The organism is Kosakonia sp. S42 (assembly GCF_016624785.1).
GTDB lineage: Bacteria > Pseudomonadota > Gammaproteobacteria > Enterobacterales > Enterobacteriaceae > Kosakonia > Kosakonia cowanii.
In genome coordinates, this window is sequence record NZ_JACVTW010000019.1 from 1 (window position 1) to 57,671 (window position 57,671).

Genomic DNA, 57,671 nt, shown 5'->3' on the forward strand with positions numbered 1-57,671 from the left:
GGGATTGATAAGGGGAGCGCGGCCGCTTCCCTTATCCCGTTCACCGCATAAGAGGTAAATGAAACTCCCCAACGCATGGTGAACGGAACCCTTCCATCAGTGCCGCATGAAACTCCCATTGCCGGATGATGCGTACCGCTTATCCGGCCCACACCGTTTCAGCCGCCCTCCTACACACAGAGAAACACCTGCGGCGTCTGCCCGTCCGGATGCGTCGCCACATGCACCTGCGCGCCATACCACCTGGCGATAACCTCCGGTTGCAGCACCTGCTGCGGCGTCCCCTCCACCACCAATTTCCCCTTATGCAACAGCACAATGCGATCGGCCCACAGCGCCGCGAGGTTCAAATCGTGCAGCACCACGCAGACATGCAGCCGGGCACGCTGCGTCAGGGATTTAAGCAAGCGCAGCAACTGCTGCTGATGGTAGAGATCGAGCGCCGAAGTCGGCTCATCCAGAAACAGCCACCCCTCCGGCGCGCCGTTGCGCCAGAGCTGCGCCAGGCTACGCGCCAGCTGTACCCGCTGCTGCTCGCCACCGGACAAGGTCGAGAAGCGGCGTCCAATCAGCGTTTCGCAGCCGGTTAAACGCATCACTTTACGCACGATATCGCACGCATGCCTCTCTCCCCACGGCGCGCGCCCCATCGCCACCACCGACTCCGCGGTCCACTCCACGCCGAGGGCGTGATGTTGCAGCATCACCGCCCGGTAGCGTGACAGCGCCTGCGAAGGCCAGGCGGCAAGGGATTTCCCCGCCAGGGAACAGACGCCGCGCGACGGCGTAAGAAACCCGGTTAGCAGGCGTAGCAGGGTCGATTTACCCGCGCCATTCGGGCCAATCAGCGCCACCATTTCGCCAGGCGGCAGCGTAAGGGAGATATCATCCACCAGCCGCCGCTGGCCGACCGTGAATTGCACCTGGTGGGCAATAAAACCGTTATCCATAGAGCGCACTCCGCTGGCGAAAAATAAGCCATAAAAACCACGGCGCGCCGAGCAGGCTGGTCAGTAAGCCGACCGGCATCTCGGCAGGCGCGACCAGCGTGCGGGCGGCGGTATCTGCCAGCAGTAGCAGGCTCGCCCCCGCCAGCAGCGAGCCGGGGATCTGGTGTTGATGATCGGGGCCTAACACCATGCGTATCAGGTGCGGAACCACCAGCCCGACAAAACCGATGATGCCGCTGATGGCAACAGAAGCCGCCACCAACAGCGCGCTACAGAGCAGCAGCCGACGCTGTAAACGCCGCACATCTACGCCCAGATAGTGCGCCTCCTCCTCGCCCAGTTGCAGGAAGTTGAGCTGTTTCGCCACCCGCCAGATCCCGAGCATGGCGGGCAGGATCAGAGTCGCCGTAACGATCAGCGTCGGCCACTGTGCCTGCCCGAGGCTGCCCATTCCCCACTGCGAAAGCTGGCGCAGCTGCGCATCGTTACTGATCCACGCCAGCACGCCAACGCCCGCACCGCACAGGGCGTTGATGGCGATCCCCACCAGCAGCAGCCGCGACAGCGCGCTCTCACCCGATTTACTGAGTAAAAAGATCACCACCATTACCGCCAGGCTACCGATAAAAGCGGCCACCAGCGGGGCATAGAGGGCAATCAGCACCGGTACCGACAGCGGCAGCACCAGCCAGCAGCTCACCACCAGCGCCGCGCCGCTGCTGATGCCAAGTAACCCCGGATCGGCAAGCGGGTTGCGAAACAGCCCCTGCATAACGCAGCCGGAGAGCGCCAGCGCCGCGCCGATAAGCAGCGCCAGCAGCACGCGCGGCAGGCGAATGGTGAACCAAATCTGGCGCAGCACCTCATCGTCGCCGTACCACAAGCTGGCAAGAGAGACCTCCATCGCCCCCTGCGTGGAGGCGAAGAGGGTAAGTGCCGCCGTCAGCAGCAAGAGTCCCCACAGGAGACGGGAAGCGGCTCGGGTTATCACGGTAGCTGCTCCGCTTTTTTGCGCAGCTCAAGCAGCGCCTGCGGGGTGCGCAGACCAAAGCCCAGCAGCGCGGCCTCATCGACAATTAACAGCTGTTTGTTGCGCCCGGCGGGCGTTTGCGCAAGGCCCGGCAAGTACCAGATGTTCTCCTCGCCGCCCAGATGCTTCACACCGGCGGCTGAGATGAGCACCAGATCCGGCTGGCTGGCGATCACCCCCTCCTGCGACATCGCGCGGTAGTGGGAAAAACCCTGCATCGCATTATTAAGCCCCGCCGCCTGGATGGCGCCATCCGCCGCCGTCTCTCTTCCCGCCACCAGCGTGCCCATGCCGCCGTGGCTTAGGATATAGAGCACCTTTTTATCCAGCGGCGAGGTGGGCAGCGCGGCAATCTCCGTCGCCAGTTTTTTGCGCAGCGCCAGGCTCTCTTCGTTTTTGCCAAGGGCACGGGCGATCACCACCACTTTCTTATCGATCTCGGAGAGCGTATAGCCGCCCGGCACCGGCACCATGTAGACATCGTTGTCCTGCACGCTTTTCAACACCAGCGAGGGCTGCGCCTGGCTGCCCGCCAGCACGATGGTAGGCCGCAGCGACAGAATGCCCTCCGCATTTAGCTGGCGAACATAGCCGACATTCGGCAGCTGCTTTACCTCGGCAGGCCAGGTGCTGGTGCTGTCGCGCCCCACCAGCTGATTCTGTGCGCCCAGGCCATAGACAATCTCCGTGACATCGCCGCCAAGGGCGACAACTTTTGGCTCGGCGGCCACCGCCAGCAGCGGTAGCGCCAGCAAGAGCATCACCACGCGTTTCATACCTCGTTCCTCCACGGCGTCAGCGCTTTGATCTGCCCGCGCCAGCAGGCCTGTTCGCGATCCCCTTCGCTGCGTTGACCATAAAGCTGAGCGATTTGCGTCCCATCCTCGGCAAACAGCTCCAGGCTGGTGACATGCCCCTCCGCGGTCGGCTTGCGCGTCACCCAGCTTTCGTGGATCCCCGCCTCGCGCAGGTGCAGGGTAAAGATCTTATTCATCACCCGCAGCCAGTCGCCTACCGGCGCACACTTCTCCAGCGCACCGGTAAAAATCTGTATGCAGCCACGGTTGCCGACAAAGATCATGATCTCATTCCCCTCTTGCTGCACCTGCTGCAAAAGATCGGGCAGTGCGTCGTTGCTGACCTGGCAGGCAAGATCGTCGCCCACCAGCCGAAACGCCTGCTGACGTGAGACGTTATGCTTACGCAGCAGGTTGAAGAACTGGTGGACATCGGTCATCTCCCGCCAGTCGTGGTCGATAGCCTCTCCATCGGGCGCTTCGTCGTAAAATTTGCTTTCGGCCGCGTAGAGGGAGAGCGGCACCTGGCGCCGACTCCCGAAGCGCTCCACCAGCTCATCCCACTGACCGCCGTCGGTGTAGGGCGTGGCGTAGATTTTCAGCAGTCCATCGCCCTGGTGATCGAAAAACTGAATACTGCGGCGCTCGCCTCTTGGCCCCTGCTCCCGCAGGTAGTAGGCGCAGGCCCACTGGCTCATAAAGAGGCGCAGATCGAGGCCGCGCGGGTTGAGCACCACCCCGGCGCGATCGCTGATATGTTGATTGGTGAAGCGCCCGGTCATCTCATGAACCGCGTATTCATTGCGACAGATGCTTTTGGCTTCGCCGACGCTCTCCAGCGCTTTGAAGATATGGCGTACCGTGCCCTCCAGCCGCACCGCATCGTAGCCAACACGCGCTTCGGCCAGCTCCGCTTCGCTTATCGCCAGCTGGAATGCGATATCTCTGGCGCTTTTTGCCGGTTCAAGCGCTCTGATTAACTGATACTCCTGCCAGATGGCGGCATAATCCTTTGAAGATACAGGCATATTTCTCACGTCCTTTATGTGTCTTAATATCCCCGGCGCGCGCCGGGGGTAAAGAGGCTGCCGGATTAAAAATCAATATTGACGCCCAGCTGCCAGCTGCGCCCTGGCATCACGCTCAGCGCATTGTCGTAGCTATCCTGGAGAGTGCGCGTTTCCTGCGTCCGGCTGCTGAGGTAATCCCAGTATTTGCGGTTGGTGAGGTTGTAGATGCCGCCGTTAACCTTCACCTGTTTCGCCACCTGCCACCAGGCGCTCAGGTCGACAACACCATAACCGGGCACGCGCATATAGCTGCTGCTGGCGGTGGCGATCGGCTCGCCGCTGTTTTGATAGGTTTCACGGCTGGTTGCGGTGGCGCGCTTACCTTTGACAAAGGTGGCGGTCAGCGCGGTGCCGTAGCGTTTTGCCGGATCGTCCCAGCCGAGGCCGACAATCGCTTTCATCGGCGCGACGCTGTCGAGATCGCGGTAGGCATCGCCCATGTAGCGCGATTTGGCTTGCCCCTCGGCGTAGCCATAAGCGAGGGTTGCATGCAGCCCTTCAGCCTGCTCAAACCAGCTGCCGACATCGAGTGTGGCGCTGATTTCCCCCCCGTAGATAAAAGCTTTATCGCGGTTTTCCGCCTGATAGCTGGTGTAGATATTCGACGGCACGTTGGCAAAGTTGCCGGGGTTGTCGGCGCGGCGATAGCGGGTGTAGGCGATAAAGTTTTTGTAGCTGTTGTAGAACACTGCACTGCGCAGCGTAACGCCCTGCGCCACCTCGCCTTTCAGCCCCCATTCGAGATTATCGCTGGTTTCGGTTTTTAGCGCCGCGTTGCCGATCAGCGCATACTGCGCGCGCCCGGCATAGTTAGAGCCGAGATTCCAGGAGCCGTAGCGCTGGCTGGCGCTGGGGAACTGCGCCCCGCGGCGGTATTGCAGATAGCTCATCAGACGCGGCGTGATGTCGTACTGGAAAGTGAGCGATGGCAGCCACTCGGTATCGCTGTTTTTGTGGTACAGCGCGTTAACATCTGCGGTGTTGAGTACATTGCTGGTGGTAGTCAGGCTGCCGAGATTTTCCGGCTTCATTGACTGGTGCACCACGCGTAGGCCGGGAATGAGGGCAAAATCGTGCTCTCCGGCGGAGAAATTGATCTGATCCTGCACAAATGCACCGATGATCTCGTTTTTACTGTCCGCTTCAGGCTGCATGATCGCGCTGCGCGCGTTCGGCATTGGCTGCTGGTGGAACGGGCGCTGCGTTTTGCTGGCGCTGGCATTAAAGCCAGCACGCAGATCGTGGCGGCCGAAGCTCTTCGCCAGCGCATGCTGAACACCTATCGTATCGGTGTCGTAACTGGAGTAGACGGTGCCCTGAATGCCGGTGGCACTGTCCGGCATCCACGTGGCATCGTGCGCCTGGGTGCGCTGTAAATAGATCTTTGTCGAAGCGCTATCGACCCACGCATCGACCGGTGTCCAGTCATCTTTCAGGCTGATGGCCCAGCGCCGGCTATAGCTGCCCTGCTGAGCGTTGCCAATGATGGCGCTGCCGTCACGGTTCCAGGCGTCAAAGTGGGTATGCGTCGTTTTGTTGTAGTACTCCGCCGTATAGGTCCGTTTGTGCGCCTCGGAGGCTTGCAGGATCCCGGAGAGCAGCAGCGCATCGGAGTGCCAGTTAGCGGGGTAAGCGCCGACTCTGTCGCTGTTATTGCGCGTTTGCTGGCCGTCGCGGCGGCTGTAAACTACAATACCGCGCACTCTCTCATCCCCTGCCGCGGCCGTTACGCCGTTGTGCCAGCTGCGATCGCTGGAGTCATAATCGCTCTGGTAGCCCGCGTAGTACTGCTTCGCCCCTTGCAGGTAGTCATTGGCGGATTTTGGCCGGAACGAGACATTGCCGCCAATGGTGGTGTTGGCTTGTTCCACAGAGGTGGCGCCTGGCTGGATCGCCACGTTGCCGTAAAGGTAGGGGTCAATATAGTCGCGGCCAATGCCGAAGGTGTTAAGCCCGGCGCGTCCGGCGTAGCTGCGCCCGGTGGCCTCCGGCTGGGGAATGCCATCAACATCAATGCCCACGCGGTTACTCTCAAGGCCACGAATGTTATAGCCGGTGTAACCGCCGCGGTCGAAGCCGCTCTTACCGTTGCCGGAACCGCCCCTTGCCCCGGTGGCACCAATCAGCGGTTCATACCGCATGATGGAGCCAAAATCATTCGCCCCGTTGCGTTGCAGAGTGTCAGCATTGATGGCGCGATCGCTCCCGGCATTAAGCCGTGGGGCGGGCGCGGTAATGACCATCTCTTCGGCGCGTTCTTGTTCATCGCGTGGTGCGGTTTCTGCCGCAAAGCTTGCGCTGGGTGTAAGCGTTGTCAGTAATGAGGTGACCAGCACGCGGTTTCTGAAGCGTAGCCGGCAAAAAGGTGTAGTCGTCATAAGTGTGTGTGCCTTTGAATTATTATCATCGGGCTCACATCAACTCCCAGAAATCAGCGGAACCGTACACCAGCCGCACGGGCCAGGCATCAGCTCTCTGTTATGGGCAGGATAATAATGATAACCATTATCACTTGCAACGATTTCATAATCCCACCATTTTGCTTACACTTTGTGGACCCATTTCCCTTCTGGTAACAAGATGATGTCCACTAAACCTGCCATCACTCTGCACTACTGCGTACAGTGCAACTGGATGCTGCGCGCCAGCTGGATGGCGCAGGAGCTGCTCCATACGTTCAATACCGACTTAGGATCCGTGACGCTGATCCCCGGCACCGGTGGCATATTTGTCATCGAAGCCGATGGCAGCGTTATCTGGGATCGCAAGCAAGAGGGCGGCTTTCCCGATGCCGCAGAGTTAAAACGCCGCGTGCGCGACTGCTGCTTCCCGGAAAAACCGCTGGGTCATGTGGAAAAGCGCAGCGAGTAACCTACTGCGCGAAGGCCTGCTTCAGCGCGCGGAACGCTGCCAGCTGCTGTGGAATAAGCTGGTGGCGTTCGTCACGGGCAACGAAAATTTTTAGCATCGCGCTGCCTGCGGCGTTGAAAAAGAGGATGGTGGCGGCGTCCATCGCCATAAATTTGCGTTCAATAAACGCGATATGGTAGCAGTGGTCGGCTTTGATATGGCCCGATACCTGCTCTTTGCCCTGAAGGTTGAAGTACCCGTGGCTGTAAAATCCCGGCGGTAGCGCGATGCTGCACTCCAGGATCACATCTTCGGTGTGGATCAGCAGCAACACCGTGCCCCAGGTGGTCACCTCTTGCCACACCTCGTCAAAGTGGGTGCCAGCAATCATCTTGCTGCCAGGCAGTTGGCGTACCACTTCAAGCAGCGTGGTTTGATAATGCCGGGCGACATGTTCAAGTATGCAATCCGGCTCGGTGTGCAGAAACTCCTGTAAGCTCTTCTCTGTCATCTCTCTCTCCTTTGACTTTTCCCTTCGCCACCTCTCCACTGCAGCGATGAATGAGAATTACTATCATTTGCTTCGGGAAAAAACTGCGAGCTACCGCGCAATAAAAAAGGCCGCCGAAGCGACCTTATAACTATTTTTTAACCGGTTGCGGTTTTTTGTCGCCGGATTCCGGCGCTTCGCGTGGATCGTCTTTTTCAATATTGAACACAAAACCTCCTTTTGCGAATGGATGTTTAGTAAATATAGCTAAGCCTTGCACTCTAAACCAGGCGGCAGAGGGTTAAAAAAGCGCCATTAGCGGAGAAGAATTAAGCTGAATCGGTTCAAAAAAGCGTCCACATAGCTAAAAACGGCGTATTTTCAAATATTTATTCATGAAATAATTTATTCGTTAGCAGCGTAAAATTTCATTACAAATGCGCGTTTTAGCAGCCTATGCTGTTGCCCAAATTGTGCATAGATCGCCAACTCATTGTTAGTAACGAAGATGCATTTGCATACCCTCAGGCGCAGATCGGATTTCCTGTACCTGAGGGATTTTTTTTGCCTGCAGTCGCTCAGAAAATAATGAACTAAGGGAATTAATTTCATTTATTCTGGGATTTTAAAAAGCATACAAATAATTAAGCGAGCCGTTTCCGACTCGCTGGCGTTTAAAAATTAAATTTTAAACTTCAGGTTAAAACAGCAACGGCACCACTATTTTTTATTGCTGCTGTTGCTATTCTGTCCGCCTTTCTTACCGGCTTCGGACGCGCGCTCTGGGTCGTTTTTAAAGTTCCCACCGCTCTGCTGTCCGCCTTTACGCCCTGCTTCTGAGGCTTTTTCACGATCTTCAGCGAAATTACCGGAACCGCCTCTATGCTCGGCCATGTTATTTCTCCATCTGTCGTTTCAAATATAATCAATATGACATCAGCGTCATATCAATCGCCTTTCATGATTAAGTCTGGCCATAAACATAATTTATGTCAAAGCGCAGCCGTTAATTAATACCGCGTTTATGAAATGCGTATTTTTTATTTCTTCTATCCCACTGGTTAGCCGAGAAAAAATAGCGCAGCGGGAGGCTAAATTTATTTTACGGCTGCGTTTAGTGTACTAATCACACCGGTTGCCGTCAGCCTGTCGTGGCAGGCTCTGCCAGGGCTGGCATTTAGTTTTGTTATAATATAACATTTCAATTTATGACAAACGTAACCAGGGAGTGATACCGATGATGAAGAAAACGGCTTTTGCTTTGGCGATGGGCGCGCTGCTGATGAGCACGCAGGGCTTTGCCCATGGGCATCACCACGGCAAACCGCTGACGGAAGTGGAGCGTAAAGCGAGCGAAGGGATTATTGATGATAAAGATGTGAAAGATCGCCCGCTCTCGGACTGGGATGGCGTGTGGCAATCCATTAACCCTTACCTGCTGAACGGCGATCTCGATCCGGTGCTGAAGAAAAAGGCGCAGCACGGCGATAAAACGGTGGAGGCGTACCGCGACTATTACAAAAAGGGTTACGCCACGGATATCGATATGATCGGCATTGAAAACAACGTGATGGAGTTTCACTCTGGCAAAACCGTCAACAGCTGCCGCTATGATTATGCCGGTTACAAGATCCTGACCTACGCTTCCGGCAAAAAGGGCGTGCGCTATCTGTTTGAGTGTAAAGACGCCAGCTCCAAAGCGCCGAAGTATGTGCAGTTCAGCGATCACACCATCGCCCCGCGCCAGTCCCAGCATTTCCACATTTTCATGGGCAGTGAATCCCAGGAAGCCTTGCTGAAAGAGATGGATAACTGGCCAACTTACTACCCCTACAACATGACTAAAGCGCAGATCGTCGACGAGATGCTGCATCACTGATTTCTCTGCGGGCGGCCATCGCTGCCGCCCGCCTCTCCCCTTATCTTCCCCGTTTTTCCCGCGCCAGTGATTTAGGAGTAATCCTCTCCAGAGTGCCGTCTATGCTTAAGGCTTAAAAAAACGATAACGCCGTTACAAGCACACCCCTTTTAATTCACCCGCATTGATGACTGGAGGCCTGGTATGAGCAACCAAGGCAACAACCCGGACGCGCACCGCGCCCCGGAAATGATCCCGCTGTCCTTAACTGTTAACGGCGAGCGCCGACAGCTTGAGGTTGATACCCGTACCACGCTGCTGGATGCGCTGCGTGAAAGTTTACATCTCACCGGCACCAAGAAAGGGTGCGACCACGGCCAGTGCGGCGCCTGCACAGTGATCGTTAACGGGCGGCGCATCAACTCCTGCCTTACCCTGGCGGTAATGCAGCAGGATGCCGACGTCACCACCATTGAGGGCCTCGGCTCGCCGGAGGATCTCCATCCGATGCAGGCGGCCTTTGTCAAACATGATGGCTACCAGTGCGGTTACTGCACCCCGGGGCAGATCTGCTCCTCCGTCGCCATGCTGAAAGAGATTGAGCAGGGCATTCCCAGCCACGTCACCCTCGATCTCGTCTCTGCGCCGGAGATGACGGCAGATGAGATCCGTGAACGCATGAGCGGCAATATCTGCCGCTGCGGCGCCTACGCCAACATGCTGGCGGCGATTAAAGAGACCGCCGGGGAGAAATCATGAAGACCTTTACCTATGAGCGGGTCACTACCCCTGCCGAAGCGGCTGCCAGCGCACAGCGCACAGAGGGGGCGAAATTTATCGCGGGCGGCACTAACCTGCTTGATTTGATGAAGCTGGAGATTGAGACGCCGACCCATCTGATTGATGTCAATGGCCTGGCGCTGGATAGCATTGAAGTAACCGATGAAGGCGGCCTGCGCATTGGCGCGCTGGTGCGCAACACCGATCTCGCCGCCGATGGGCGCGTGCGCCGCGATTATGCCGTCCTCTCCCGCGCCCTGCTTGCCGGTGCTTCTGGTCAGTTGCGTAACCAGGCAACGACCGCTGGCAACCTGCTACAACGCACGCGCTGCCCCTATTTTTACGACACCAATCAACCCTGCAACAAACGTCAGCCGGGCAGCGGCTGCGCGGCGCTGGGCGGCTACAGCCGTCAGCTTGCGGTAGTCGGTGCCAGCGAATCCTGCATTGCCACTCATCCCAGCGATATGGCGGTTGCCATGCAGCTGCTTGATGCAACTGTTGAGACCGTCAACCCGGGCGGGAGTGAACGCCAGATCCCGCTGGCAGCGTTTTATCGCGCGCCCGGCGACACGCCACATCTGGAGACGGTATTGCAGCCCGGCGAACTGATTGTCGCCGTCACCCTGCCGCCGCCTGCGGGCGGCACGCATATCTATCGTAAAGTGCGCGACCGCGCCTCCTACGCGTTTGCGCTGGTCTCCGTGGCGGCGATTGTCCACCCGGACGGCAGCGGGCGCGTGGCTATCGGCGGCGTTGCCCACAAACCGTGGCGGCTTGCCGAAGCGGATGCGGCGCTGCCGCAGGGGGCACAGGCGGTGTATGACAAGCTCTTCGCCACCGCGCAGCCCACGGCTGAGAATGCATTTAAATTGACGCTGGCGAAGCGCACGCTCGCCTCGGTGTTGTCGGAAGCGAGGGCGTAAACGATGAAATTTGAGAAACCGGCAGGCGAAAACCCCATCGATCAACTGAAAGTGGTCGGTCAGCCCCATGACCGCATCGACGGCCCGCTAAAAGTGAGCGGCCGCGCCCACTACGCCTACGAATGGCATGATGTACTGCCCAATGTAGCCTATGGCTATATCGTCAGCGCGGGGATTGCGAAAGGCAAAATCAGCGAGATTAACTGCGATGCGGCTGGCAACGCGCCGGGCGTGCTGTCGATTATCACCGCCGATAACGCCGGTCCGCTGGGCAAAGGCGAGCGCAACGCCGCCACGCTGCTCGGCGGCCCGCAGATTGAGCACTATCACCAGGCCGTTGCGCTGGTGGTGGCTGAAACCTTTGAGCAGGCGCGCACCGCCGCCGGGCTGGTGGACATCACTTACCAGCGCGAAAGCGGTGCCTACGATCTGGCAGCGGAGCAACCGGCGGTCAACAGCGCGCCGGAGAGCGCACCGGACAACAATAGCGGCGATTTTGACGCTGCCTGGGCAAGCGCCGAGGTGAAACTCGACGCCACCTACACCACGCCGGATCAGAGCCATATGGCGATGGAGCCCCACGCCTCGATGGCCGTCTGGGAAGGGGATAAGGTGACGGTCTGGACTTCCAACCAGATGGTCGCCTGGTGCCGCACCGATCTGGCCACCACCCTCAAGTTGCCGGAAGAGAACGTGCGCATCATCTCGCCCTACATCGGCGGCGGTTTTGGCGGCAAGCTCTTCCTGCGCAGCGATGCGCTACTGGCTGCCCTCGCCGCTCGCGCCTTGCAGCGCCCGGTGAAAGTGATGCTGCCGCGCCCGATGATCCCCAATAACACCACCCATCGCCCGGCGACCATTCAGCACATCCGCATCGGCACCGATCGGCAGGGAAAAATCACCGCCATCGCCCACGACAGCTGGTCCGGCAACCTGCCGGGCGGGACGCCGGAGACAGCGGTAAATCAGACCGAGTTGCTCTACGCGGGGGCTAATCGCCATACCGGTTTACGGCTGGCGACCCTCGATTTACCGGAGGGCAACGCCATGCGCGCGCCGGGTGAAGCGCCCGGCCTGATGGCGCTGGAGATTGCCATTGATGAGATGGCAGAGCGAGCCGGGATCGATCCGGTTGAGTTCCGCATTCTCAACGACACGCAGGTTGATCCGAAAGATCCACAGCGCCCCTTCTCACGCCGCCAGCTGGTGGAGTGCCTGCGTAGCGGCGCGGATCGCTTTGGCTGGTCGCAGCGCAACGCCACGCCCGGCCAGACGCGGGATGGAGAGTGGCTGGTGGGCTACGGCGTCGCGGCGGGCTTTCGTAACAACCTGCTCGCCCCGTCTGGCGCGCGCGTGCACCTCGACGACGCAGGCCGGGTGACGGTGGAGACGGATATGACCGATATCGGCACCGGCAGTTACACCATCATTGCCCAGACCGCCGCCGAGATGCTCGGCGTGCCGCTCTCACACGTTGAGGTGCGCCTTGGCGACTCCAGCTTCCCGGTCTCTGCCGGTTCCGGCGGGCAATGGGGAGCCAACACCTCTACCGCTGGCGTCTATGCCGCCTGCGTCAAGCTGCGTGAAGCTATCGCCAAAAAACTGGGCTTTGATGCCGCTTCAGCGGTGTTTGCTGATGAGACGATAAGCGTGGGCGATCGCAGCGCACCGCTAAAAGCTGCGGGTGCACTCAGCGCGGAAGATACCATTGAGTTTGGCGATCTGGATGAGCAGTATCAGCAATCGACCTTTGCTGGCCACTTTGTTGAGGTCGCCGTCGATGCGGCAACCGGTGAAGTACGCGTGCGCCGTATGCTGGCGGTGTGTGCCGCCGGGCGCATCCTCAACCCGAAAACCGCGCGCAGCCAGGTGATTGGCGCGATGACGATGGGGCTGGGCGGCGCATTGATGGAGGAGCTGGCGGTCGATACGCGCCAGGGCTACTTCGTCAATCATGATATGGCGACCTACGAGGTGCCGGTACATGCCGACGTGCCTGAGCAGGAGGTGATCTTCCTCGACGACACCGATCCCATCTCCTCGCCGATGAAGGCCAAAGGCGTGGGTGAACTGGGGCTGTGCGGCGTCAGCGCGGCGATTGCTAATGCGATCTACAACGCGACCGGCGTGCGGGTGCGGGATTACCCGGTCACGCTCGATAAGCTGCTCGACGCCTTGCCGGATATGACCTGAGGAGACGTTATGCAGCAGACCATTCTGGCACCCGACACGGCGGATGAAGCGCTGCTGACGCCGCAGCAGGCGCTGCTCACCGATGACAGCGAAGCGATTCTGCGCTTCGCCGTTGACGCGCTAGGCGCAGGCATGGGGGCAGCGCTGGTAACGCTGACCGGCATTCGCGGCGGCGCAGCACGCGCAGTGGGCGCGCAGATGGTGGTACGCGAAGATGGCGGCTATTGCGGCTTTGTCTCTGGCGGCTGCGTGGAGTCTGCCGCTGCCTTTGAAGCGATGGCGGCACTCGCCTGCGTTGAAGATCGCGTGGTGCGCTACGGCGAGGGATCGCCGTGGTTCGACATCGTGCTTCCCTGCGGTGGCGGTATTACGCTGCATATTCATCGCCTGCGTAGCGCGCAACCGCTGCTGGCGGTGCTGAACCTGCTTGCGCAGCGCCAGCCCGCCGCGCTGCGCTACCATCCGGCTCGTGAACAGCTTGAGTGCGTTACCGATGTGATCGAAAGCGGCTGGCATGAGGAGATCTTTACCGTCGCCTACCGCCCGCGCGTGCGGGTGATGGTGTTTGGTCGCTCGATTGAGGCGCAGGCCACTGCCAGCCTCGCCCGCGCCTCTGGCTACGATGTGCAGCTTGTCGAAACGCTAAACGATGGCGCGCAGATCGACGCGCAGACGGCGGTGATCCTGCTGTCGCACGATCTGCACCGGGAACTGCCGGTGTTGCAGGTAGCGCTCCGCGCGCAACCTTTCTACATCGGCGCGCTCGGCAGCTATCGCACCCATCAAAAACGCATGCAGAAGCTCGGTGAGATTGGCTTTGCGCCCTCTGATATTGCGCGCATCAAAGCGCCGATTGGTATTTTCCCGAAAGCGCGCGATGCGCGTTCGCTGGCGCTCTCAGTGCTGGCGGATGTCGCCGCCGCGCAGCTTGCAACGGACGAAAGCTGATGGTTGATCCAGTGGTAATTATTCTTGCCGCAGGCCGCGGCGAGCGGTTTCTTGCCTCCGGCGCGCAACGCCATAAGCTTGATACGCCGCTCGGTGAGCGCACGCTGCTGGAACATGTGATTCATGCGGTGGAGCGCGCCGGACTCAGCTGGCGCCTGGTTCGCCCTGCGGGCGGCACGGGCGGAATGGGTGACTCTATCGCGCTGGGCGTTAACGCTACTTCGAACGCCTCCGGCTGGCTGATTCTGCCCGCCGACCTGCCGCTGATTGCCCCGGAATCGTTACTGCGCGTCGCCGAAGGGTTAGGTGAAAAACCGCTGGTGGTGCCATGGCATCAGCAGTGCCAGGGTCATCCGGTGGCCTTTTCCCGCTGCTACTTCCCTGCCCTGCGGGCATTAACTGGCGATAGCGGCGCGAAAAGCATTGTTCAGCAGGCAAGAGCGCGCGGCGAGGTGCTGGAGCTGCCGCTGACGGATGCGGGGATTATTCAGGATATTGATACGCTGGAGGATTTGCGGCGGGCGGAGCGTATCTACGATAACCCTTTACGCGTCCAGCGTGCGTAAGTGAGTCGCCACGCCCCAGCGCAGCACCTCGCATTTTTCTTCTGCCATTTCTAACACCGCGTAGCTGGCATTGGGCTGCGCATAGCGGGCGAAGTTCTCAAGGTTTCCCTCTTTCAGCAGCGCCAGCAGCCCCTGAGTGACGTGCCCATGGCAGACAACGCAGAGGGTTTTATGCGCCGCGCGAGTGTGCTGAAGCTGTAAAAACGCCAGCATGCGCTGCACCGCCTGCGCCAGTGATTCACCGCCTGGCGGGCAGAATGCGGCATCGTGCGCGAATAACGCATCTGCTTCAGCCTGCAACTTTTGCGTGGAGAGCCCTTCGTAGCGCCCGAATGACTGCTCCATCAGCGCGGCATCAATCACCAGCGGCGCCTGAAAAAGCGCGGCGAGTTGTTCGCCCATGCTGCGCGCCCGCGCGAGCGGCGAGCTAAAGACGCACTCGGCGGCGTAACCTTCATCTTTTAACGCAGCGAGTAATGCCACCGTTTCCCGCTCGCCGCGTTCGGTGACTGGGCTGTCCTGCTGACCCTGAACCATGCCCGCGCGGTTCCACTGCGTTTGTGCGTGCCGTACGAGAATAACCTTCATCTGCCCTGCTCCAGTTTGCTACTGCGCCCGGTATATTCACGGGGGATTTTAAAGAGTGGCTGGTAAGCTAGAGTACGCGCTGATGCTGGTTCGCCCGGTGGCCCACCGCGATGCATTTCGCCTCAACCATGCTGATGTAGTAATAGCGGGGGTTTGGCAGATGGGTCATCAACCATGGAAGCTCCGTGGAGTATTCGACATCAGTGGTGGCGATCATCCACACCGGCTCGCCGTATAAGGTGATGACCGTAGCGTGATGGGCGTACTCATCCCACCCGCGTTGGCTCTGCGCGGCATAGGTTCTGGCGATCTCGATGGCTTCAGCTTGAGTAATCAATACAACGTCCTGAGCGGAAGAAGTTTTAAGTAAGCTACACGGCTTTGTTGCGAGTGGCTATGACGGTTTTTAGCTGAGGGAGTGGGGATAAATTATCTCGTGCGTGGCAATCCATCAACTGCGGCGAGAGGGAGATCATTTCGCATGTGGTGCTTTTGTTTGGGCTTCGTTTTTACATTCTCTTTTCGCCTCAGCTACACTACTCCCTCAATTTTTATTACTGAATTCAATAATGTTAAAAAAATTACGCTTTATCATTCCTCTGCTCGCGCTGGTTGGCGCTGTCGCCTACTGGCTTACGCCGCACTACTCCGAGGAGGAGGAGAGCTATTACCGCGCGGTGTTCTGCACCATCGATCATGACGATCCACAGAATTTTGCCCGTGATATGGAAAACATTATCGAGGGCGGCAACTCAGATTACGCGTTACGTAAAAATCACTACATCTCCGCGCTGGGCGAACGGATGATCGATACCTGGACGTCGCTCAGCGCGCAGCAGCAGGCAGAGCTCAAAGAAAACCAGCAGAAGTGCCGCGACATAATGAGTGAGAAACAGCGGTCTTAATAAAATTATGAGCTTTGCAGCAGTGGCCTTCTGGTTTAACGGCAGGGATTATTTGAGAGTAAGTTATGAGCAAAAAGAGTACCGACACCAGTAAATTCTTAAGTTATGTCTTGCGCCATGAACCAGAAGCAATTGGCCTATCTCTGGATAAAGAGGGCTGGGCCGTTATAGACGACCTTATTCTGCGTGCTGGTAATAAAGGCCATGCACTCGATAGAGATCTTATTTTCGACATTGTTGAAAACAGTGAAAAGAAACGCTTTACGATTTCAGAGGATGGCTTACGCATTCGAGCGGCTCAGGGGCACTCCACTCAACAGGTCAATATCACTTACGCAGAGAAAACGCCTCCAGATGTTTTGTATCATGGCACTGCAACTCGCTTTACCCCTCAAATCAGAGAGCAAGGCCTACTCCCTTTGTCACGTCAGTATGTTCACCTTTCCTCTGATGAAGATACGGCAATTCAGGTCGGGCGACGTTATGGAAAGCCTGTATTACTAAAAATTAAAGCCACGGATATGTATGAGAAGGGCTATAAATTTTATCAGGCGGATAATGGGGTTTGGTTAACGGAGCATGTGCCGTATGAGTATATTCAGGAGTGACGGCTACTCATCATCATCCTGATCATCTTGATGACGGGTTGCGTCAAGGCGAGCTGATTTTAACCATTCATCAAAGTTAGCCACATAACCCCTGTCTTCCCATCCTGCGGAGGCAAAGGCATGGACATAATAGACTTTGGGCTCTCCTGAAATATCCGAACCATCAAAGCAGGCGATATCATCAGAATAAAGCCAGTTAGCGAAAGGAATTAACTTCCTTTCAGGATAGAGTTCTTTGACTTTTTGACACCAAAAATCAACAGAGCTTTGTGTGTGGCAAAGCAGCCACCACGGATCGATATCCTCAAGATTTTCTTTTGACACGTAATTGATAAAACTTTCAGGAAAAGCGAATCCTGAGTATAAATAATTATGGTACGTAATAGCTCTACTAGTCATTTTTCACTATTATCTCCGAATGGAATGAAGCGTTGGGACTTTTTATCAACCCATCTCCAAGATTATTAAAAACTCCAACGATGGCTTCATCTCATATTATCAATTAAGAGCCACAAAAACCAAAAGCTCTTATTCTTCTAACAAATAGCTCAAACCATTAATACTTAAAGTTAGCTTTTTAATAAAAAATTAATTTTTCCAGTTACTCCTGTATATCGGAATCTTCACGATCAATACTTTCATTCCTATATAATGAAACTGAATACACTTGTTCCAGAACAAACCAATGTTCATGGAATTCGTTTTTCCATTCAACGTCAACAGATTGCAAGCAATATAATAACCCTTCTTATGAGTTTCACTTCATTGAGGAAGGATCTCTATCCATATTACAAATCGATAAGGATCACTAAAAATCATATTTATCTCCTTTCCAGGTAGGCATCATTAGTATATTTGCATCAACAGGTCATTAACCGTTATTTGATCATCCGGGTGTATATTTATATATCTTTCACATGCAAGTCTGACGTAATTAAAGCCTACAGATTCAGGTACGATAATCTCTCCGTCATAGACACTGAACATAATTCCTTCAAAATGACACATAGGATCTGGATCATCTAAATCTGGGAAAGTACAAGCAGTTTCATTAACACAGCATCCATACCTTTTCAGGATAAATGGCAATGCCCATAAAAACTTGTGTTGAGAATATATAGAATTAAAAAATTCTTTTATAACCCACTCAGGATTATTCTCATAATCTATGCCTTCGAAAAGTTTTTTATTATTCATTCAGTCACCGGAAAAATTCGTAACGCGCGTTTATAAGACAAAAAAACTCCGTCAACTTAGGATGGAATTAATGAAAACTACAAGGGGTTCCTTTGCAATAAATTAACAACATTACTCACTGTATTTTCTGGCAAAATTTTTTCACTTACATTCATGCCTCCATCTAAACTCCAAATTAATAAATCACCTTCACTTTTTTTCATAAAGTAAAGATAAAATTCATTATCTTCCATGGCAGTGCACGTCATATCAAATAACCCATCAATAAGCTTTGTGCCATCACCTGTAAAATAGCTCGCTGCATTTTGATACAAACCATGCGCATCTATACTCGAATCATTAACACAAAGCTTATCCAATGGAGCACTCGAATAAAATCCAAGCGTGGTTTTTAACTCAACCGGATTAATATTACCGAACAGTCTTTGACCATCAATATATAATGAAAAAAGGCCATTCTTCCAAGAATCCCCCGGAGCATTCCATGCTTCAACCACATCAAATTGAAGTGCGAAAATGAACGGATCGCCATAAATCATTTTATTTTCACCCTAAGCTGTTTTGGTACATCATCAGGTCTCTGCTTCCCAAAATATATTTATTTGCTAAATCGACAAATAGACACAACCAATCTCCCTCATTGAATTTACTTAACATCTCAGTAGATTCCACGATGGCGTAATCATACCAATAATCCCCGGGCTCATTATCACTACTAAAATCTGTAATGCATAAATCAAAGTTTCTATACATGTATGTACCTCAACCGTTTCAGGCGCTCCCCCCATCTGAAATCGCTCATTAAACATTGCTAACGTACAGCGGCAAATATGGAGGTGTTGGCTGCCGCTCGTCCCCTGCTACGCTTTTTCAAAATCACTGTTATAGAAGGTCTGGTGCATAATCATTACTGATGGCAGCATTGATCTGAACCCGGTAACTGTTACGGAGTTAATCATGGCTCACCACGGCGTGCGCCAGCACGCGTGCTTGCCAATCTTTTTCAGGGATTAACTTGGCGATCTCATTCGCCAGGTAAGGTGCGGCGCCACCGGAAATCGCTGATTGGTGGAAGTTGCACAACATTATTGACAGTATGAAAATTAATAAAAGATCCTAGTTTAAAAATTTAGGATCCTCTTTGTTAATTAATAAGACCCATTAGTTTTTATTCAACTGGTTTTAATGAAACAGCCATTTCTAGCACTATATTTAGGTAGGCTGCTTCTCCACTAGTCATTCTTCTTTTCAATTCATCACGAGCATAAATAATTTCAACTTTAGACCCTATTCGAAAAAGTTTTTTATCTTCTTCTTTGATATAACTATAAATACTTTCTTCACATGTCGAGCCATCATCCAATGATAAACTGAAACTATTATCTAGTAATGATGGGTCTTGTCCTGCAACGTAGGTTCTGGTTATAACACCTGAAACGGACAGTAAAAGCATTTTTTTTTGCGCAATACTATCCCACCACTCATCGGAACCAAAAAGACCGTTAGTACCTTTTAGACCCATATTTGGTCTTGAACTATCCAAAGTAAGGGCTTGAGTTAAAGCAATTTGTTCTGGTTTTTCCTTTAGCTCATCAGAAAGAGAGTATACTAGTTTCATGGGTATTTTTGTATTATCCAACTTCAATAGCATAACTTTTCCTTTCATTTAACTTGTTCAAAATTGACAATGTTTTTATTAAAAATGTCCATCCCTTTACCTTGTCCAAGCTGCGTCGTCATTTGTCCACCTTCAACCTTAAATCGGATGTTTGTATCCATCCATTTTCCTGCCTGAGTCGACATGTTAGGTAATTCTTTTGCTGCTGCAGAATTTGCAGCAATACCTATCTTTTCAAGCTCTGAGAATGTGCCGGGCTTAACCACTATTTTTACTGTCACTCCATCATATTTTGATGAATATCCTAATACCGGAGAAACAGAGGTTTCAGTTGTGGCTGGCATAATTCCTGTTCTTTCAAATTGTTTGAATTGTTCAGGAGACATAGTGCGATAAACAATTTCATTTCCGTGAGCATCATATTGTTGTACTGGATTTAGCGGATTTTTAGACTGAGTTGCAGGTACACCTATTGTTTGTTTCCCTGCCTGAGCCGTTCCCTTTCCGGCAACATTATCATCAATAGCATTCTTATTATTTGATAAATAAGCCAAATCATCCTTATTTGGCGCATCCGGAATCGGTGTAACCGTAGTACTTCCACCTGTACCAGGCGCATCGCTATTATTACCTGTATTATTCGGTCCAGTGTTTACTTGACTACCGTTTCCGGTGTTGTTCGGCCCGGTATCTGGCTGGCCATCATGATTGCCTGTATCGGTAGGCCCTGGATTAGCTGGATCAGTATTCCCTGTATGACCCGGCCCGCGAGTCCCGTCACGGCTCGGATCGCGTACTGCACACTGCTCACGCGTACCCTCACAGCTCCCACCGGCATTCCAGTCATCGCCGTTTGCCCAACCTTTGCTTCCGTTTCCGGTCGCTCCGGCTACTACGGCTGCTGTATTTGCGGCTGCTTCCGCAGCAGCTCCCATCATGCCCAACGCATTATTCTCAACCGTCGTTTTCCCGGCCTGCGCCGCTGCCACCACACTTGCACTGCTGTCGCCCACCAGGCCGCCGGCAAGGCCGGATGCCAGAGTTGCCAGTGCAGAAACGGTCTGTTTCTCTTCCTCGCTCAGTTCACCAACGGTTTTATGGTACGCGTCAACGGCAATTATCCCTGCCAGTTCGCCGGTGGCGGCTCCTGCCGCTGCGGTCGCTGCATCTTTTTTGCTGGCTGCCGCCAGCGCGGCATTTACCACGGCGTGGGCCAGCACGCGTGCTTGCCAATCTGTTTCGGGAATTAACCTGGCAATCTCATTCGCCAGGTAAGGTGCGGCGCCACCAGCAATCGCTGATTTGAGATCGCCCCCCGCCAGAGCCTGCACTGCGGCGGTTGTGGCAGTGATGGCACGCTGAACGCTGCCGCCCGTGCCCTGCTGTGTTTTCGCAAACTCACGGTTATAGAAGGTCTGGTACATCTGGTCACTGATAGCCTCATCAGTAACCGGCTTCCCTGCCTTCTGCAGCAGGGTGATGGCTGCCGCGCGGTCTTTCTCATCCGCGTGTTGCATACTGGCTTTGGCGTTTTCCGTCGCGGTGATCTTCGCGTCGGTGCGCACAACATCCGAGACCTGGCTGCCAATCTCGCCAATCAGCTGTGCGGTTTGCAGCCGCCGTTGCTCTTTTTCCTTGTTGAATATCGGGTCGATGCTGCCGTTGGCATGTTCCGTGTCGCGGCTCAGCGTGCCGACATCCTGCTGCTGATTCGCGGTATCGCGCACAATCACCGTACCGTCAGCCACCGCTGATTGCGTGGTGCCTTCGGCATGCCCGCTACCGCCGAGCCCGGTCAGCATGTTGCTCGCCATATTGCCGATCACGTTGCCGGCAATGCTTCCCCCGGTGCTGAACCCGCCGCCAACGTGTTCGACTTTGTAATCCGCTTTGTTGGCGATATCCGTGAAGCCAAGCGTACCGGTATCGAGCCGGTTTTTGTCAGCCTCTGCGCGGCTGGCAAGCACCGCGCCATCCAGTTGCGTATGGCTGCCGACCGTAACATCGAAACCACCTTTGCCAGCGAAGATCCCCGTCTGCTCCTGCACCGAGTCGTAGTTGCTCTTCATCTTGTCGCGGCTGTAGCTGAAGCTGCCACCCGCTCCGCTGCCGAAGGTGTAATTCAGCCCGCCGCTGACGCTCTGCTGCTTGCTGTTATAGGTGTCGCTGTCCTGTAGGCTGCTCAGCGTCAGGTCTCGGCCAACATCCGCCGTCACCTTGTCGCCATTAACCTGCGCACCCTGCAACAGGGTGTCGCGCCCGCTGCTCAGGCTGACATTTTGCCCGGCATCCAGCGTGCTCTCCTTCCAGGCGGTGCCGTTACCTTTCTCGCCGCCCTTGGCGGCGTTGCCGCTGGCGGAAACGGTAAACCCTGCGCCATCTTTTCCGGCAGTGATGCCGACGCCAAGGGAGCCGCCCTTGCTGGAGTTGCTGCCGCTGGTTTTCTGCGTATCTGCCGCGCCCGTGAGGGTGATATCCCGCGCGGCATCGAGGGTGAGATCTTTCCCGGCTTTCAGCTCGCTGCCCGCAATGGCAATATCGCCGCTGTTCGTCGTCTGACCTTTGCCGCTGGCGGTGATGCTGAGATCGTTCCCGGCGTTAAGCGTGCTGCCGGTAGTGGTCTCCTGCTCTGAGTGGGAGGTGGATTTCGATGACTGCCCACCAATGGAGGCCATCACGCCGAACGCACCGTTCTTCGTCATGTCGCCACCGCTGACAGCGTCTGCCAGGCGGCTCGCCTGCCCGGCCTGAATGCCGGAAAGCGCCGCTTTGGTGGCCTGCAGTGCGGCCAGTCGTCCATCGCTCTGATCTTTGGCTTCCATGGCGGTGGTCGCCGCCGTGTTCACCGCATCGCCGACCGCGCCGGAGAGCGCCACCGTCAGGCCACTGCTCTTCTGCGTGAACGTCTGGTCACTGACGCGTTTGTCACGGCCAGGTTCGACAACCACACTGTCGCCGGAAAGGGAGAGATCCTTTTTAGCCACCAGATCTGCGCCGCCCACGTGCAGTTGCTCGCCCGCGTTAATCGCGACATTGCCACCATTGCTGCCAATGGCGCTCATGCTCTGGCTCTGGGTGGTGCCCTTCTCTTTCAGATCCTGCGTGGTTTTGCTGGTGCCGATGGTGAAACCAATCCCGCCGGAGCCCATCAGGCCGCTCTTTTTCTTCTCTTTGAACTGCCAGTTCGAATCCGTGTTGGTCGCAGCTTCAATATTGACATCGTGACCGGCACTCAGCACCACATTGCCATCACCCACCACATTCGAGCCTTTAACCAGCAGGTCATTGCCGGATTTGAGGGTGATGTTATCGCCGCTCAGCAACGTGCCGGACTCGCGCGTTGCGCTCTGCTCAGAGATGGTGTGCGTGGTGGTTTTCTTCAGGAACCCTTTCTTGGTTTTGGTTTGATCCTGGTAGTGGTAATCGCTCTCGGTGGCAGTCGTCAGGTTGATGTCACGCCCGGCCTGCACGCCGATATCGCCCTGCGCTGTCACCTGCGCCGCTTCGGCGTTCATATCGCGCCCGGCGATAATCGTCGTGCCCGCGCCGCTGGCAATCTCTGTACCCTGCTGGCGTACCTGCTCGTTGATAACGGTTTTTTTGCGGGCTTTATAACTGTCGCCCTGCGTCGTCTCTGCGGCTTGTAGATCGACATCGCGACCGGCCTGCATCCCGACCTGCTGCTCTGCTGCCAGCCCGGCGGCCTGGGAATGAATATCTTGCCCGGCGGTGAGGATCAGGTTACCGCCCGCACTGACGGTGGTGCGATCAAGCCCGGTGCTGTGATTTTCGCTGTTGCCGTTACGGCTGCTCTGGCGGGTCTGCTGCGCATTCAGGTTGAGGTCATTGCCCGCGGCAAGCGAAGCATCTTTTCCTGCGCGAACATCGCTGGCGGTCAGCGTTAAATCTTCGCCTGCCTGCATGGAGAGCGATCCGCCCGCCGTGATGCCGCTGCCCTGATAGCTCACCGTCGACCGGCTGGTCGGCGATTGACGCCGGAAGCCGGACTGACTGTAAGCATCGTTAATTTCAATGGCGTTGACGGCGATATTGCCGCCCGCGTCCATCAGCAGATCGCCGCCTGCCGCCAGGGTAGAGCCGGTGAGCGTGATATCTTTTCCAGCCGTGAGCGATAAGCCATCCAGCGCCGTAATGCTGGCGATGCTGCCAAGCGTGGTGTCCTTCAGGCTTATCGTGCCGCCCTTGCCCTGCGCATTGAGCGCAAACTGGTCGGCCAGAGTGATGTTGTTGATGCTGCCGTCGAGGCTCTCAAGCGCTACCGTTTTGCCACTGATGGCAGAGCTGATGTTGTTGATATCGCCAACGGCGCTGAGATCGACATTGCCGCCAGCTTTCAGCAGCGCATCGTTGGTGTTGATAATCTGCGAGGCGCTGTTAACGCTGAGATCGTTGCGCGCCAGCAGCGTGCTGCCGCTGTTGGTGACCTTGCCGCCATTAATGGTGACGTTGTTCCCGGCAATAACGCTGCCGTTATTAACGGTGACATCTTTCGGCGAGAGGTAAAGTTTCGGGATCATCACCGTTTCGCCGCCGATGGTCGCGCGCTCCCACCACAGGATGCTGTGGTCCAGCGCCGCAATCTGATCGGCAGTGAGCGCGATACCAAACTGCAGCCCCAGGGATTGCTTCGCGCTGGCGGCGTTATCCATCAGGTAGCGCATCTGCTCCAGATCGGAGCCGATACCGTTCAGGTAGCGGTTACCGGTCTGGTTCAGCATGGCATTGCTGACATAACGGGTATCAAATGCGGCATCACCGAGGAAACGGTAATCGTAATCCGGTTTCAGGTTGATGCGATCCAGCATGTAGGCTGAACCGAGGAACAGCTTCTCGTCGGTATACTTTGGATTGGTCTCGCGCGGCGCAACCAGTGTGGTCATGCCAGCCTTTACGAAGAGCGGGTTACCCGCCAGACCAGGCGTTGATACGCCAGCCCCGGCGATACCGCCAGGCGAACTGACAAGCTTCACGCCCTCTGACGGCGTCATTCCCTGCGGTAGCGACGGGCCATTTACCTGGCTCACTGGCGTAATGCCGCCAGGTAAGCCGGAAGAGTTCTGCCCGGTGGGCTTCGCCGCAGGGTTAACCCCGGCCGGCAGGTTCGCGGCGTTATAACCGGGCGCGGAGGCCGAGGGTGACAGCCCCAGCAATGCATTCAGGTCGCCGAACAGCGCCGGATCTAAATCACCCAGCCCGTCCAGTTTTGGGTTGAGGGTAATGAGATAGGGGCTTTTCGGGTTAGCCGACACCACGAAATAGCCGTTATTACCCGTTGGCAGCGGATAGGCACTGGTATCAACGGTTTTCCCCTGGTGCTGACCGGGGCCGCTGTTAGCGATATTTTTCAGCGCGGCCTGGGTAACATTGGCACTGGCCAGGCTTCCTGCATTACCGAGGCTGGCACTGCCTTTCTGCTGAACGCTGACGGTGCTGAGCGCCGTTCCGGCGGTTGTGCCATTGTCCAGCGAGCCGCCGCCGTTAATCTGCTGCAGCGCGTTTTGTAGCTGATCCTGCCACTGCGGCGAGTTAACGGACGCAGAGCCTGCGGCAAGCGCCTGTTTTGCCACGCTACCGCCAATACCCTGGTTGCTTAGGGTATTCAGTGCAGGAGCGGTAATCGTACCACTCACGCCACCCGCGTTGGAGGTGGTAGTTTCGTTACTGATATTGCTACTGAAGTTAGCGGTTACATTACCACCGCCCTGGATAACGGCGCGATAGAGGTCACCATTTTCCTGAGAAGTTTCTTGCTTGCTGTCTAAATGAAATATAACGCCTGCGTCGCGAATACCACTTTCCCGCATGTACTGCCTGAGTTCTTTTTCCGCTGGAATATCAGATTTAGTCGGGCAAAACGTATATTTCGGGCAATCATAAACGTATTTCTGCGTGACCGTTGTTTTCCCGGCCTGCGCAGAATTATTGTTTAAGGTGCCTCCCTTTAGCGTTATTGCTTTGCTGGCGAGAAGAGAACTGGCAACGTTATCCAACTTATCTGCATTAATGGAAAGATTGCCATTCGCCGAAATCCTGCCCGCGCCACCTGAAGCTGATACCGTTGTTACGGTTTCACGAACTACGACTGGCGGTGAACTCGCATTAGCGATCGGCACCAATGAATAGACAGTCGTACATGATTCGTTGCTGTGAGCACTGTGGCTACCGCCGCATTTTTCGCTTTCATGAAGCGCCAGCAAGCTTTTATCAAGGGAAGAGAGCTTGAACGTCATCGTTGCCGCAGGCGTACCAATATCCTTAATCAATTGGGTCGTGACGGTAAATCCATCCCGCTGATTCAGCAGATGCCCGGTTCTGATGGTGATATCACCGTTCTGCGTCTCAATATTCCCTGACGTGTTAACCACTTCACTATTTGCATTCCCCGCCGCATCACGCTGCATCGACAGGTTATTCCCTGCCAGCATATCGCCGCGCTGGTTGGTAATCGTGTTCGCATAGAGCGCCAGGTTGTTCGCCGCGTAGAGCAGCGCGGTGTTAACAATGCTTCCCGGTGCGCTGAGCGTCAGGCTGCCGCGGGTGCCGGTAAAGCCGTTTACCGCGATCCCGCCGCGGCTTAGCAATGTCACATCACCGCCGCCCTGCAGAGAGCCATTACCATTCAGCACAATCGTGCTGCCGCTTAGGGTGCTGCTGCCGTTGCCGGTGGTGATTTGCCCGTTGTTCGTCAGCTGCCCGCCTGCGCTCAGGTTGACCGCCTGGCCCTGCATCACAGACTGGTTATCAATTGCGCCATTGCTGCTGATGTTCAGATTCCTGCCCGCCGCCAGCGCCGTTTTAGCGGTAAAGGCATCGGCGAGTTGCAGCGTCAGGTTACCCAGCGCAACCACCTGCCCCAGCGCATTCATCCCGGTTGCGCCAACAAACAGATCGCCGCCGCTGAAGAGCTTGCCGCTGGCAGACTGATTCACTTGTGAGGCATTGACCGTCAACTGGCTGTTGCCCAGCAGCGTGCCGTTGTTAGTGAGCTGGGCGTAATTCAGTGCCAGGTTGTTGGCCTGGGTGGTGCCCTGGTTAGTGAAGGTGTTGCCGGTTAGCGTCATCTGATCGGCAAGCAGCGTCCCGGTGCCGGCGTTATTGGCCGCATTGAGGATCAGATTGGTGGCCTGTAACCAGCCCGCGCCGCTGTATTGCGGGGTGGTTAAGGTCAGACGCGCGCCGGAGAGGAGTTTGCCCGCATTTATTGCCTGTGCGGTGCTATCAATGCGGGTTTCGCCCGCGCCCTGAATGAACCCGTAGTTGAACAGCGATGGTGCGGTAAGCGTCAATCCACGGCTGCTCACCAGTTCGGCACCCGCATTGTTGGTCAGCGAGCTCGCCGTAAGCGTAAGATCACCGCCCTGGATTTTGCCCTGGTTGCCCACGGTTGCAGCGGTAAGTCCCAGCGTACCGTTGCTGGCAAACGTGCCTCGCGCCTGCTGGGTGAATGCGCCGTTGAGCGTCGCGGTCGCGCCGTCGCGCCCGCTGATGGCGCCGCTGTTATCGAGTGTGTTGCCCTTCAGCGTAAGGGTGGATGCCGCCCACTGCCCCTGGTTGGTGAGCGAGAGCGCCTGCAACGCCGCCGCGCCCATGGCGGTAATTTTACTGCCCGCCGTGGAGTTGAGATTGCCCGTAAGCGTCAGGTTCAGCGCCCCGGCGCTCTGCACCGCGCCGCCATTCTCCAGCGACTGGGCCGCCAAAAGCACCCGGTTCCCTTGCCAGCTCCCGGCGTTACGCACCGTCCCGGCGGTAATATCGAGCGTGCCCTGAGTGAGTAACGAGCCCGTCGCGCCGTTGCTCAGCTCAAGCGCCGGTGCCACCAGCGCCATGCGCGCCAGTGTGGTGACAGCGGGTTGACGGTTATCCAGTTGCAGGCCTTTCAGCCCGATCAGTTTGCCGGTGTTGGTGATGCGGCTCTCATGCGCCGCCAGGCTGTTGCCCTGCAGCATGCCGGTGTTGGTCAGCGACTGGCCGCTCAGCGTGATATCACCAGCGCTCAGCATCTGCCCGTCGTTATTCAGCGTCTGGGCACGTACATTCATTCCACCCTGGCTGGTTAACGAGCCGGACAAGGCCAGCGTATTGCCGACATTCGCCGTCAGCTCCCCCTGGCTCAGCAGCGAGCCGCCGAGTGTCCAGTTATCGGCGGCCACATTGACCTGGCTGCCCTGCAACGTCCCCAGCGTAGTGAGCGATCCGCTATCCAGCGTCAACGCACCGCCGCTCAGGGTGCGCGATCCTGCGCCGGTGGTCAGCGTGTCGCCGCTCACCGCCAGGCCATTATTGCCCTGCCACAAGCCGTTGTTGTGCAGTTCCGGGCCCGTTAACGTCAGGGTATTGCCGGTGAGGCGTCCGCTGTTCGTCAGGGTTTGCGCGCGTAAATCGGTCGCGCCGCCGCTGACCAGTTGCCCGTCATTGATGAGATCGGCGCCATAAACCCCGGTCAGCCCTTGCAAGCCGTTAACCAGCCCGCGGTTGTTCAGGCTTGTGCCGCTTAACGAGACGGTGCCGCCCTGCACTGTTCCGCCATTTTCCAGCTTGCCGGCATTGAGCGTCATGGCATCGCCGGAGAGCAAACGGCCGCCCGCAGTATTGATTAGCGTGTCCGCCGTGGCTTGCAGCCCGTGCGTTCCCTGCATCAGCCCGCTATTGCTGAGCGCTCTGCCCTCAAGGGTCAGTGACTGAGCGGCGATGTCACCGCTGTTGGTCTGTGTATCGCCACGCAGAACCGCATCCTGATGGGCAAGCAAGGTTCCGCTGTTGGTCAGCGTGCCGCGCAGTGTGGCGTCGAGAGCGTCAGACTCCACGCTGCCCCCGTTAACCAGCGTGAGCGCGTTCAGGGTCAGCCCGCCGTTCACATAGAGCTGCCCCTGGTTCTCCAGCCGATCGAGATTCAGCGCCAGCGCTTTGCCGCTGACCAGTTGACCCTTGCTGCCATTCAGCAGGTTAAGGGTGCTGAGCGTCAGGGCATCGTTGCCCTGCAACAGGCCGGTGTTGGTCAGTTCAGGTGCGGTAAGCCGCAGTACTTTTGCCGCCAGCTTGCCGCCGTTCTGGGTTTGTGCGGTGCGGATATCCGCCGCGCCCTGGCTCAGCATCTGCCCCTGGTTATCCAGCTTGCCGCTCAGAGTGGCGTTAAGATCGTCCTGCGCCTGCAGGGTGCCGCCGTTGTGCATATTGTCGGCGGTTGCAGTAACGGTGCGGCCCTGCATCTGTCCCTGGTTATCCAGCGTGCTGCCATTAAGCGTTAGACCGTTGCCGCTCAGCATCTGCCCACTGGCCGCATTCACCAGCGAGGCTCCATCCCAGGCGAGCGTGTCACTGCCCTGAATCAACCCGCTGTTGCGCACATCGCCGTGCAGGGCGAGCACTTTAGCCATCAGCGTGCCGTTATTCTCGCTGCCTGCCGCCTTAAGCGTCAGTGCCTGCTGGCTGATGATGCGCCCCTGGTTTTCCAGTTTGCCGCTAACTTCGGCATTCAGGCCATTTTTGCCCAGTGCGGTGCCGCTGTTGAGCCACTCGCCGGTGGCTAAATCCAGCGTATCGCCCTGCAACTGCCCGGCATTGACCAGGCGACCATTTTTAACGCTGACGGCGCCATTGCTCAGCACGACGCCGCCCTGCTCATTGGTCAGGCTGGTGCCGGTTGCCGTCAGGCCGTTCGTGCCCTGCAACGTTCCACTGTTGGTGATATCGCCCTGCATCAGCGTCAGGGTGTTACCCGCCATCAGGCCGCGGTTAAGCAGTGTCGGTGCGCTGAGCGTCAGGCCGCTCTCGCCGATGATGCGCCCGTTATCGTGGTTTATCGCCTGCCGCGTGAGCGTCAGCAGCAGCGAGGTGGCGGTCATTTCACCGCGGTTCTCCAGACTCTGTGCCGTCACGCTGCCGGTCTCTGCCGAGACCAGCCCGTCATTCACAATACTGGCTGAATTAAAGGTGAGATTTTTGTCGGCCAGCAGACGCCCGCTGGCGGCATTGGTCAGGTTACGGTAATCACTGGAGAGGCTGACGCCGTTGATCTCGCCGTCGTTGACCAGCGTGTTGCCACCAATATGCAGATCGCCATCGGTGGTGATGAGACCGCTGTTGGCTAATTCAGGGATGGCGAGAGTGAAGCCCTGCGTGGAGTAGATCGTCCCGCCGGAGAGGTTATCCAGTTTGCCGGTCTGAAGATCGAGTACGCGGGTGCCCTGCAACAGGCCGCTGTTGCGGATCTGCCCGCCGTTCATCGCGAGGGTGTCGGCAACCAGCGTGCCGCTATTCGCCAGCGTATTTTGTACGTTTAAATTGATGCCAGCAGCGCTGGACTTGCCGCTGTGGCTCAGCGAATTAGCCTTAACAGCCAGCGCGCCTTTGACCGCCTGCGTCCCGTTTAGGCTGACGCTGTCCGCATCGAGGGTCATATCGCCCCCGCTCTGCAACTGCGCCTGTTGCTGGCTGCTCAGCGTCCCGGCGTGAACAGTAAGCGCACCGCCAGCGTTTACCTGCCCGTCGAGATCGGCCTGCGTTTGTGCATGTAGCGCCACATTGCCGATACCGGTAATGGTGGAACCCGCACCGCTGGCGAGCGTTCCGGCCTGCACGCGCAGTGCGCCATCGGATGCCAGCGTGCCGCTGTTTTGCACCCGATCGCCCGTGATATCAAGAGCCTGCCCCTGTACCGTACCGGCGTTGTTAAGCGCCGTGACAGTAGCGGTGAGCTGGCCTTTTGCCGCCACCGCACCGCTGTTCGTTACTTCTCCGCCGCGGATCTGCGCCGCGCCCGCTGCGTTCAGCGTGCCGCTGTTTTTTAGGGTATCTCCGCCGATATCCAGCGTCTGGCCCTGCAACGTGCCGCTGTTGATAAGCGTCTGGCTATCGGCCGTTAGCTGGCCTTTTGCCGCCATCGTTGCCCGGTTATCCATCAGCCCGGCGCGCAGTTGCGTATCACCCGCAGACAAGGTTGAGCCGCTGTTGCGCAGCGTATCAGCGGCGATCTCCAGCGTCTGGCCTTCAAGCGAGCCGCTGTTATCAAGCGTTGCGCCTTCGGTGGTTAAGCGCCCTTTGGCGGTGATCGCGCCGCGGTTTTCCAGCGTGCTGGCACGCAGCAGCGCGTCGGAAGTAAAGGTCAGCTCCCCCTCGTTGCGTAACGTATCGCCGGTGAAGCCGAGGGAGAGCGCCTGAATGGTGCCGAGGTTATTGAGATGGGGAATGTTTAACAGCAGGCCCCGCACCGAATAGATCGAGCCGCCGGTCTCGTTATCCAGTTGCCCGGTGTTCAGGTTCAGCGCCTGGGTGCCCTGGAGCAGGCCACGGTTGGCAATCTGCCGTGCGTTCAGCGCCAGGCTATCTGAAATCAGCGTGCCGCTGTTGGTCAATCCATCCTGCGCGGTGAGTGCAATGCTTCCCGCACTCGTTCGGCCGCCGTGGTTCAGGGTGTTGGCCTTCACCTCCAGCGTTCCTTTCGCCCACTGCGCGCCGTTAAGCGTGGCGCTGTCGGCGGCGATCGCCATCTTGCCGCCGCTTTGCAACTGGGCGGTGCTGGTCAGCGTGCCTGCCTCAACCTCCAGCGATTTGTCGGCGTTGAGCTGCCCTTGCAAAGAGGCGTCACGTTTAGCTGAAAGCTGGAGGTCACCTTTGCTGTTGAGCGTGGAGTCAGCCGTTGTCGCCAGGGAACCGGCATCGATGCGCAGTGCGTCATCCGCGACCAGCATGCCGCTGTTGCGTACCTGATCGCCGCGCATATCGAGGGTTTTGCCTTGCAGCGTCCCGCTGTTTTCCAGCACATCACCTGCAATGCCGAGCGTCAGCCCCTGCATCACTCCCTGGTTGTTCAAGCGGCCAGCACTGGCGTTCAGGGCACCTTTTGCCGCCACGTTACCGCGGTTCTCCAGTTGCTGCGCGTTTAGCACCAGCCCGGTATCGGCAAGCAGCTTGCCCTCGTTTTGCAGCACATCGCTGGTGGCATTAAGCGACAGCCCCTGAATGGTGCCGCTGTTGTGCAGTTGTGGAATGTTGAGGATCAGATCCTGAGCGGTGTAGATTGTGCCGGTCGCCTGGTTCTCCAGCCGATCCGCCTGCAAATTGAGAGCCTGGGTGCCCTGTACTTGCCCACTATTGCTAACCTGCGCGGCATGCAGCGCGAGGTTATCCGCGATCAGCTTCCCGCTGTTGTTGATGCTATCTGTTGCCGTCAGGGCGACAGCGGCTCCACTCATCTCTCCGCTGTTGTTAATATTCTGTGTCGCCTTCAGGGCAACGACAGCCGCGCTTGTCTGCCCGCTGTGGTTAAGGGTTTTCGCCGTTACATTAAGCGCGTCCTGCGCGATTTGCGACCCGCTCAGCGTTGTCTCATCCGCGCTAAGATCCATGCGGCTCTTGCTTTCCAGACGTCCGGCGTTGCTGAGCCGGGTGGCGTTAGCCGTTAACTGGCCTTTTGCAGCAATGTTACCCCGGTTATCGAGCTGCCCGGCTCGCAGCCACAGGCCGGTATCGGCAAGCAGCGTGCCCTCGTTTTGCAGCACATCGCCCGTCGTGCTGAGCGACAGCCCCTGGATGGTGCCGCTGTTGTGCAGTTGTGGAATGTTGAGGATCAGATCCCGGGCGGTGTAGATCGTCCCGGTCGCCTGGTTGTCCAGCCGATCTGCCTGCAAATTGAGCGCCTGGGTGCCCTGAATCTGCGCGGTGTTGTTAATCTGCGCGGCATGCAGCGCGAGGTTATTCGCTACCAGCGACCCGCTGTTGTTGATGCTATCTGACGCCGTCAGGGCAACATCAGCCGCGCTGGTCTGCCCGCTGTGGTTAAGGGTTTTCGCCGTCACGCTCAGCGCATCCTGCGCGATTTGCGCTCCGCTAAGCGTCGCGTTATCCGCACTGAGATCGACACGCCCCTTGCTTTCCAGACGCCCGCGGTTATTAAGCTCAGTCGCGCTGGCGGTGAGCTGGCCTTTCGCCGCGATGCTCCCCTGGTTTTCCAGTTGCCTTGCCTTTAACCACAGGCCGGTATCGGCAAGCAGCGTGCCCTCATTTTTCAGCACGTCGCCGGTGATACGCAGCGACAGCCCCTGCACCGTACCTTGGTTGTTCAGCTGTGGCAGGGTGAAGTTGAGATCTTTTGTTGAATAGATCGTGCCGCTGGCCTGGTTATCCAGCAGGCTGGTGTTCAGGTTCAGCGCGTCGGTGCCCTGAACCTGCCCGCTGTTGCTGATGTGTGCCGCGCCGAGAGTCAGGTTATTCGCCACCAGCGAACCACTGTTGGTCAGGGTGTCACGGGCATTGAGATTGAGCGCGCTGGCGCTGGATTTGCCGGTGTGCTGGAGCGTGTTCGCCGTAACGTCCAGCGCCCCGTTCGCCTGCTGAGTGCCGTTCAGCACTGCATTATCAGCGCCGAGCCGGATATTACCGTTGCTTTGCAACTGCCCACTCTTGCCATTGTTCAGCCAGCTGGTTTCGGCGGTGAGTTGCTGTTTTGCTGTGATGGTTCCCTGGTTATCCAGTTGCCCGATCTTCAGTTGCGTATTGCTTTCCGACAGCAACGTGCCGCTGTTATGCAGCAGATCGCCGGTCAGGTTAAGTGAGCGCCCCTGAACCGTGCCCTGGTTGTTGAGTTGCGGCAGCGTGAGCGTGAGATCCTGCGCGGAGTAAAGCGTACCGCTCGCCAGGTTATCGAGTTGAGTGGTGTTGAGATTCAGAGCCTGGGTGCCCTGAAGTTTCCCGCTGTTGGTAATGTGCGACGCGCCCAGCGCCAACTCTTCCGCCACCAGCGAGCCGCTGTTGGTAATCGTATCCTGGCCGGTCAATGCAATGCGACTCGCCGTTGAAGTTCCGCTGTGGGTGAGGCTTTTTGCCTTAACCTCCAGCGTCTCTTTTGCCACCTGAGTGCCGTTCAGCGCTACTGCCTGCGTTCCGGCGATGACCATATTGCCGCCGGTCTGATGGTTTCCATTTAGCGTCACACTCTCGCCGCTCGCGGTTAACGATCCGCTGGCGACACTCTCCCGGATGACCATTTTCCCGTTGGCATCAAGCTGGATATCGCCCTGCCGCGCGGCCAGGTTGCCGAGGTTCACCCCGACGCCTTTTTCGGTTGAGACCAGATGAATACGGTTGGCATACATGCCGCCGAGCGCGCCGGTATCTACCGCCACGACCGGCGCCGCGCCTTCGCCAGCAATCGGTGTCGCGTTTCCGCTGGCATCGACGCGGTTAGCGCCTGCGGTTACCGTTAGTGCTTTCGCATGGATCGCGGCGTTCACTTCGGTGGCGCGGGAGATCAGCGACAGGGCATCGCTCGCGCTGGCGTCCAGCCCCTTCCCTTCCACCGTAATGGTGCCTTTTCTCACCTCCAGCGCAGAGAGGTTGCCCGCCGCGTCAAACTGCGGTTTACCGGTCGTCAGCGTAGCATTCGGCGTGTTGATAAAGCCGCAGCCATTACAGGTGATGCCATACGGGTTGGCGACCATCACATTCGCCGCTTTCCCCGCCACTTCGGTATAACCCTGCAACTGGGAACGGCTGCCGCCGGTGACTTCGTTGATAATGCCGCGCGCTTCCTGGCCTGCGCGCAGGTTCGGGTTGTTCTGGACAAGCCCGCCCAGCTGCGTCTGCGTAAGCTGACCAGTGGCGTTATTGAGGATTAACCCCTCGGCACCGACGTTGTAATCTTTGAACTGGTTATGGGAAATACCCGCGCCGTTAGGCGTGGCGATATTAACCACCGGCACGCCATTGGCGGCCTTGTCCATGGTGGCCGGGCCATTCGGCGTGATGGCCGCGGCAAAGGAAGGCGCAACGGGCTGCCAGACCAGCAGGCTGATGATCAGCCAGCTCAGCGCGCGTTGTGAGAAACGAACAGGTTTGACAGTATCCATTGCCTTCTTCCTTAAAATGTCACCGCAACACGCCAGTTAAGCGTCAGATGATCCGGCCCCAGCCAGTCGGGATAGGCGAGCGGCGTCCCTACTGTGATTTGACTGGCGAACCAGCGCCCGGCGCTGCTAAGCGATGCCGCCGTTCCCCACAGCGTGCCTGAAGCGAATTTGTCGAAGCGATCCTTTTCCAGCCAGCCGCCGTCCAGCGCGACGGTGGCGCTGATCTGCCCGAGCACCGGCAGGGTAAACAGCGGGTAGTTGAGTTCATTGCGCCAGTAACCTCCGTTATCGCCGGAGAGATACTGCTCTTTGAAACCGCGAACGGAGCTTTCGCCACCGAGGGTCAGCCGTTCGCTGCCATAAAGCCTGTCCGGCGACCACTGCCCGTACAGGCTGGTAAGCCACAGAAGTTGATTGGTTATCGGGCGCTGAAAACTGGCGCTCAGGTTCCACTTACGGAACTCTGCCCGCGGCACATCACCGATCTTCTCTTCATCGGTTTCAGCGTTAAACCACGGCATACCGTGGCTGTAACTGGGGTTGAACGTTGCCACACCGCCGAACATTTTCTGTGTGTGGTTAATACCAAGCTGAAGGCTGGAGAGGTTGCGGGTACTGCTTTTCAGCGGCGCGTCGTTAAGCCAGTTACGGCTGGAGCGCTGGGTTACGCCCGCCGAGAGCGCGGTTTTGATATCGCCATTACGAAACACCACCCATGAACCATTCAGCCGATGGGTTTTCGTATCCCCCGTCGATATCCATGGAAAACCCTGATTCATAATGGTGGTGCGGTAGTTACTCCAGGCGTAGCTGTAATCCAGCAGGCCGTAGCCATAAGGCACGCTGACGCCGGTCTGGAAACTTTGCGCATCATATCCAGTGGCGAAGTCACTGCTGCGCCCGCCGCTGACAAACCATTTATCGGCCAGCCCCAGCAGGTTATTTCCACTCAGTGAACCGTTTAATTGCTTCTCGCCAGTGCTCTTCTGCCCGCTATTATCAAGCGAGAAAGTGGCACTTAACGGGAATTCCGGCGTGGCGGTGAGGTTAACGATGGAATATCCCGGCTCGCTATCCGGCACTATTTCTATCTGCACCGGGTTGCTGCGCAAACGGTTTATTTGCTCCATTCCCTGCTCAATATCACGCAGATTTAACACCTTGCCTTCCAGACCGGGGAAAACCATTTTCAGCATGCGCGGCGATTCACCGTCGAGGCGGATATGGCTTAATTTCCCTTCCATTACCACCAGGCGTAATTCACCCTGCGACAGATCTTGCTCAGTAAGAAATGCGCGGCTGGTGATATAGCCACGGCTGATATACCAGTCTGAGATGGCGGTGGTTAATTCGGTGATTTTTGCCATATCCAGGCATTGATTCAGCCATGGAGAGATCAGTTTCTGCTGCGCTTTCGCGCTGATAAGCGTGACGCCTGAAAGGGTGATGGTGTGGATGGTAAAACAGGGGCCCTGAGTTTTGCCATCGGGCGTACGCACCTCCTGACGCGGCAGCGGCGTGCTTCGCTCCAGCTCATCGCGCTGTTGCTGGCCTTGGCGCAACAGCTGTTCCTGCTGTTGACGCACCGCATCCCGATCAGCTGGCGATAATGGCGCGGCCTGTGCGGCAGAGATAAATAATATAAACAGCAATAAATAACGCACTTTTCTCATCCCTGAAGAAAACATAGGTCACCCGACCAATATAATTTTGGTTAAGTTGCTTTTAATAATGATTTCTAAGTATTTTCTTATGGATTAATTAAAAAGGCAATACTCATCAAGGCAAATAGATAATGAGATTTTAAATTTAACTTTAGTTCAGGATATATTCTGGAGAAGATTGAAGTATATCGCAGTGGCTTTGAAGATTAAGTGATACGCAGGGTGGTTAATAAGATGCTATTAGCATTTTTGGTAATTGTTAGCATCGATTATTTGGCTACTTTAATTAGTAGGTTAATCGAGAGATATAGATATATCAAAGCAGGGATGGGGGTAATAGCCACAGGCTATTATGTTGCCGGGTTCGCCGGGCGCTCTGGCTGATGTAAGCGCGGTGCTCTCTTCTGCCTGATTTGCGCTGCTCGCGATCTTTGGCTAAATCAATGATACTGATGCCGACCATTACCACAGCCATGCAAAACTGAGGTCTTTACCAGACTATCGTCTGTTAAATCACTGTCTAATATGGAATGATTAGCAAACAATTTTAATAATAAAGGGAGTCAATTTTGCAGCATGAACTATGGTTAGAGCCAGACGGGAGCCAGACCTTTTGCCTCAAAGGTGTGCACGGAAATGCCGCAAGATCGTTATTAGCGCCCGGCGCAGAGCTTGTATGGGAAGTTGACGCTACGAGCTATTATGAAGCAATGACACTTTATTATAAATATATGGGCTGGGGTCAATATATGACCTCTTTTCCTGACCAGGATTGTAAGACTTATAGTGAGCTGGGTTGGGAGTAAACGCCTTTAAACTCCATGCCTGCTTTGCGATCCCACGCCACGCTGCACGGCTCAGCGGTAAGCCGCATGAAGGCCAGCAACTCAGATGCTGAGAAAACGATGCCTAAAATTATTGATAAAAATTTAGTTATGTCTTCTGTGCTGTCAGCGGTATTTGGCAGTTTATCTGGCTCATTATTTCTTTTGATATATCTTTACTGGGCAAAAAATAACGATTCCGCTGAGGAATTGGTATCTGTCATTTTTGTCTATTTGTTTACCGTGATGATAAGTATTTACGGCACTCTGGCAGGGACTTTTATAGTGGGTCTTCCGGTGGTGGTAATAACAAGGCGAATATTCCCTGCCCCTTCATTTAAGGGATGCTTTTTTATACTGTTCACTACGCTCTTCATATGGCTGGTTGTACTGGCATGGCCTGTCATCAGCATATTCGACATTACTTACCACGAAATTTTGCTTTTAAGCCCTTATGTTTTTTGCTCAGTTGCTGTACTTACGTATCTGATTTACTGGAAAGGAAGCGAACGGCACAAGTCAGGTTCTGCGTAGAAGGTTTGTACTGATAATCCAGGCTTCCTGCCAGGTAAGAGGATATGGTCATGTGCGGGCTGGCTTCATCAGAACGGGTACTGACTGAGATCTAACTCGCCGCCCGGTTGCGGCGAGATTCCGGCCCGATGAAAGCAGGATAATACCCTGCTTTTAACGGTTATTCCGGACGCGGGCTGGAACCTTATATGCTCGTTACCAGCTAATATTGTTACACTTTCTGAATGATTTAGTAGGAACGATTTTCATCATATGGTTTTTTGCCATGCACTGGTTAAAGATTTCAGACCTGAAACCTTCGACGTTTAAGCCCAACAGTGTGGAAGAACGTTTATCTGCATCTTTTTTGACATAATACCCACAATACTCCTTAAAACTGTCAGGGTTATCGCTGTGCGCCACTGACCATTTCAACTGTGATTCGGCTGACTCTTTCTTCGGCATTTTTGCATTCATCATTCCTGAAACGGCTCTGGAATAATGAGGATCGCTGAATATCTTTTCAACGAAGAGGCGGTTCCCGGTATCAAGATGACCTGCTTTGCACAACTGGATATAGGCCGATGAAAGGCGCTCCTTCTCCGCATCAGACTGGGTGTTACACTCCATAAAGACCTGCTTGTCACTCTTCAGAGGATTTTTTTCAGTTGACTCCCAGTAACTCTTATCGAATTGCTGAATCTCGCCTTTATGTGCGCCGAAAGGACAGAGTAATTGGTAGTTGGAGGAACAACTGAGCAATAAAAAGGACGCTGGTATCAGCACCAGACAGCGGTTGAACCGAAACGATAGCAGGTGCTTAATTTTCATTTTGAGTGGGTTCCAGAAGTTTTATTGTTATTAGTAACATGACACTTGAGCACGCTGAATGCACGCCGCATGTTAGGGTACGTTACTTATACAGCCATTTTCCGCATCTGCCTGAAGAAATCAGCATGTGAATGGAGGGAACCGACAAGCGCGGGCACAGTAACTCACTTACTGAGTGAGCAACATGTAAACATTGAAAGTTAATCCTCGTAATCAGGGGTATGTTGTCAGAGTTGATTACCCGGCCCACGAAACGCGCGCCGCCATTCGCTCGGGCTGACGCTGAACCGCGCTTTAAAACTCTGGCGAAATGAGACAGGAGACTGAAATCCGGACATCCAGGAAACAACTTCGATGCTGTGGTCAGTGGACTCCAGTAATTCTTGACTGCGCTGCAGGCGCTCAACGTTGAGCCAGTCACCAATAGTCATGCCGGTTGCAGCAAGGAAGTGGCGGGTAAGTGTCCGGCGGCTCATGCTGCAAAACTTTGCCAGGGCGTCAATATTATGTGGCCTTTCCAGGTTTCTGCGCAGGTAGTCTGTCAACTCGTTGACAGCACTGTCCCGGGTCGTTTCGGGCACCGGCCGTTCAATATACTGCGCCTGTCCCCCTTCACGATAAGGGGGCATAACCATGCGGCGTGCCACCCTGTTAGCGAATGCACTGCCATAATGCGCGCGCACGATATTCAGACAGCAGTCAATTCCTGCTGCCGTACCGGCAGAAGTGATGAGACGTTCATCGTTAATATACAGAGCGTTCGTATCCAGCCTGACGGCAGGAAAACGGCCGGTAAAATCACGCTCATATTCCCAGTGTGTGGCAGCCCGTCGGTCGTCCAGCAGACCAGCATAAGCCAGTACATAGGTTCCCAGACATAACCCCACAATTTCTGCACCCCGTTGCCAGGCATCAACCAGCGCTTTCAGCAGGGCAGCAGAAGGTTTTTCCTCAGGATGGCTCCAGAAAGGAACGATAATAATGCTGGCGCTCTCCAGCAGTTCAAGTCCGTTTTCAACATTGATTTGCAGCCCGGCCTCAGACGCAACAGTACCGGGGCTTTCGGCACAAATTTTCAGACAGAAACGGTCAGGCTCGGGTAATGCCTGTCCAAATACCATACACGGTACTGAAAAATGGAATGCGCTGACGCCAGCAGTGGCGATAACAGCAACGACGGGTACGCTCACGTTTCGTCTCCGGTTCAGGGCTGACACGGTCTCCTGCATCAAGCACCCTGAGAACGAAGGGTGCTTTGCTGAAGCCAGATAATACTCTCTGCGTGTTGTTTGTTAACTCTCAGAAAACCAGCGTTTCACCGTCTTCAGGTACACGGACACTGTTCTGGATCCCTTTCTGCTGAATGAACTCTCTGATTTCACTGCGGGTAAGCAGGCAATGATTGATGGCCTCCAGGTGAGAAGCGACCACCACGGCATCCGGCAGGGCCTGGTGCGTACGCAGGATATCCTCGGTTCCCATGATGATGGCTCCATAGCCGTCAACCTGGGCAAAGCCGGCGTTAATAACGACCACGTCTGGCGTGTGGGCGGCAAGAGTATCTGCATACGCCTTCACCCAGATGGTATCGCCAGCAATGTACAGTACCTTTTCATCAGTGTGGCTGAAGACCAGGCCACATGCGTCACCCAGAAAAGCTGCCATCTCTGGATCAGCATAGGCCGCATCACTCCCGTGCTGCCCGTCGGTCTTGACAATAGTGATACCGTCAAAAAGGTTTTCTGCCTGCAGTACCCGCACGTCGCTGAAACCCTGTGCACGAATAAGCGCGGCATCTTCGTCATGTTGAGAGAAGATAGTTTTGTTTTTCGGAATGAGCATCTGTGCGGCTTCATCCCAGTGATCAAGGTGAGTGTGGGTTACGATAACCGCATCGACATTCAGTAATTCATCGACGGACACAGGCAAGTCAACCCGGGGGTTGCGCAGGTGCGAACATGCCGTTCCGGGAAAACCGGGCCATGCTTCTTTCTCAGCCAGAATCGGATCGATCAGAAAACGTTTACTGGCATATTCAAGTGCAAGTGTTGCATTGCGAATCTGAGTTAATTTCATAGTTACTCCCCATAAAGTAGTTATTCAGCAGGTACTGATGTCATGTCAGGCACACCTGGCTGACCTGATCAGCGCCCAGTATAGGGAGGCTAAAATGGTGGCGTGAGTAGCCTTCCAGCCAATTAACAATGGAATCGGGTCATAAAGCGTTTGTGATGCCGCCGTTCCGTGACCCGGTGCGCGGAAGCGTATTACAGCGATATGATTATTTCCTCACCGTGGTACCTTTCCGAAAACCATGAAATAGCTGAAAACTCAGATCAGAGCAAAACGACTGCCCGTTAATTTACCTGCGTTTCTCTATGGCTGCTTATTATCAGGCTGGCGAACTGAAGTGATAACTTAGGGTGGCTATTTACAATCAAAGAAAGGAACAATAATGACCCTCTATGAAGCTATCAACGCACTGGAAAAGGCAGGCCATGATGATATCTGGATCGTGACTGCTGATAATGGCGACAGTTATAAAAAAGATCCGATGTTTCCGGGTTCATGGCTCCACCCCAAAATTGTCTCCCGTGATGGGCGGGCTCTTGCCGAGCGAATTGCAAAGCCAAACGACTGGTCTCTCTGTGGAGACTGGAGAAATACTGCGGTTCGTCAGGGCTGTGCTGCTCCTTACCAGGGAGAGTCACTCAGGAAGCAGATCTCCATTCTACGGGAGAAAGCAGCACTTGATGCCATCGTGCATGGTGGAGATGAAGCACGGGTTAAAAAGCGGATCTGAAAGACAAACGACAGGCGGGATTTTCCTTTAACTGAGCATGCGAAGCAAATCGACTCAATCCTTTGGCGATTGTGTCACAAATTTGTTTTACAGCGAAAATCAGAAAGGTACTAATGAGACGTAACTTATTGAAGTTGCGATAATAGGAACATAACACAACAAACCATCTAGTTGATAAATATACGTATTATCTTGTTTCATCTTTATAAATGCCCCCTTTTGTGCCCCCCCTTGTTTTTCATGCGACTCGATGAGGTTTTCATTGAGTCGCCAATATCACTAATTTCTTCACAGACCGTGCAAATTTTCTCGGCTCTTGAAGTCTTCCTCACTGCCGCGATCGGCTAAGAACAATATTACTTACTTCCCGATACGAACAACTGTTCATTAATCCGCATGCTCTCCTGGCATGAAGGATATCTGTCACGGTCAAATATGGCGCTTGTTCCTGTGAGGTAAATCCTGTGCGATCGATACGTACTAACTCATACTTTTCCACCAGAAAGTTAACGGCATTAACCAGAGTGATACCGGCATCGATATGTTCCTGTATAACGGTTTCATCACAAAACGGCGTATCGTTCAGGGTCAGACCATAGTGTTTTTCCAGCAGGCGTGTAAGTAGCATTTGCCAGACTGCAACGGGCGACAGACAGGGCTTTGTCGCCCGCATGTTTCTTGCAGGTAGAAATTTCATTTTTGCTCTCGTGTATTTAATTAGCGTTGAGTTGGGTAAACGACGATGTATACGTAGCCGCAACTACCAAGTGTGTCAGCTTCGCAAGTGAGCCCATTGTGATATAGCGTGACGCAGTGCTGATACTGGGGATTGAGCTCGCCGCTGGTCAGCATTAGTTCCAGTTGTTTGAGTATAAGGGGAAAAGCTTGGTCCAGGCGCAACGCATACTTGTCGCTGAAAGCACCGTTAAACCCGGCCCGGTCAGCAAGAAAATGCAGGCGGTTAGCCTGTCGCCATGCCCGCGCAGGACAGCTGGCGAGTACGTCTGGCGATGGCGCGTGAGTGGCGTGACGTGGTGAACAAGCATGGCGGGGATGTGACGGTAACGCATTTGCCTGAAGTGGGAATCAAAGGGAATACCCACTTCCCGTTCTCTGATCTCAATAATGTGCAAATTGCTGATTTGGTGAGTCAGTTCCTGAAAGAAAAAAATCTGCAGTAGAAAGAAGTCGTATTGAGCCTTCATTATTGAAGGCTCAATACCAATATCAGCATTAGCGATCGTGAATTTTCACACCAAGACAGCCACGCACAAATTCAGGGTTAAAGTGCTTCACGGCATCACCAACGTAGCCTAAATCGAGCATGTTAATTTGTTCCATTTCACTCTCAGTCAATGCGAAATCCCAGATGGCAAAGTTCTCTTCAATACGTTCTTGACGGGTGGATTTAGGGATAACAGTGACACCACGCTGCACATTCCAGCGCAGGACAACCTGAGCAACTGTTTTTTTGTGAGTATCAGCAATTCGCTGCAGCATTTCATTTTCATAGGGCTTATGCCTTCCGCCGCCTAAGGGGGCCCATGCTTCCGGCTGAACGTTGTAATACTTCATGGTTTCAAGTGCAGCAGGCTGCGCAAAGTAAGGATGTAATTCAACCTGGTTCACCATTGGCCTGATTCTGACGGTTTCGCAGAAATTTGCTAATACATGAGCATAGAAATTAGACACCCCAATCGCCTTAAGCTTACCGGCATCATAGGCATCTTCCAGCGCACGCCACGCGCTGAAGTAATCACGCATGGCCTGATGCAGTAAATAAAGGTCAAAATATTCCAGCCCTGATTTTTCTAACGACGCTTCAATTCCTGCTTTGGCCATATCGTAACTGGCCATGTCCTGTACCCATAGTTTTGAGGTAATAAACAGCTCTTCGCGGCTGCATAACCCTTCGGCAATAGCCTCGCGTACGGCGTCACCAACGGCATCTTCATTACCGTAAACTGCTGCGGTATCGATAAGGCGGTAGCCAGTACGAATAGCAGTCAATACTGACTGTTTACACTCTTCTTTATCTGTTACCTGAAAAACACCAAAACCAGCCATCGGCATTTTCAGGTTATTGTTTAATAATGAATAATTCACTTTTGAATTCCTCTGCCATACCTGAATAATCATTCTAGAATAAAAAGACAGACATGAGTAAGGCGCGAAATCTGATATGACTTATGCACGATTTTCATAAATTACGCCCCAGAAAATTGACCAGCTTAACGCCGTAAATTACCTATCCATTAAGTGCCCCTTCGCTATGCATTACGCTACACTACTCCATCACTTTCTTTTGGCAGTAAGGGGGGGGGCAGGTTGGCACGGGAAAACCTTAATGATTTAATGGCGTTTATAGTCGTCGCGCGTGAAAAGAGCTTTACCAAAGCAGCGGCACATTTAGGCGTTTCACAATCAGCCCTCAGCCATACCATTCGAACCCTCGAATCCCGTCTTGGGATGAAACTTCTGACCCGCACCACGCGCAGTATTTCGTTAACCGATATAGGGCAATCCATGTTCGATGACCTCGGCCCTTATATCGATGGGATCCAGGGGCGATTACAGTCGCTGAAGGACCTCAACAGTAAAGCCGCCGGTACGGTACGTATATCAACGTCAGATTATGCGATTGGCTCTGTCATATGGCCCAAGCTTGAGCCACTACTCAAGGAATACCCGGATATTACTCTGGAGCTGATTGATGACTATGCGCTGACGGATATTGTCTCCGGCCGGTTTGATGCAGGAACGCGGCTCGGTGAGCAAATCTCTAATGGCATGATCTCCGTGCGTATCGGCCCGGATGTGCGCTTTGCCGTCGTCGGTTCTCCTGACTATTTTTCCCGCCACCCTTATCCGCTGCATCCTAACGATCTTATTGATCACAGCTGCATCAATCTTCGGTTTCCCACCCACGGTAATTTGTATGTCTGGGAGTTCGAAAAAGAGGGAAAGAGCCTGAACGTCAAGGTCAGCGGTCAGCTGGTGTTTAGTCGTATCTATCAGAATTTACAGGCTGCCATAGAAGGATATGGGCTGGCACATGTTCCCCGTGATATAGCAGAGAAACAGCTCGCCCGCGGCGAACTGATCAGCGTCCTTGAAGACTGGTGTCCTTACTGGGATGGTTATTACATCTACTACCCGGAAAACAGAAATCATTCGAAAGCTTTCCAGCTCGTTATTGACGCGCTGCGCCACTACAAACATCCCTGAACAGGCCCTGGCAGGATTAACGACCTGTGACTCCTGGAAGAAAAAAGCCAGAACCTGTTCAGGTGCTGGCTTTTGCGAATCGTCAGCCGTCAGGCCTGGTTTCTGCCTGTAAATACCTCTTTAAATACGGGTAAAGCTGAGAAAATGTTTGGCCAGCCCGCCACAAAGGCCAGCTGTGTCAAGACCTCTGAGGCCTGAGTCTGGGTCAAACCATTATCCATCGCCCGATTAAGATGATACGGCACTTGCGCCACTTGCCCGGCGGTAACCAGTGCACTAACCGTTACCAGGCTTCGGTCCCGTGGTGCCAGACCCGGCCGCAGCCATAGGTCCAGGAATAGTGCATCCGTGGTGTATTTCACGACCCCCGGTGATACCTTGCCAAAGTTTGACTCAACCATCGTGGCACGTTGGTTTTCCGACGCTTTATCCAGAGGCAGGAAATCCACTTTATCCCCTGGCAAGGATGCCGTATCGATATGGCGGTGCGCAAAGACGTTGCGGGCAACCAGCGCCGCAGAGGTGGCGTTTGGCCAGCCAGCATAAAATGCCAGATGGGTAATAACCTCGGAGATTTCAGCGGGCTTCACGCCGCTATCCAGCGCCACGTTAAGGTAGTGCGGAAGCTCAGCCGTATCATTCCGGCTGATGAGTGCTGCAATCGTGACCAGGCTGCGGTCGCGACGTGACAACTCCGGACGATTCCAGAGATCTTTTTCAATAAATCGTTCAGCATACGCAGCCATAGCGGGTGCGACTTCAGCAACGGCGCCATGTGTATCTTTTTGTGTCATTTTCAAACTCCTGTTTTGCGTGGTTTGGGAAACGCATCCGCTCATCAATAACAGAGAAAGAATCGCCAGAAATGTCCTGCTTATCATTCATTTTCTCCCGCCGAGTGACGATTATTCCGTCAACAGTTCAAATCTGGCGCTGTAGGCATCAGGGTGGACGGGCAATGCATCTGGCTCATCTAATTGCCCAAGTTTCATTAAGCCAGACACATAGCTATGGGATTTATAAAAAATAGCCAGATTTCCCCAGGGCGCATAAAGGGTTATATCGCCTTTTTTTGCTGACGTTCCTTCGGGTGAACCTTCGGTGGTCAACCGGGAAGGTAAGTCACTTATTTTCTCCTCCCCGGCATAATCTTTCAGTTGCAACGTAAGCGGTAATAAGGCCGCAAATTCTCGGCTCGCAGGAGAGTTATTCAGGGTCGCGGTAAGGGTTTTATCGTTAAGTATGATATTTATCTTCATTACATTTTCCTCTGTATTCCGCGCGCTCGCCGTAGCCGAAAACATGAATATCAGACCCAATATGCCCCATCCTGAAAATCTGGAAAATACACGTTGGTTTTTTGAATAAATAAACATGAGGAGCCACTCGGACGACATCAATTGCGACTGTTTTTAAAAAAGACGCAGAGGCGTTGTGAAAGCGGTAGCCAACGCGCGCTACCGCCTGTGTATTTGCGTTTATTCTGCGCTCAGCGAGGCCATATCAATGACGAAGCGGTGGGCCATGTCTCCCTGTGCAAGGCGAGCGAAAGCATCGTTGATCTGATCGATATTAATCATTTCGCACTCAGGATAGACATCGTGCTTCGCGCAGAAATCCAGGACTTCCTGGGTTTCCGCAATGCCGCCGATCAGCGAACCCGCAACGCGACGGCGACCCATGATCAAAGGAACCGTGAGCGGTTCATCCATCAGACCAACCTGGCCGACAATGACTAACGAGCCATCAATATCCAATAACGGGGTATAGATATTCAGGTCATGCTTAACGGGTGCTGTATCAATAATTAAATCGAATGCACAGGCTGAATCCTGCAATGCCTGCGGATCGGAAGAAGGCAAAATGCCCTTCGCACCCAGCGCCTTTGCCTCTTCCTCTTTGTTCTTATTGCGGCTGATGACGGTCACCTCGGCCCCCATCGCCACGGCCAGCTTAACCGCCATATGGCCCAGGCCACCTAATCCGATCACGCCAACGCGGCTTCCCGGGCCCACATTCCAGGTACGCAACGGAGAGAAGGTGGTGATACCAGCACAAAGGATCGGCGCGGTCTTTGCCAGATCCATATTTTCCGGCACACGCAGGACAAACTCTTCGCGTACGACAATATGTTTGGCGTATCCGCCCTGAGTGATTTCGCCGCTCAAGCGATCCGGTGCGCCATAGGTAGGCGTCATCCCGTTACGACAGAATTGCTCTTCGCCATGCTCACACTGATCGCAGTGCATACAACTATCCACCATGCAGCCAACGGCAACATGATCGCCTGGATGAAATTTTTTGACGTTCTGCCCCACGGACGTGACGACACCCACAATTTCGTGGCCCGGGATCAACGGGTAAGGCTGCGGGCCCCAGTCTCCGTTGACCGTATGCAGATCTGAGTGGCAAACGCCGCAATAAAGAATTTCAATGGCGACATCGTTTTCACGTAAATCGCGACGTTCAAAATGATAAGGAACCAGTTTCGCGTCGGCAGCGTGCGCTGCATAACCAACCGTTTTCATTAATACCTCATGTTCTTTTTCAATTTCAGAATCAGAAAAGCCCCCGATTAGCGCGTGCAATTAACCAGCAAGCGATGCGAAGAGTATTTGTCAAAACGTACATAACGGTAACAACAACGACTTTCTCAGTACAACAGCACAGTTGAGATAGCAGTAATGAACAAAATTAATAAATCCCAGAGGGGTACCCTAAATGTCTACAACATTCACAGCGCCATGCTTAATAGTGGGTTGCTGGTTTTTATCACGCTGTTGTGGACATCAGAAAATCGATCAGGTCTTTGACTATTTTGATGTTGCCGGAATTTTTCGGATGATAGAGATAAACGGGCAGATATGTTTTCCCATGAAGGTCAGCGCTTTGCATGCGGGCATGAAGTATCTTACTCGGCAGGCATTGTAGAGTGCCAGTCGTGATCAGTTGTCTGGTTGATGACAGTTAACGGTGTCGGGAAGAAACTCGCCCACTTCGGATCGTCAAACATCAGAAAAGAGACATCTTGTGGGACCGACAAGCCACACTTGTAATTCGGCTAACCACCTGCCCCTTGAGCAGCCATATTCCGCAATCGTGCGATATTTCGCGCTGGCGGCTCGCCATATTTGCGCTTGTAATCGCGACTGAAATGAGACTGGTCTTCATAACCAACTTGACCCGGACACCGAAGCCATACTCAATGAAGACAACTAATGTCCTTGCGTTAAATTATCGGAATTGAATAACGGATCAATGTGCCATTTCAAATGTCACATCAATATTACCCGTATGTCTGAAAATCCCCACTCCAGAGTGGATTCGGCCCACTTTCTGAAGGTTACCTATCCGTTCATTGTTCTGTTCGTACATGATGACGAAGCTGTGGCGGGGTGCCCAGTAAACAATATCGCCCACTTCATAACCGCTGGTCTGCGTTTCGTTTGCCGGCAGGGCATCCGGGAACCGGTAGCACATTTCCCGTCCGTAAAGATCTTCCATGGGCAGCGTCAGCGGAAAGCGAGAGACCAGCGCCCGGGTAGTGGCATTGTCATAAAATGTTGCCGTCATAACCTGGTCACCTGCGGTGATCTTGACCCGGATACCTTCGGCCTCGGCACCTAAAGATGAGAATGAAACAGCCGTCAGGGAGGCCAGAGCAAGCATGAATGGTTTGAACATAAAACTCTCCATTGTTTTTATATTTTCATGAATAACGGCACTAAAGCAGTGCCGTTCAGAAACATTATTTATCTGATTTCAGATTGGTATTAAAGAATGAGACCAGCTTGTCCCACGGGATGAGTTCAGTGCGGTCATACAGGTCGATACGGTTAGCGCCCTTAATCTCCACAAGTTCCTTCGGCTCTGCGGCCATTTTGTAAGCTGTATCGGTATAGGTGCGGGATGGTGCAGCATCACCCACGACAAAGAGTATTGGTCGCGGTGAAATGGACTCGATATCGATAAACGGATGGAAGTTCATGAATTTCGCATAGGTCGCCGGTGTTGAGCGGCGATTGTTAGATGCCACCTTACCGCGCTCCGTCTGATAAAAGTCATTGGACTCTTTACCTTCGATGAACACCGGATCGTTCTGCCCGGGACCATAAACGGGTTGCCCGGTTTCCGCGGTTTTGTAGCGTTGTTCTGCTGCAATCGCCAGGTCCTTGTTTCTCATTTCCACGGTCCGCTCATGGTTCAGACCGGTACGGAAATATTCGCCCATGTCGTACATGCTAACGGTGGCGATCGCCTTGATGCGGGGATCCATTTTTGTCGCGGCGATGGCAAAGCCGCCGCTACCGCAGATACCTATCACGCCAATTTTTTCACGATCCACAAATTCGCGCGTTCCGAGGAAATCAACTGCAGCGCTGAAGTTTTCTGCATACACATCAGGCAGCACGGCCCCGCGCGGCGTACCCGCACTCTCACCCCAGAAAGACTGGTCGAAGGACAGTGCAACAAAACCGGCCTCCGCCATTTTTGTTGCGTAGAGGTTAGCAGCCTGCTGTCTTACTGCAGCAAAAGGATGGCCGACAATAAGGGCGTCATATTTTTTACCGGCTTCCATATTGCGGGGAGTAAATAACGTGCCGGTAACTTCCATGCCGTAAATATTTTTGAATTTTACGGTTTCAGTCTTCACTTTATCGCTTTTATAGAAATTATCCGCACCGTGGGACATATCGGCTGCGACGGCTGTATTTGCCCCCATACCCAGAGCGACGCTGAGTATCGTCAGTGCGGCCAGGGTTTTTAATTTCCCTTTTGAATGCAATTTCATATTACCTCCTGAATTAAATAACGGTGTTAAGACAAACGGAGTGAAAAATCCGGAGAGCAATAAACCTCCGGACAGCAGGACCTGTTCAGGCCGGATTTTGTTGACTCTGGCCCGGGCGTTTTAACAGCAGGAATGCCACCACAGCGGTAGACAGCACTGCCAGCGCGCCGGCCAGAAATATCGCGTTCAGTCCCAGGTGGCTTCCTATCCAGCCGAGCGCAGGGCTGCCGATCGCCATTGCCACGTCAAGAAATGCTGTGTAGATGCCCATCACCATGCCGCGGTTCTGGGGTGTTGAACCACTGATGGCTTCAATACCGAGGCCCGGGTAAACCAGTGAGTAGCCAAAACCGGCTAAGGCAGCACCTGTCGTCGCAATCAGGGACGTACCGGCAAGCCATATCAGGAACAGCCCGGCGGCCTGTACGAGCACAAAAATCAGCGCAATACGCGCGCCACCAAAGCGATCTGGCAGATGGCCCGCAACGGTTCGGGCAGCAATCAGCGCAACGCCAAAGGCAGTGAATGCCATCCAGACGGGCTGCCAGTTCATGGCGCTGTAATACAGTGAGCTGAAGGCCAGAATGGTGCAGTACCCTGTGCTGGCCAGTGCCGCGCCCAGCCCCGGTAACCAGACGGCGTGCATGACGGAACCAAAGGTTGCCTGTGCGGCATGGGGATGGGGCGCTACCGCGGGCATGCGGGCGAGATATGCCAGTACCAGCAGCGGAAGCAGGAGCGTCAGTAGTGCGATCGCCTCAAAGCCGAAGGCATCAAACAACATCGTGCCCACCGGCCCGCCGAGTGCCATAGCAGCAAACATTGCGGTACCCACCCAGGCGATAACCTTACCTGCGTGCTCTTTATCCACGAGGGCCAGACCCCATGCCACGGCGCCGGTAATGATGAAGCTTTCCGCCCCCCCAAGGATCGCGCGCCCGGCAAGCAGTACACCCACTGACAGTACCGGCATGCCGACCAGCCAGAGCGACATCTGGTACAGTAGCCCTGAAACGGCCGCGGCGATGAGCCCGGCCACCACGCCCTTTTTGGCGCCGCGCCTGTCTGAATAACTTCCGGACCACACCCGGGAAATCAGCGATGCCGCAAACTGTGCCCCGGCAACCAGGCCTACGATAAACGTCCCGAAGCCCAGGTCATTTTTGACATGCAGCGGCAGGACGGGCAGCGCGACGCCGATAATGATAAAACCGACCAGAACCGCGGCCATTACCGGCATCAGCGCTGCGACAACCCGGGCACCGGAATTATTTTGAGAATGTTTTACAGGCATATAATGCAGCCCCTTACCTTTAAATGAACAGAATGTCGTATACGCGTATGTAATTTTCGGGCGCGAAGTAGCCCGCAGAAAATTCAGGTTTGAATTTCCTGTGTTGAAAGATGCGTTATCTGGTAATGCTTTTTTTATATCCGGATGATATAAACCATCCGGATATAATGCAGGCGTCAGCTACCCGCCTGGTTGTGTTTCAATAAACCTGTACGGTCGGCCGGAAAAGTATTTCGTTAACATCCACGTCGTCAGGCTGGCTGATGGCAAATGCAACGACCCGCGCAAAAGCCTCTGCCGGGATCGCATTCTCGTAGGTTTTCGACATACCTTTCGCAATATCTTCGTCGGTGATGGTTTTAGTCAGTTCGGTATCTACCGCGCCGGGAGAAACAATCGTTGTGCGGATATTCCAGGGCTTCACTTCCTGACGCAGACCTTCTGAAATAGCCCGGACGGCCCACTTAGTACCGGCATATACAGCGCCGCCAGGTCCCACCTTGTGTCCAGCTACGGACGATACGTTAATAAACTGCCCGCACTTCTGCGCTTTCATATACGTCAGCGCGGCGGCAATACCGTAAAGTACACCCTTAATATTCACGTCGATCATTCGGTCCCATTCATCCACCTTCAGCTTGTCGAGCATGGAGCTCGGCATGAGACCGGCGTTATTAATCATCACGTCAATACGACCGTGCAGCTCTACCGCCCGGTCAACAAGGGCCTGAACCTGTGTGCGATCCGTCACGTCGGTACGCAGTATGGCTCTGGCATCCAGCCCCAGTTCGCCGGCAAGTTGCTCAAGCTTCTCCATACGGCGCGCCCCCAGGACCACCTTTGCGCCCAGTTTCGACAGGTGTCGGGCTGTTTCTGCTCCCAGGCCGCTGCTGGCACCGGTGATGACGATGATTTTGTTTTCGATACCCTGAGACATACTGTCCTCCTGTAAAGAGTGGTTATTTCGACTCACGCTGCTCAAACACCGTTTTGAAAACCGGCGCGGCGGAAAAAGCATTAGGCCAGCCGGAGTAGTAGGCAAGGTGACTCAGTGCGCCTGAAGCCTGCTGCCGGGTCAGGCCGTTATTCATTGCCCGGTTAAGGTGCGGCGGAATTTGCTGTACCTGCCCGTTTGCAATCAGGGCAGACAGGGTCACCAGACTTCTGTCCCGTGGTGCAAGCCCGGGACGCAGCCACAATTCCCGGAAAAGCACGTCGGTGGTGTCGCTGACAAGCCCCGGCACCGCGCTACCGATACTCTGTTCCACGCGTGCAGCGCGAGCTGCTTCCGCTTTTTCATCGATCGGCAGCAGCGCCTCCTCCGCGCGAGGAAGCTGTTCAGCGTTAATTCCTTTTTGCAGGAATATCTCTTTCGTTACCGCTGCGGCCGCAATGGCATTGCCCCAGCCGGCATAGAACGCCAGCTGCGTGATGGTTTCGGAAAGCTCAGCCGGCTTAACACCGTTTTTCAGCGCCAGCTCCAGCTGCTCCGGTAAAAGTACGGTCTGATTCCGGGCAATAACCGCTGCAACGGTCACGAGGCTGCGATCGCGTGGCGACAAATCGTTTCTTTTCCAGAGGTCTCCTGCCAGCCTGGTGCTCGCATAGCGTTCGAGTGCGGGAGATACTGCCTCTATGTCGGTGTCTGACAGCGGGCCCCGCTGTGTTCCCGTTTCTGCAATGGCGACAGCCGATCCGAGAGAAAGCGCCAGCGCAACTGCTGTTGAAATTTTCATCTGACCTCCGGATTACTGATACTGTTCGTCAGAGACGGGCTCCTGCCAGTCCACGTTTTTACCGTCCACCATATACGTCATGGCCAGATGGCTCATGGGGGACGTCGCCGTGGCACCATGCCAGTGGCGTACAGTTGCAGGGATCCATACAACATCACCCGGAGCGATATCCTGGCGCGCTTTACCTTCTTCCTGAACCCAGCCTTTACCGGCCGTAACAATCAGCAACTGCCCGGCGGGGTGAGTATGCCAGGCCGTGCGCGCACCCGGGGCGAAATCCACCTGGCCCAGATTGGCACGCGTGGACGCGTTTGGCGGCAACAACGGGCTGACAACCGCATGACCTGAGAAGTTATCGGCCTTGCCGACGACAGAAGGGGTCTGCCCGTTACGGCGAATTTCAATGCCTTCGGCAGAAACCTGGGCGGCCCCCAGTACGGATATGGCTGCAGCACCAATAATCGCTTTCATCTTTCACCTCGCTGGTTACTTTCGGCTAAATGGCGTAGCGGATTACATTAATTCCCTGCAAATGAAAACGCCTTTTGTCGGGAGGAATGGTTATTTAGTGAACGAAGAAAGTATATCTGAGGACGTATTAAGTGATTAGATGGTAAAATGAGATTGAAATTATAAGGAGAACCTCTAAATGGCTGATGATAATCTGAATGCCCTTGCTGCATTTATGGTGGTGGCTAAGGAACAGAATTTCACGCGAGCGGCAAAACGTCTGGGTGTTTCACAGTCTGCGCTCAGTCAGACTGTTCGTGTTCTGGAAGCACAACTCGGGATCCGGTTGCTTAACCGAACGACCAGAAGAGTTGTCCCAACTGAAGCTGGGGAACGTTTACTCGCTTCAGTTGGACCTCAGATAGAGGATATTCAGCGGCAGTTAATGGTGCTGAGTGAATTACGTGATAAGCCAGCCGGTACAATACAACTTACCGCAACAGAATATGCAGCAGAGTCAATACTCTGGCCAGCAGTGTCGCGTCTCGTTAAAAAATACCCCGATATTAAAGTCGAAATTCTTACAGATTATGGGCTAACTGACATCGTAAGAGATCGTTTTGATGCCGGTGTACGTCCCGGAGAAACTATTGCCAAAGACATGATTGCTGTTCGTATTGCGCCAGATATGCGGATGACAGTGGCGGGATCTCCAGATTATTTCAGTAACCGGCATGCGCCCATTACTCCACAGGAATTGACAGAACACTGTTGTATAAACCTGCGCCTTTCCGGGCATGGAGGACTCTATGCATGGGAGTTTGAAAAGGACGGGCGAGAACTGAATGTGCGAGTTGATGGTCAACTGGTTTTCAATACGGGAAGCATGATACTGAAAGCGGCGCTTGAAGGTCGAGGGCTAGCCTATCTACCAGAAGGGCAGCTTGAACCCTATATAACATCCGGGGCTCTTGTTCGCGTGCTTGAGGATTGGTGTGAACCTTACTCTGGATATCACCTTTACTATCCAGGCCACCGACAACCCACCCCGGCATTTAGCCTGCTAGTTGATGAACTTCGCTATTCAACTCGCGAGAAGCATCAGAGTTAAACTTCCCTGATAAATGACGATCAGCTATGAGCTGTGAGTTCTTCGTTTCATGGCAACGTCCCCCTTTATTAAGGATAGCGTTGCATCGACCCATCGAACTCGCAGCACGAAGCCGCCCTTAAGCCCCCTCTAAATTAATGAACACATCTAATAAACCCTAGTTAATTACCCCACCTAATCGAATAAATCACTTTGCGTTATGCTTTTCCTACACAACAGCTGAAGGATAACGTCATGCAAACTGTAAAACTGAACAACGGTATTGAAATGCCCCTGCTGGGCTTTGGTGTGTTTCAGATGTCTGATCCCGCTGAATGCGAAAGAGCCGTTATTGATGCAATCGATACGGGATACCGCCTGATCGATACCGCTGCGTCTTACCAGAATGAAACCCAGGTCGGGAACGCTCTGAAACAGAGCGGTATCGCGCGTAACGAACTTTTTGTCACGACCAAACTTTGGCTGCAGGATACCAATTACGAAGGCGCTAAAGCCCAGTTCGAACGTTCCCTGAATCGACTGCAACTTGATTACGTTGACCTGTATCTGATTCACCAGCCTTACGGCGATGTCCATGGGGCCTGGCGTGCTATGGAAGAACTGCAGCAGGCAGGCAAAATTCGCGCCATTGGCGTCAGCAACTTCCATCCTGACAGACTGGCCGACCTTATCGCCTTCAACAACGTTGCCCCTGCGGTAAACCAGATTGAAGTGAACCCCTTCAACCAGCAGCTGCATGCTGTTCCGTGGAATCAAAGCCATGGCATTCAGCCGGAAGCCTGGGCACCGTTTGCTGAGGGTAAAAATGGCCTGTTCCAGCATCCCGTGTTAAAGGCGATTGGCCAGAAGTACGGCAAAAGCGTGGGCCAGGTTGTGCTGCGCTGGATCTTCCAGCGAGGCATCGTTTCGCTGGCAAAAACAGTGCGTAAAGAACGTATGGCTGAGAACATCAATATTCTCGATTTTGAACTCAGCGCTGAAGATATGCTGCAGATTACCGCTATCGATACCGCAACCAGCGCTTTCTTCTCCCACCGCGATCCTGCCAGAGTTGAATGGTTGGCCGGCCGCAAACTTGATGTTTAAGTCGCGATAAAAGAGGTATTCATTCAATGCAAAAACGTTATCTGGGTAAATCCCGACTCGAAGTCTCCGCGCTTGGCCTCGGCTGCATGGGCTTAAGCCACGGCTATGGTCCGGCGACCGATACCCGACAGGCTATCGAGCTCATTCGCGCAGCGGTCGAACGTGGCGTCACCTTCTTCGATACCGCTGAAGTGTATGGCCCCTTTCTTAATGAAGAGGTGGTAGGCGTTGCCTTAAAACCGTTTCGTGACCGCGTGGTCATTGCCACCAAGTTTGGTTTTACTTTTGGCGACGACAACAAGCAGCAGATTTTAAACAGCCGTCCGGAGCATATCCGTGAAGCGGTGGAAGGATCATTACGCCGTCTAAAGACTGATGTCATTGACCTGCTGTATCAACACCGTGTCGATCCGGACGTCCCGATTGAAGACGTTGCGGGAACGGTGAAGGACCTGATCGCTGAAGGCAAAGTTAAACATTTCGGTCTGTCCGAGGCGGGCGCGCAAACCATTCGTCGTGCGCATGCCGTACAGCCGGTCACTGCCCTGCAAAGCGAATACTCCATGTGGTGGCGCGAGCCTGAGCGGGAGATCCTGCCGTTGCTGGAGGAACTGGGCATTGGTTTTGTGCCCTTCAGCCCATTAGGCAAAGGCTTCCTGACGGGCTCGATTAGGCCAGGAACCACTTTTGGCAAGGATGATTACAGAAGCCAGGTGCCGCGTTTCGCCGGGCAGGCGATTGAAGCCAATGAAAAGCTGGTCTCCTTGCTGGGTGAACTGGCGGCAGAGAAAGGCGTGACGTCTGCACAAATCGCGCTGGCGTGGCTGCTGGCACAAAAGCCGTGGATTGTGCCTATCCCTGGTACCACTAAACTGCACCGGCTGGAGGAAAACCTGGGGGCCGCCGACATCATTCTTTCACAGGATGACTCACGGCAGATAACCCAGGCGCTTGAAACCATTAAAATCGTCGGCGAACGTTACTCTCCTGAGCACCAGGCCCGCGTGGGCCGTTAATACCCGGACGGGTCCGCTGCAATTGGCGGACCCGTTATTCCTGATAGCGAAGCGCATCGATCATCAGCGCAAAAGCGGGGGGATGCTGCTTGCGGCTCGGGTAGTAGAGGTAATATCCGGGGAAAGAGGGACACCAGTCCTGCAAAACCTGAATAAGCTCTCCCGACTTTATATAATCCTGCACCCTGTCTTCAGGTATGCAGGCGATACCAAAACCTGATAACGCCGCATCAATCCTTTCCGCCTGCAGATTAAAGGTTACCTGCCCCTCCACTCTGACCCGCAACGGTTTCCCTTCCTTCTCAAACTCCCAGTGGTAAAGCCCACCGGCGGTCGGCAGGCGCATATTGATACACCGGTGATGTTGTAGTTCGTGCGGCGTTTCAGGTACAGGATTTGCAGCGAAATAAGACGGCGCTCCTACTACGGCCATTCTCATGTCCGGGCCAATTCTTACCGCAATCATGTCCTTATCCACGCTTTCGCCCAGGCGGATCCCGGCATCAAAACGCCCCTCAACAATATCGACAAAGCCGTTATCCACCACCAGCTCAACGTTGATTTCCGGATATTCCCTGAGGAAGGGTTTTAACTTCGGCCATACCAGGCTTCGCGCGGCATGCTCCCCGGCAGATAAACGAATATTGCCGGAGGCGGTGCCGTTCAGCTGAACCAGCGATTCCAGCTCCTGCTCAAGATCGGCAATACGCGGTTCAAGGCAGGCAATAATTCGCTCACCGGCTTCCGTAGGGGCAACGCTTCGGGTCGTGCGGGTCAGAAGGCGGATATTCAGCCTTTCCTCCAGGGCCTTCATCGCGTGGCTGAGTGCAGACTGAGAAACGCCCAGTTTACCCGCGGCTTTGGTAAAACTTCGCTCCCTTGCCACCACAAGAAAGATTTGCAGTTCGTTGAAATTTTCTTTGAGCATCGGCGATTTCCTTATGGAGGCATTCCCTTCATCGCACACTCATGAAGGGTGTTCATAGACACAATCATTTTAGCCCCATTACTGACATTAATGATAATTGATATTCTGACCGTATCGAAAATAAGTCTGAATTATCAGTAGGTTTATCATGAAAATACTCGTTGCAGGGGCGACAGGAAGTATTGGCCTTCATGTCGTCAATACCGCTATCAAAATGGGCCATCAGCCTGTAGCGCTGGTCAGAAATAAGCGCAAAGTGAAATCGCTTCCTCGGGGAACAGATGTTTTTTACGGCGATGTTTCATTGCCTGAAACCCTCAGCGATTTGCCGAAAGATATTGATGCCATAATCTTCACGCTCGGTTCCGATGGCCAGGGACGTATTGGTGCCAGGGCGATAGATTACGGCGGAGTGCGCAATATTTTACGAATATTCAGGGATACACCTATTCGTATCGTCCTGATGACCACGATTGGCGTGACTGAACGACTCAGCACCTGGAATCAACGCACTGAGGTTCATGACTGGAAAAGACGTGCCGAGCGTCTGGTCAGGGCAAGTGGTCACCCCTATACCATCGTCAGGCCCGGCTGGTTTGATTACAACAATGATGATGAGCACAGAATCGTTATGCTTCAGGGAGATCGTCGCCATGCAGGAACACCGGAATATGGTGTGATATCTCGGGAGCAAATCGCCCAAGTTCTGGTCAGTGCCCTGACCCACGACGAGGCAAAAAATAAAACGTTCGAGCTGGTGGCTGAACGAGGTGAAGCACCGCAGAATCTTACCCCACTGTTTGCAAACCTGCAGACTGATGATCCACAAAAAAATGATGGGGTTCTGGACATAGACAATATGCCTCTGCGTGAAGAACCTGACTGCATTATTAACGAGCTGAATTTGTATTCAAAAAAATTAACCAATCGACAACCCTGACAATTTTGTCATATAGCCGTCAGCCTCATGACAGCTTAAGTCTGTATATTTCAATACACAGATGGAGGAAGTTACTCCTGATACAAGTCCAGTTTCAAGCATATTGTCAAAGAGGTACTAGATATGAAAACCCTACTTATTACTACATTGATCATGGGATTTATTTCAGTGAATGCCGCATCAGCCGCTCAGGAAATTAACCAAGCAGATGGGAAAG

47 protein-coding genes and 2 pseudogenes (1 of these 49 running past the window's edge) are annotated in these 57,671 nt (G+C 54.4%); 18 read left to right on the plus strand and 31 right to left on the minus strand.

Going from position 1 to position 57,671, the window contains the following annotated elements:
- Positions 1-170 precede the first annotated feature (170 nt).
- The 5 genes from IAE50_RS17995 to IAE50_RS18015 form a co-directional block, all read right to left on the minus strand.
- The gene (locus tag IAE50_RS17995) at positions 171-950 is read right to left on the minus strand and encodes a heme ABC transporter ATP-binding protein (RefSeq protein ID WP_042712225.1); all 780 of its coding nucleotides are present in this window, start codon (positions 948-950) and stop codon (positions 171-173) included.
- The gene (locus tag IAE50_RS18000; RefSeq protein ID WP_200580893.1) at positions 943-1,938 is read right to left on the minus strand and encodes an iron ABC transporter permease; all 996 of its coding nucleotides are present in this window, start codon (positions 1,936-1,938) and stop codon (positions 943-945) included. Before IAE50_RS18000 ends, IAE50_RS17995 begins: the two co-directional genes overlap by 8 nt.
- On the minus strand, positions 1,938-2,756 hold the full coding sequence (locus IAE50_RS18005) for a hemin ABC transporter substrate-binding protein (RefSeq protein WP_094419466.1): 819 nt from the start codon (positions 2,754-2,756) through the stop codon (positions 1,938-1,940). Before IAE50_RS18005 ends, IAE50_RS18000 begins: the two co-directional genes overlap by 1 nt.
- The gene (locus IAE50_RS18010; RefSeq protein WP_200135481.1) at positions 2,753-3,805 is read right to left on the minus strand and encodes a hemin-degrading factor; all 1,053 of its coding nucleotides are present in this window, start codon (positions 3,803-3,805) and stop codon (positions 2,753-2,755) included. Before IAE50_RS18010 ends, IAE50_RS18005 begins: the two co-directional genes overlap by 4 nt.
- A 65-nt stretch (positions 3,806-3,870) precedes the next feature.
- Positions 3,871-6,225 (minus strand): TonB-dependent receptor domain-containing protein, encoded by a 2,355-nt coding sequence (locus tag IAE50_RS18015; RefSeq protein WP_200580871.1) that lies wholly within the window; start codon positions 6,223-6,225, stop codon positions 3,871-3,873.
- Positions 6,226-6,430: 205 nt separating this feature from the next.
- Here IAE50_RS18015 and IAE50_RS18020 point away from each other — a divergent pair, with 205 nt between their 5' ends.
- The gene (locus IAE50_RS18020) at positions 6,431-6,718 is read left to right on the plus strand and encodes a SelT/SelW/SelH family protein (protein ID WP_023479005.1); all 288 of its coding nucleotides are present in this window, start codon (positions 6,431-6,433) and stop codon (positions 6,716-6,718) included.
- A 1-nt stretch (position 6,719) separates the two neighbouring features.
- On the opposite strand, the gene hutX is transcribed toward IAE50_RS18020, so the two are convergent.
- A complete protein-coding gene (gene hutX, locus IAE50_RS18025) occupies positions 6,720-7,208 on the minus strand; it encodes a heme utilization cystosolic carrier protein HutX (protein ID WP_200580872.1) in 489 nt (162 codons plus the stop codon).
- A 699-nt stretch (positions 7,209-7,907) separates the two neighbouring features.
- The gene (locus tag IAE50_RS18030) at positions 7,908-8,081 is read right to left on the minus strand and encodes a general stress protein (RefSeq protein WP_023478999.1); all 174 of its coding nucleotides are present in this window, start codon (positions 8,079-8,081) and stop codon (positions 7,908-7,910) included.
- A gap of 346 nt (positions 8,082-8,427) precedes the next feature.
- Between IAE50_RS18030 and zinT the strand changes: the two genes are divergently transcribed.
- The 6 genes from zinT (at position 8,428) to IAE50_RS18060 (ending at position 14,458) form a co-directional block, all read left to right on the plus strand.
- Complete coding sequence (zinT, locus tag IAE50_RS18035; protein ID WP_200135492.1) at positions 8,428-9,066, plus strand: metal-binding protein ZinT; 639 nt, start codon at positions 8,428-8,430, stop codon at positions 9,064-9,066.
- Between the two features lie 183 nt (positions 9,067-9,249).
- The gene (gene paoA, locus IAE50_RS18040) at positions 9,250-9,804 is read left to right on the plus strand and encodes an aldehyde dehydrogenase iron-sulfur subunit PaoA (protein ID WP_200135478.1); all 555 of its coding nucleotides are present in this window, start codon (positions 9,250-9,252) and stop codon (positions 9,802-9,804) included.
- Positions 9,801-10,751 (plus strand): xanthine dehydrogenase family protein subunit M, encoded by a 951-nt coding sequence (locus tag IAE50_RS18045; protein ID WP_200135477.1) that lies wholly within the window; start codon positions 9,801-9,803, stop codon positions 10,749-10,751. The genes paoA and IAE50_RS18045 overlap by 4 nt, the downstream gene beginning before the upstream one ends.
- Positions 10,752-10,754: 3 nt before the next feature.
- Complete coding sequence (paoC, locus tag IAE50_RS18050; RefSeq protein WP_200580873.1) at positions 10,755-12,944, plus strand: aldehyde oxidoreductase molybdenum-binding subunit PaoC; 2,190 nt, start codon at positions 10,755-10,757, stop codon at positions 12,942-12,944.
- A gap of 9 nt (positions 12,945-12,953) precedes the next feature.
- A complete protein-coding gene (locus tag IAE50_RS18055) occupies positions 12,954-13,892 on the plus strand; it encodes an XdhC family protein (RefSeq protein ID WP_200580874.1) in 939 nt (312 codons plus the stop codon).
- Complete coding sequence (locus IAE50_RS18060; RefSeq protein WP_200580875.1) at positions 13,892-14,458, plus strand: NTP transferase domain-containing protein; 567 nt, start codon at positions 13,892-13,894, stop codon at positions 14,456-14,458. Before IAE50_RS18055 ends, IAE50_RS18060 begins: the two co-directional genes overlap by 1 nt.
- Here the strand turns inward: IAE50_RS18060 and IAE50_RS18065 are convergent.
- Positions 14,438-15,046: a histidine phosphatase family protein gene (locus tag IAE50_RS18065; RefSeq protein ID WP_200580876.1), complete on the minus strand. Its 609-nt coding sequence runs from the start codon at positions 15,044-15,046 to the stop codon at positions 14,438-14,440. The two genes, IAE50_RS18060 and IAE50_RS18065, sit on opposite strands and share 21 nt — an antisense overlap.
- A 67-nt stretch (positions 15,047-15,113) precedes the next feature.
- Positions 15,114-15,383, minus strand: a complete 270-nt coding sequence (locus tag IAE50_RS18070; protein ID WP_200580877.1) for a hypothetical protein — start codon at positions 15,381-15,383, stop codon at positions 15,114-15,116.
- A 232-nt stretch (positions 15,384-15,615) separates the two neighbouring features.
- On the opposite strand from IAE50_RS18070, the gene IAE50_RS18075 reads away from it, so the two are divergent.
- Positions 15,616-15,951, plus strand: a complete 336-nt coding sequence (locus tag IAE50_RS18075; RefSeq protein ID WP_200580878.1) for a hypothetical protein — start codon at positions 15,616-15,618, stop codon at positions 15,949-15,951.
- A gap of 65 nt (positions 15,952-16,016) precedes the next feature.
- The gene (locus IAE50_RS18080) at positions 16,017-16,559 is read left to right on the plus strand and encodes an RNA 2'-phosphotransferase (protein WP_200580879.1); all 543 of its coding nucleotides are present in this window, start codon (positions 16,017-16,019) and stop codon (positions 16,557-16,559) included.
- Between the two features lie 3 nt (positions 16,560-16,562).
- Here the strand turns inward: IAE50_RS18080 and IAE50_RS18085 are convergent, their stop codons facing one another.
- The 6 genes from IAE50_RS18085 to IAE50_RS18110 all read right to left on the minus strand — a co-directional run bounded on the left by IAE50_RS18085 (position 16,563) and on the right by IAE50_RS18110 (position 35,911).
- The gene (locus tag IAE50_RS18085) at positions 16,563-16,958 is read right to left on the minus strand and encodes an SMI1/KNR4 family protein (protein ID WP_200580880.1); all 396 of its coding nucleotides are present in this window, start codon (positions 16,956-16,958) and stop codon (positions 16,563-16,565) included.
- 447 nt (positions 16,959-17,405) lie between these two features.
- On the minus strand, positions 17,406-17,756 hold the full coding sequence (gene cdiI / locus IAE50_RS18090) for a ribonuclease toxin immunity protein CdiI (RefSeq protein ID WP_200580881.1): 351 nt from the start codon (positions 17,754-17,756) through the stop codon (positions 17,406-17,408).
- Positions 17,757-17,833: 77 nt separating this feature from the next.
- A complete protein-coding gene (locus tag IAE50_RS18095) occupies positions 17,834-18,295 on the minus strand; it encodes an immunity 42 family protein (protein WP_200580882.1) in 462 nt (153 codons plus the stop codon).
- A gap of 629 nt (positions 18,296-18,924) precedes the next feature.
- Entirely contained in the window at positions 18,925-19,407 is a 483-nt protein-coding gene (locus IAE50_RS18100) for a hypothetical protein (RefSeq protein WP_200580883.1), read from the minus strand.
- Positions 19,408-19,418: 11 nt separating this feature from the next.
- Positions 19,419-34,238, minus strand: coding sequence for a hemagglutinin repeat-containing protein (locus IAE50_RS18105; RefSeq protein ID WP_200580896.1), 14,820 nt, complete (start codon positions 34,236-34,238; stop codon positions 19,419-19,421).
- An 11-nt stretch (positions 34,239-34,249) separates the two neighbouring features.
- Positions 34,250-35,911: a ShlB/FhaC/HecB family hemolysin secretion/activation protein gene (locus IAE50_RS18110; protein WP_200580894.1), complete on the minus strand. Its 1,662-nt coding sequence runs from the start codon at positions 35,909-35,911 to the stop codon at positions 34,250-34,252.
- Positions 35,912-36,774: 863 nt separating this feature from the next.
- On the opposite strand from IAE50_RS18110, the gene IAE50_RS18115 reads away from it, so the two are divergent.
- The gene (locus IAE50_RS18115) at positions 36,775-37,260 is read left to right on the plus strand and encodes a hypothetical protein (protein WP_234467223.1); all 486 of its coding nucleotides are present in this window, start codon (positions 36,775-36,777) and stop codon (positions 37,258-37,260) included.
- 195 nt (positions 37,261-37,455) lie between these two features.
- On the opposite strand, the gene IAE50_RS18120 is transcribed toward IAE50_RS18115, so the two are convergent.
- The 3 genes from IAE50_RS18120 to IAE50_RS18130 form a co-directional block, all read right to left on the minus strand.
- A complete protein-coding gene (locus tag IAE50_RS18120) occupies positions 37,456-38,070 on the minus strand; it encodes a hypothetical protein (protein WP_200580884.1) in 615 nt (204 codons plus the stop codon).
- A 227-nt stretch (positions 38,071-38,297) separates the two neighbouring features.
- Positions 38,298-39,260: a GlxA family transcriptional regulator gene (locus IAE50_RS18125; RefSeq protein WP_200135462.1), complete on the minus strand. Its 963-nt coding sequence runs from the start codon at positions 39,258-39,260 to the stop codon at positions 38,298-38,300.
- A gap of 109 nt (positions 39,261-39,369) precedes the next feature.
- Positions 39,370-40,146 (minus strand): MBL fold metallo-hydrolase, encoded by a 777-nt coding sequence (locus IAE50_RS18130; protein WP_200135461.1) that lies wholly within the window; start codon positions 40,144-40,146, stop codon positions 39,370-39,372.
- Between the two features lie 379 nt (positions 40,147-40,525).
- Here IAE50_RS18130 and IAE50_RS18135 point away from each other — a divergent pair, with 379 nt between their 5' ends.
- Positions 40,526-40,873, plus strand: a complete 348-nt coding sequence (locus tag IAE50_RS18135) for a hypothetical protein (protein ID WP_200135460.1) — start codon at positions 40,526-40,528, stop codon at positions 40,871-40,873.
- A 328-nt stretch (positions 40,874-41,201) separates the two neighbouring features.
- Here IAE50_RS18135 and IAE50_RS18140 read toward each other — a convergent pair whose 3' ends face one another.
- Both IAE50_RS18140 and IAE50_RS18145 read right to left on the minus strand, forming a co-directional pair.
- Positions 41,202-41,570, minus strand: a complete 369-nt coding sequence (locus IAE50_RS18140; RefSeq protein ID WP_200135459.1) for a TA system toxin CbtA family protein — start codon at positions 41,568-41,570, stop codon at positions 41,202-41,204.
- A 20-nt stretch (positions 41,571-41,590) separates the two neighbouring features.
- A pseudogene (locus IAE50_RS18145) lies at positions 41,591-41,836 on the minus strand (type IV toxin-antitoxin system YeeU family antitoxin); the annotation flags it as partial.
- 2 nt (positions 41,837-41,838) lie between these two features.
- Between IAE50_RS18145 and IAE50_RS18150 the strand changes: the two are divergent.
- Positions 41,839-42,054, plus strand: a pseudogene (locus IAE50_RS18150) (alpha/beta hydrolase); the annotation flags it as partial.
- A 52-nt stretch (positions 42,055-42,106) separates the two neighbouring features.
- On the opposite strand, the gene IAE50_RS18155 reads toward IAE50_RS18150, so the two are convergent.
- Positions 42,107-42,979 carry an aldo/keto reductase gene (locus tag IAE50_RS18155; RefSeq protein ID WP_046876685.1) on the minus strand — a complete coding sequence of 291 codons (873 nt, stop codon included), beginning with the start codon at positions 42,977-42,979 and terminating at the stop codon, positions 42,107-42,109.
- 222 nt (positions 42,980-43,201) lie between these two features.
- Here IAE50_RS18155 and IAE50_RS18160 point away from each other — a divergent pair, with 222 nt between their 5' ends.
- Positions 43,202-44,101 carry a LysR family transcriptional regulator gene (locus IAE50_RS18160; protein WP_023320386.1) on the plus strand — a complete coding sequence of 300 codons (900 nt, stop codon included), beginning with the start codon at positions 43,202-43,204 and terminating at the stop codon, positions 44,099-44,101.
- An 89-nt stretch (positions 44,102-44,190) separates the two neighbouring features.
- On the opposite strand, the gene IAE50_RS18165 is transcribed toward IAE50_RS18160, so the two are convergent.
- From IAE50_RS18165 to IAE50_RS18205, 9 genes are all read right to left on the minus strand, one after another.
- On the minus strand, positions 44,191-44,982 hold the full coding sequence (locus IAE50_RS18165; RefSeq protein WP_032725892.1) for a carboxymuconolactone decarboxylase family protein: 792 nt from the start codon (positions 44,980-44,982) through the stop codon (positions 44,191-44,193).
- Between the two features lie 24 nt (positions 44,983-45,006).
- Positions 45,007-45,360, minus strand: coding sequence for a cyclophilin-like fold protein (locus IAE50_RS18170; RefSeq protein WP_023320388.1), 354 nt, complete (start codon positions 45,358-45,360; stop codon positions 45,007-45,009).
- A gap of 219 nt (positions 45,361-45,579) precedes the next feature.
- Complete coding sequence (locus IAE50_RS18175) at positions 45,580-46,629, minus strand: NAD(P)-dependent alcohol dehydrogenase (protein WP_200135458.1); 1,050 nt, start codon at positions 46,627-46,629, stop codon at positions 45,580-45,582.
- Positions 46,630-47,356: 727 nt separating this feature from the next.
- Positions 47,357-47,785 (minus strand): cyclophilin-like fold protein, encoded by a 429-nt coding sequence (locus IAE50_RS18180; RefSeq protein ID WP_089598742.1) that lies wholly within the window; start codon positions 47,783-47,785, stop codon positions 47,357-47,359.
- Positions 47,786-47,849: 64 nt separating this feature from the next.
- Positions 47,850-48,893 carry an alpha/beta hydrolase gene (locus IAE50_RS18185; protein WP_200135457.1) on the minus strand — a complete coding sequence of 348 codons (1,044 nt, stop codon included), beginning with the start codon at positions 48,891-48,893 and terminating at the stop codon, positions 47,850-47,852.
- Positions 48,894-48,978: 85 nt separating this feature from the next.
- Entirely contained in the window at positions 48,979-50,187 is a 1,209-nt protein-coding gene (locus tag IAE50_RS18190; protein WP_200135456.1) for an MFS transporter, read from the minus strand.
- Between the two features lie 199 nt (positions 50,188-50,386).
- A complete protein-coding gene (locus tag IAE50_RS18195) occupies positions 50,387-51,124 on the minus strand; it encodes an SDR family oxidoreductase (RefSeq protein WP_200135455.1) in 738 nt (245 codons plus the stop codon).
- A 22-nt stretch (positions 51,125-51,146) separates the two neighbouring features.
- The gene (locus tag IAE50_RS18200; RefSeq protein WP_200135454.1) at positions 51,147-51,923 is read right to left on the minus strand and encodes a carboxymuconolactone decarboxylase family protein; all 777 of its coding nucleotides are present in this window, start codon (positions 51,921-51,923) and stop codon (positions 51,147-51,149) included.
- 12 nt (positions 51,924-51,935) lie between these two features.
- Positions 51,936-52,394 carry a cupin domain-containing protein gene (locus tag IAE50_RS18205; protein WP_200135453.1) on the minus strand — a complete coding sequence of 153 codons (459 nt, stop codon included), beginning with the start codon at positions 52,392-52,394 and terminating at the stop codon, positions 51,936-51,938.
- Positions 52,395-52,572: 178 nt separating this feature from the next.
- Between IAE50_RS18205 and IAE50_RS18210 the strand changes: the two genes are divergently transcribed.
- From IAE50_RS18210 to IAE50_RS18220, 3 genes are all read left to right on the plus strand, one after another.
- A complete protein-coding gene (locus tag IAE50_RS18210) occupies positions 52,573-53,484 on the plus strand; it encodes a LysR family transcriptional regulator (RefSeq protein ID WP_200580885.1) in 912 nt (303 codons plus the stop codon).
- Positions 53,485-53,718: 234 nt separating this feature from the next.
- The gene (locus tag IAE50_RS18215; protein WP_200135452.1) at positions 53,719-54,570 is read left to right on the plus strand and encodes an aldo/keto reductase; all 852 of its coding nucleotides are present in this window, start codon (positions 53,719-53,721) and stop codon (positions 54,568-54,570) included.
- A gap of 26 nt (positions 54,571-54,596) precedes the next feature.
- Entirely contained in the window at positions 54,597-55,586 is a 990-nt protein-coding gene (locus IAE50_RS18220) for an aldo/keto reductase (RefSeq protein WP_200135451.1), read from the plus strand.
- 34 nt (positions 55,587-55,620) lie between these two features.
- On the opposite strand, the gene IAE50_RS18225 is transcribed toward IAE50_RS18220, so the two are convergent.
- A complete protein-coding gene (locus tag IAE50_RS18225; RefSeq protein ID WP_200135488.1) occupies positions 55,621-56,514 on the minus strand; it encodes a LysR family transcriptional regulator in 894 nt (297 codons plus the stop codon).
- A 148-nt stretch (positions 56,515-56,662) separates the two neighbouring features.
- Between IAE50_RS18225 and IAE50_RS18230 the strand changes: the two genes are divergently transcribed.
- Together IAE50_RS18230 and IAE50_RS18235 are read left to right on the plus strand one after the other, a co-directional pair.
- A complete protein-coding gene (locus tag IAE50_RS18230; protein ID WP_200135450.1) occupies positions 56,663-57,454 on the plus strand; it encodes an SDR family oxidoreductase in 792 nt (263 codons plus the stop codon).
- Positions 57,455-57,577: 123 nt separating this feature from the next.
- Positions 57,578-57,671: the start of a DUF1471 domain-containing protein gene (locus IAE50_RS18235; protein WP_200580886.1), read on the plus strand. It continues 158 nt past the right edge of the window; the window shows 94 of its 252 coding nt (coding positions 1-94); its start codon is at positions 57,578-57,580; the stop codon falls past the right edge of the window.

What these genes read in the sequence shown, in the direction of transcription:
- IAE50_RS18180 (WP_089598742.1), bottom strand. Translation starts at nt 47,785, where the DNA reads ATGTTCAAACCATTCATGCTTGCTCTGGCCTCCCTGACGGCTGTTTCA.
- IAE50_RS18020 (WP_023479005.1), top strand. Translation starts at nt 6,431, where the DNA reads ATGTCCACTAAACCTGCCATCACTCTGCACTACTGCGTACAGTGCAAC.
- IAE50_RS18130 (WP_200135461.1), bottom strand. Translation starts at nt 40,146, where the DNA reads ATGAAATTAACTCAGATTCGCAATGCAACACTTGCACTTGAATATGCC.
- IAE50_RS18015 (WP_200580871.1), bottom strand. Translation starts at nt 6,225, where the DNA reads ATGACGACTACACCTTTTTGCCGGCTACGCTTCAGAAACCGCGTGCTG.
- IAE50_RS18230 (WP_200135450.1), top strand. Translation starts at nt 56,663, where the DNA reads ATGAAAATACTCGTTGCAGGGGCGACAGGAAGTATTGGCCTTCATGTC.
- IAE50_RS18005 (WP_094419466.1), bottom strand. Translation starts at nt 2,756, where the DNA reads ATGAAACGCGTGGTGATGCTCTTGCTGGCGCTACCGCTGCTGGCGGTG.
- IAE50_RS18085 (WP_200580880.1), bottom strand. Translation starts at nt 16,958, where the DNA reads ATGACTAGTAGAGCTATTACGTACCATAATTATTTATACTCAGGATTC.
- cdiI (WP_200580881.1), bottom strand. Translation starts at nt 17,756, where the DNA reads ATGAATAATAAAAAACTTTTCGAAGGCATAGATTATGAGAATAATCCT.
- IAE50_RS18110 (WP_200580894.1), bottom strand. Translation starts at nt 35,911, where the DNA reads ATGAGAAAAGTGCGTTATTTATTGCTGTTTATATTATTTATCTCTGCC.
- IAE50_RS18120 (WP_200580884.1), bottom strand. Translation starts at nt 38,070, where the DNA reads ATGAAAATTAAGCACCTGCTATCGTTTCGGTTCAACCGCTGTCTGGTG.
- IAE50_RS18140 (WP_200135459.1), bottom strand. Translation starts at nt 41,570, where the DNA reads ATGAAATTTCTACCTGCAAGAAACATGCGGGCGACAAAGCCCTGTCTG.
- IAE50_RS18065 (WP_200580876.1), bottom strand. Translation starts at nt 15,046, where the DNA reads ATGAAGGTTATTCTCGTACGGCACGCACAAACGCAGTGGAACCGCGCG.
- IAE50_RS18170 (WP_023320388.1), bottom strand. Translation starts at nt 45,360, where the DNA reads ATGAAGATAAATATCATACTTAACGATAAAACCCTTACCGCGACCCTG.
- IAE50_RS18010 (WP_200135481.1), bottom strand. Translation starts at nt 3,805, where the DNA reads ATGCCTGTATCTTCAAAGGATTATGCCGCCATCTGGCAGGAGTATCAG.
- IAE50_RS18055 (WP_200580874.1), top strand. Translation starts at nt 12,954, where the DNA reads ATGCAGCAGACCATTCTGGCACCCGACACGGCGGATGAAGCGCTGCTG.
- IAE50_RS18080 (WP_200580879.1), top strand. Translation starts at nt 16,017, where the DNA reads ATGAGCAAAAAGAGTACCGACACCAGTAAATTCTTAAGTTATGTCTTG.
- IAE50_RS18185 (WP_200135457.1), bottom strand. Translation starts at nt 48,893, where the DNA reads ATGAAATTGCATTCAAAAGGGAAATTAAAAACCCTGGCCGCACTGACG.
- IAE50_RS18045 (WP_200135477.1), top strand. Translation starts at nt 9,801, where the DNA reads ATGAAGACCTTTACCTATGAGCGGGTCACTACCCCTGCCGAAGCGGCT.
- IAE50_RS18095 (WP_200580882.1), bottom strand. Translation starts at nt 18,295, where the DNA reads ATGATTTATGGCGATCCGTTCATTTTCGCACTTCAATTTGATGTGGTT.
- IAE50_RS18195 (WP_200135455.1), bottom strand. Translation starts at nt 51,124, where the DNA reads ATGTCTCAGGGTATCGAAAACAAAATCATCGTCATCACCGGTGCCAGC.
- IAE50_RS18205 (WP_200135453.1), bottom strand. Translation starts at nt 52,394, where the DNA reads ATGAAAGCGATTATTGGTGCTGCAGCCATATCCGTACTGGGGGCCGCC.
- IAE50_RS18060 (WP_200580875.1), top strand. Translation starts at nt 13,892, where the DNA reads ATGGTTGATCCAGTGGTAATTATTCTTGCCGCAGGCCGCGGCGAGCGG.
- IAE50_RS18200 (WP_200135454.1), bottom strand. Translation starts at nt 51,923, where the DNA reads ATGAAAATTTCAACAGCAGTTGCGCTGGCGCTTTCTCTCGGATCGGCT.
- IAE50_RS18105 (WP_200580896.1), bottom strand. Translation starts at nt 34,238, where the DNA reads ATGGATACTGTCAAACCTGTTCGTTTCTCACAACGCGCGCTGAGCTGG.
- paoC (WP_200580873.1), top strand. Translation starts at nt 10,755, where the DNA reads ATGAAATTTGAGAAACCGGCAGGCGAAAACCCCATCGATCAACTGAAA.
- IAE50_RS18220 (WP_200135451.1), top strand. Translation starts at nt 54,597, where the DNA reads ATGCAAAAACGTTATCTGGGTAAATCCCGACTCGAAGTCTCCGCGCTT.
- paoA (WP_200135478.1), top strand. Translation starts at nt 9,250, where the DNA reads ATGAGCAACCAAGGCAACAACCCGGACGCGCACCGCGCCCCGGAAATG.
- IAE50_RS18225 (WP_200135488.1), bottom strand. Translation starts at nt 56,514, where the DNA reads ATGCTCAAAGAAAATTTCAACGAACTGCAAATCTTTCTTGTGGTGGCA.
- IAE50_RS18215 (WP_200135452.1), top strand. Translation starts at nt 53,719, where the DNA reads ATGCAAACTGTAAAACTGAACAACGGTATTGAAATGCCCCTGCTGGGC.
- IAE50_RS18210 (WP_200580885.1), top strand. Translation starts at nt 52,573, where the DNA reads ATGGCTGATGATAATCTGAATGCCCTTGCTGCATTTATGGTGGTGGCT.
- IAE50_RS18115 (WP_234467223.1), top strand. Translation starts at nt 36,775, where the DNA reads ATGAAGGCCAGCAACTCAGATGCTGAGAAAACGATGCCTAAAATTATT.
- zinT (WP_200135492.1), top strand. Translation starts at nt 8,428, where the DNA reads ATGAAGAAAACGGCTTTTGCTTTGGCGATGGGCGCGCTGCTGATGAGC.
- IAE50_RS18135 (WP_200135460.1), top strand. Translation starts at nt 40,526, where the DNA reads ATGACCCTCTATGAAGCTATCAACGCACTGGAAAAGGCAGGCCATGAT.
- IAE50_RS18175 (WP_200135458.1), bottom strand. Translation starts at nt 46,629, where the DNA reads ATGAAAACGGTTGGTTATGCAGCGCACGCTGCCGACGCGAAACTGGTT.
- IAE50_RS17995 (WP_042712225.1), bottom strand. Translation starts at nt 950, where the DNA reads ATGGATAACGGTTTTATTGCCCACCAGGTGCAATTCACGGTCGGCCAG.
- IAE50_RS18190 (WP_200135456.1), bottom strand. Translation starts at nt 50,187, where the DNA reads ATGCCTGTAAAACATTCTCAAAATAATTCCGGTGCCCGGGTTGTCGCA.
- IAE50_RS18075 (WP_200580878.1), top strand. Translation starts at nt 15,616, where the DNA reads ATGTTAAAAAAATTACGCTTTATCATTCCTCTGCTCGCGCTGGTTGGC.
- hutX (WP_200580872.1), bottom strand. Translation starts at nt 7,208, where the DNA reads ATGACAGAGAAGAGCTTACAGGAGTTTCTGCACACCGAGCCGGATTGC.
- IAE50_RS18100 (WP_200580883.1), bottom strand. Translation starts at nt 19,407, where the DNA reads ATGCTATTGAAGTTGGATAATACAAAAATACCCATGAAACTAGTATAC.
- IAE50_RS18165 (WP_032725892.1), bottom strand. Translation starts at nt 44,982, where the DNA reads ATGATAAGCAGGACATTTCTGGCGATTCTTTCTCTGTTATTGATGAGC.
- IAE50_RS18030 (WP_023478999.1), bottom strand. Translation starts at nt 8,081, where the DNA reads ATGGCCGAGCATAGAGGCGGTTCCGGTAATTTCGCTGAAGATCGTGAA.